Genomic DNA, 42,548 nt, shown 5'->3' on the forward strand with positions numbered 1-42,548 from the left:
GCCTTATTGGAGGGGTTTGCGATACGGGGGAGGCGCCAAAATCACCGATTTGCAACAAATTGAGGTGAGGCCGGCAACGGAATGGATGGTGTGCAAACGTTGGTTATACTGACGTTCAGCGTATTGCGAAAAAAGGAAAAGGCCGCTAGCTATACAGCCGCGGCCCGAGTTTAGGGAGGAAACGCCTGATAAGGCGGTCAAAAAAGCAGATAATGCTGCGTCGCAGAAAATCCAGCCCCGGTGGCTGGATTTTTCGTTTGTGGGTTCGACAATCCGCGAAAACGATAAGCGGGGGTGAACCTTGGCCCGAACGGGGTATGATGGCGGACCAACCAACCGGGAACCGGGAAGAGACTCCATTATGAAACGGCGTGCGTTCCTCACCACCGCGGGCGTCGGCCTTGCCGCCGGCACCGTCGCCGCCCCGGCCATCGCGCAGAGCCAGCCCGAGATCAAGTGGCGCCTCGCGTCGAGCTACCCCAAGAGCCTCGACACCATCTACGGCGCGGCCGAGTTCATCACCAAGCGCGTGGCCGCCGCCACCGACGGCAAGTTCCAGATCCGCCCCTTCGCGGCCGGCGAGATCGTGCCGGCGTTGCAGGTGCTCGACGCCGTGCAGAACGGCACGGTGGAGTGCGGCCAGTCCGCCGCCTATTTCTACGTCGGCAAGGACCCGACCTTCTGCTTCGACACGGCGATGCCGTTCGGCCTGAACACCCGCCAGCACATCGCCTGGATGATGCATGGCGGCGGTCTGGAGCTGATGCGCGAGGTGTTCAAGGACTACAACGTCATCCACATCCCGGCCGGCAACACCGGCGCGCAGATGGGCGGCTGGTTCCGCAAGGAGATCAAGGGCCTGGACGACCTGAAGGGCCTGAAGATGCGGATCGGCGGGCTGGTCGGGCAGATCCTGACGCCCTTCGGGCTGGTCCCGCAGCAGATCGGCGGCGGCGACATCTACCCGGCGCTGGAGAAGGGCACCATCGACGCGGCGGAGTTCGTCGGCCCCTACGACGACGAGAAGCTGGGCTTCTACAAGGTCGCCAAGAACTACTACTACCCCGGCTGGTGGGAGGGCTCGGCCCAGATCCCGCTGCTGTTCAACATGCAGGCGTGGGAGCAGCTTCCGGCCTCCTACCGGGTGATCCTGGAGCAGGCCTGCTGGGAGGCCAACACCTGGATGCTGGCCAAATACGACACGCTCAACGCCGCCGCGCTGAAGCGGCTGGTCGGCGGCGGCGCGTCGCTGCGCCTGTTCCCGCGCGACATGATGCAGGCCTGCGAGAAGGCGGCCTACGAGCTGTACGACCAGCTCGCGGCGACCAACCCGCGCTTCAAGAAGGTCTACGAGGCGTGGAAGCCTTTCCTGGAAGAGGAACGGCTGTGGTTCCGCGTCGCCGAGAACGGCTTCGACGCCTTCGTCTACAGCCAGTCGGCCCAGCGCAGGTAAGGGCGGGGGCAACGGGGGCGGAGTGACGGAAGGCCCAGACGAGGGGACTTTGACACGGATGAACACGGATGCCGGCGATGCCGGCCCACGGATGAACACGGATGAGAGGAAAATTTTTATCCGTGTTCATGCGTGAATGTCCGTGTTCATCCGTGTCTCATGACCATCCTTCCAAGGCTCTGCTCTTGTTGCCCTGAGGGGGCGGTCGATTCGCCCCCACCTTTTCTCCGGTTTTGGTGGCGTTTCCCTCCGCCATGCCCATCATTCGCCTTCTCAATCGCCCGCAGAAAGCGCAAAATGCCGGTCGCCGGCTGTGCAAACCATTCAAGATTGCACAACAAAGCGGCAAGGTGTTGAGTTGATCACAACATAAGCATTCCTCTTGTCTATTTTCTTAAACGCGGCTAGGGTCAGGCCCATCAAGACGGACGGAAACCGGGGCTTTCTCCCCGACATTCCGTCCCCCTCTGACGGGAGAGGACGATGGACGGCGGGATGATCGCGACGACGCAGGCTCTGGTGCGGTTCGTTGGGGTGCAGAAGACCTACGACGGCGAGCATCTCGTCGTGAAAAGCCTGGATCTCGACATCCGCAAGGGCGAATTCCTCACCCTGCTGGGGCCGTCCGGATCGGGCAAGACCACCTGCCTGATGATGCTGGCCGGGTTCGAGGTGCCGACCCAGGGCGAGATCTTCCTCGCCGACCGGCCGATCAAGAACATGCCGCCGCACAAGCGCGACATCGGCATGGTCTTCCAGAACTACGCCCTGTTCCCGCATCTGACCATCGAGGAGAACGTCGCCTTCCCACTGTCGGTGCGCGGCGTTCCCAAGGCGGAATTGAAGGACCGCGTCTCCAAGGCCCTCCAGATGATCAAGCTGGAGCATGTGGCGAACCGCCATCCCGGCCAGTTGTCGGGCGGCCAGCAGCAGCGCGTGGCGCTCGCCCGCGCCCTGGTCTTCAATCCCGCCCTGGTGCTGATGGACGAGCCGTTGGGCGCGCTCGACAAGCGCCTGCGCGAGCACATGCAGTTGGAGATCAAGCGCCTGCACGAGACGATGGGCATCACCGTCGTCTACGTCACCCACGACCAGGGCGAGGCGCTGACCATGTCGGACCGCATCGCCGTGTTCAACGACGGCGTCGTCCAGCAGATCGACCGGCCCGACGCGCTCTACGAACGCCCCGTCAACAGCTTCGTCGCCAACTTCATCGGCGAGAGCAACGTGTTGAGTGGAACCGTTCAAAATATCGAACAGGGTTATTGCCAAGTCGCGCTGGACGGCGGCGGTTCGGTGCTGGCGCTGGCGGTCAACGTGACGGCCGGCGGACGGACCTCGCTGTCGGTGCGGCCGGAACGGGTCGCCATCGCGACCGCCGACGACGTCGACCCCGCCTTCAACCGGCTGCCGGCCACCTTGAAGGACCTGATCTATCTGGGGGACCACACGCTGGCGGTGCTGGCGACCCCCGGCAACGACGAATTCATGGTCAAGCTGCCCGCCGGCGCCTACGCCGGGCTGTCGCAGGGGCAGGACGTGACCATCGCCTTCCGGCCCGACGATTGCCGGGCGCTGGATCCGGTCTGAGGCGAGGGGTCGCCTCGGGACACGGTGTCGAAGAAACCTCACGAACAACAACCACTGACACAAGGACGGGGATCATGTCGAAGTTTAGGGTGGCTCTTGGTTTCGTCGCGACCTTCACCGCCGTCGCCGCTCTGGCCTCGGCCGCCAGCGCCCGTGACCTGACCGTCGTGTCGTGGGGCGGCGCCTATCAGGACGTCCAGAAGAAAGTCTATTTCGAGCCGTTCAAGGCCGCCGGCACGCCGATGAGCGACGAGTCCTGGGACGGCGGCGTCGGCGTCCTGCGCGCCAAGGTCCAGGGCGGCGCCTCCACCTGGGACGTCGTCCAGGTCGAGAGCGAGGAGCTGGCGCTGGGCTGCGACGAGGGTCTGTTCGAGAAGATCAACTACTCCAAGATCGGCGGCGAGGAGGCCTATCTCCCGGCCACCGTCAACGCCTGCGGCGTCGGCGCCATCGTCTATGACTTCGTCCTCGGTTACGACAAGGACAAGATCAAGGACGCGCCGAAGAGCTGGGCCGACTTCTTCGACACCAAGAAGTTCCCGGGCAAGCGCGGCCTGCGCCAGGGCGCCAAGACCACGCTGGAAATCGCCCTGATGGCCGACGGCGTCGCCCCGGCCGACGTCTACAAGACGCTGGGCACCGAGGCCGGCATCGACCGCGCCTTCAAGAAGCTCGACACCATCAAGAACGACATCGTCTGGTGGAAGGCCGGCGCCCAGCCGCCGCAGCTGCTGGCGTCGGGCGAGGTGGCGATGACCTCGGTCTACAACGGCCGCATCGACGCCGCCAACAAGGCCGAGAAGAAGAACTTCGGCATGGTGTGGAACGGCGCGCTGTTCACCATCGACAGCTGGGTGATCCTGAAGGGCAGCCCGAACCAGGACGCCGCCTACAAGTTCCTCGACTTCGTCGGCAAGGCCGAGAACCAGGCCAAGCTGTCGCAGGGCATCGCCTACGGCACCTCGAACAAGGGCGCCCCGGCCAAGCTGCAGCCGGCCGTGCTGGCCGACCTGCCGACCTCGCCGGCCAACATGAAGAACGCGGTCGAGATCGACACGAACTTCTGGCTGGAGAACATCGACCGCCTGACCGAGCGCTTCAACAAGTGGGCGGCCAAGTAACGGCTTGCTGATGCGTTGACTGCTCCCTCTCCCGTCCCGGGAGAGGGAGGGGACCCGCCGCGAAGCGGTGGGGAGGGTGAGGGGCTATCGGGCGTGCGGCCCATCCATGCCCCGATAACCCCTCACCCTTCCCATGCTGTCGCATGGGCCCCTTCCCTCTCCCGGGGCGGGAGAGGGGAAAGTTCGCAGATTTCGACAGGACACCCCGATGACAGCCGCTTTCGTTGCCGGCGCCGAAATGCCGTTGAAGCGCCGATTGAAGCGGGCCGAACGCGCCCGGCAGTTCCGCGCGCTGGGTCTGGTGGCGCCGCTTCTCCTGTTCCTGATGTTCACCTTCGTCGTTCCCATCGCCGGGATGATCTGGCGCTCGGTCGACGACTGGGAGGTGCCGCAGGTCATGCCGCACACCGTCGCGGCGCTGTCGAGCTGGAACGGGCAGGGGCTTCCCGGCGAGACGGCCTACGCGGCCTTGGCCGGCGACCTCCAGGCGGCGCGCGCCGCCGGGACCATCGGCATCGCGGCCAAGCGGCTGAACTACGTCGTCAACGGCTTCCGCACCGTCCTGACCTCCACCGCGCGCAACCTGAAGACGGCGCCGGAACCCGGCACCGCCAAGGACACGCTGATCGGCATCAACCCGGCCTGGGGCGAGCACGCCACCTGGACGGCGATCAAGAGCGCCAGCGGGCCGGTCACCAGCTATTACCTGCTGGCCGCCGTCGATCTGACGCGCGACGCCGACGGCGCCATCGTCGCGTCGCCCGACGACCAGGCGATCTACCTCGACCTCTTCGGGCGCACCTTCGCCATCGGCCTCGGCGTCACCACGCTGTGCTTGGTGCTGGGCTTCCCGGTCGCCTATCTGCTGGCGAATCTGCCGACGGCGCAGTCCAACCTGCTGATGATCTTCGTGCTGCTGCCCTTCTGGACCTCGCTGCTGGTGCGCACCTGCGCCTGGATCGTGATCTTGCAGAGCGAGGGCATCGTCAACGGATCGCTGCAATGGCTGGGGCTGATCGACGAGCCGCTGCGGCTGATCTACAACCGGTTCGGCGTCTACATGGCGATGACCCATGTGCTGCTGCCCTTCATGATCCTGCCGCTCTACAGCGTCATGCGCTCGATCTCGCCGGCCTACATGCGGGCGGCGGCCTCGCTCGGCGCTCCGCCGGCCACCGCCTTCTTCCGCATCTACCTGCCGCAGACCATCCCCGGCATCGGCGCCGGCTGCCTGTTGGTCTTCATCCTGGCCATCGGCTACTACATCACCCCGGCCCTGGTCGGCGGCGCGGCGGACCAGATGATCTCGGCCTTCATCGCCTTCTACACCACGGAAACCGTCAACTGGGGCCTCGCCTCGGCGCTGGGGGCGGTGCTGCTGCTGTCCACGCTGGTGTTGGCGGCGGTCTACGGCAAGCTGGCGCTCGGCCGCCAGAACACGGGAGGTCTCAAGAATTGAGCGCGAACCATTCCCCCCGCACGCTCAGCCAGCGCGCCGCCTGGACCGCGACTTTGGTCGCCGCCACCCTGGTCTTCGTGTTCCTGATGGCGCCGATCCTGGCCATCGTGCCGCTGTCCTTCAGCTCGGGCGCCTATCTGACCTACCCGCTGCCGGGGCTGTCGCTGCGCTGGTACGAGGATTTCCTCAGCTCGCCGCGCTGGATGCTGTCCTTGAAGAACAGCGCCATCATCGGCGTCGCCTCGGCCGTCCTGTCGATGATCCTGGGCACGCTGGCGGCGCTCGGCATGGTCCAGTGGAAGAGCAAGTGGAAGCCGCTGATTCTGGCCGTCGTGCTGTCGCCGATGGTCGTTCCGGTGGTGATCACGGCGGTCGGCGTCTACTTCTTCTTCGCGCCGCTCGGGTTGACCGGCAACTTCCTCGGCCTGATCCTGGTCCACACGGCGCTGGCGACGCCCTTCGTGTTCATCACCGTGTCGGCGACGCTCCAGGGCTTCGACATGACGCTGGCGCGCGCCGCCGCGTCGCTGGGGGCGCCGCCGCTGCTGACCTTCCGCAAGGTGATCCTGCCGCTGATCCTGCCGGGTCTGGCGTCCGGCGCGCTGTTCGCCTTCGCCACCAGCTTCGACGAGGTGGTGACGGTGCTGTTCCTCGCCGGGCCGGACCAGCGCACCCTGCCGCGTGAGATGTTCAGCGGCATCCGCGAGAACATCAGCCCGACCATCACCGCCGTGGCGGTGGTGCTGACGGTGATCTCCATCGGGCTGCTGACGGTGATCGAGCTGCTGCGCCGGCGGAACGAGAAGCTGAAGGGGAACATGGCGTAAGGGGTGGTGACGATTGCCCCCTCCCTAACCCTCCCCCGCCTTCGGCGGGAGAGGGGACTCCGCCGCGCTCGACCAAGCATCCGGCCCCCTCTCCCGCGAAGCGGGGGAGGGATGGGGAGGGGGCAGATGGTGTTACAGATACGGCGGCGTGCAGGCGCTGATCAGCTCGCAGTCCTCGTCGCCGACGTTGCGGAACCGATGCGGAATGCGGCTGTCGAAGAAATAGGCGTCGCCGGGACCGAGAAGCTGCTTGCGGTCGCCGACCGTCAGCTCGATGCGGCCCTTGACGACGATGCCGCCCTCTTCGGACTCGTGCTGGAGCATGGTGCGGCCGGTGTCGGCGCCAGGCGCGTAGCGTTCGTGGAGGATTTGCAGGTTCCGCCCGCGCAGGTCGCCGACCTGACGGAACGACACCTGACCGACGGCGCTCTTGAGCTCGCCGGCCAGCTCGACCAGTTCGTCGCCCTTGAAGAAGATCTGCTCGGGCGGCGGCAGGTCGTCGGAGGAGAAGAACTCGGCCAGCGTCATCGGGATGCCTTGCAGCACCTTGCGCAGCGACGACACGGACGGGCTGCTGCGGTTCTGTTCGATCAACGAGATGGTGCCGTTGGTAACGCCTGCCTTCTGGGCCAGAGCCCGCTGCGACAGCCCGTGCTGCTCGCGGATCTGTTTCAAGCGTGTGCCTACATCGAAATCCATCACCTGGGCTCCTGGTTCCCCAACCCTAGGCAATAGCCCATTTGCGCAACCCCGTCATTAAAATATGAACAGCTAAACAGGGGTTGTTTAATTTATTAAACATGCTAGGCTTCTGTTCGCGGTCCAAGCGATCCCTCGCGGACCCCAGGCAAACCTTCCAAATCCAGGCGGATCGAACATGCTGTCGCTGAACGACCAGAGCCTTCTCCAGACCAAGGGCTATGTGAACGGCGCGTGGCGCGCGGCCGATTCCGGCAAGACCTTCGCGGTGACCAACCCGGCCACCGGCGCGGTCATCACCGAGGTCGCCGACATGGGCGCGGCCGAGACGCGCGCCGCCATCGACGCCGCCAACGCCGCGCTGCCGGCCTGGAAGGCCAAGACCGCCAAGGAGCGCGCCGCCGTGATGCGCCGGTGGTACGAGCTGATCCTCGCCGCCCAGGAGGATCTGGCCCAGCTGATGACCGCCGAGCAGGGCAAGCCGCTGGCGGAAGCGCGCGGCGAGGTCGTCTACGGCGCCTCCTTCATCGAGTGGTTCGGGGAGGAGGCCAAGCGCGCCTACGGCGACGTGATCCCGACCTTCGCCGCCAACAAGCGGATCGTGGTCCTCAAGGAGGCCATCGGCGTCGTCGCGGCGATCACGCCGTGGAACTTCCCGATCGCCATGATCACCCGCAAATGCGCCCCCGCTCTGGCCGCCGGCTGCACCGTGGTGATCAAGCCGGCCGAGGACACCCCCCTATCGGCCCTGGCGCTGGCCGAGCTGGCCGAGCGCGCCGGCTTCCCGGCGGGCGTCATCAACATCGTCATGGGCTCCGAGCCGGCCGCCATCGGCAACGAGCTGACCCACAGCCCGATCGTCCGCAAGGTCAGCTTCACCGGCTCGACCGAGGTCGGCAAGCTGCTGATGCGGCAGGCCGCCAGCACGGTCAAGAAGGTGTCGCTGGAGCTGGGCGGCAACGCCCCCTTCATCGTCTTCGACGACGCCGACCTCGACGAGGCGGTCAAGGGCGCCATGGCGTCGAAGTACCGCAACGCCGGCCAGACCTGCGTCTGCGCCAACCGCCTGCTGGTGCAGGCCGGCGTCTACGAGGCCTTCACCGCCAAGCTGGCCGAGGCCGTGAAGGCGCTGAAGGTCGGCAACGGCGTCGAGCCGGGCGTGACCCAGGGCCCGCTGATCAACGCCGACGCCATCGCCAAGGTCGAGGAGCTGATGGGCGACGCGCTGGAAAAGGGCGCCAAGGTCGCGCTGGGCGGCAAGCGCCACGCGCTGGGCGGCACCTTCTTCGAGCCGACGATCCTGACCGGCGTCACCACCGAGATGCGTGTGGCCCGCGAGGAGATCTTCGGCCCGGTCGCCCCGCTGTTCCAGTTCGAGACGGAGGCCGACGCCATCCGCATGGCCAACGACACCGAGTTCGGCTTGGCCGCCTATTTCTACAGCCGCGACATCGGCCGCGTGTGGCGCGTCGCCGAGGGGCTGGAATACGGCATGGTCGGCATCAACGAGGGCATCATCTCGACCGAGGTGGCCCCCTTCGGCGGCGTCAAGGAGTCCGGCATCGGCCGCGAGGGCTCCAAGTACGGCCTCGATGACTTCATGGAAACCAAATACCTCTGCATCGGCCTCGGCGCCTGACGCCCGACCGTTCCATCCCCAAGGACAAGACGATCATGAGCAACCAGTCCTACGTCGCGCGCCGCGAGGCCGCCGTTTCCCGTGGCGTGTCCGCCGGCCTGCCGATCTACGTCGAGCGCGCCGAGAATTCGGAGATCTGGGACGTCGAGGGCAACCGCTTCATCGACTTCGGCAGCGGCATCGCCGTGCTGAACACCGGCCACCGTCATCCGAAGGTGATGGAGGCCGTGAAGGCCCAGCTTGATCGCTTCACCCACACCTGCGCGATGGTCACGCCCTACGAGAGCTACGTCGAGCTGGCGGAGAAGCTGAACGCGCTGGTTCCCGGCCCGACGCCGAAGAAGACCGCCTTCTTCACCAGCGGCGCCGAAGCCGTCGAGAACGCGGTGAAGATCGCCCGCGCCTCGACCGGCCGTCCGGGCGTCGTCGCCTTCTCCGGCGGCTTCCACGGCCGCACGCTGCTGACCATGGGCCTGACCGGCAAGGTCGTGCCCTACAAGGTCGGCTTCGGTCCCTTCCCGGCCGAGATCTTCCACGTGCCCTTCCCCAACGCCTACCGCGGCATCAGCGAGGCCGAGAGCCTGAAGGCGTTGGAGAGCCTGTTCAAGTCCGACGTCGATCCGGCCCGCGTCGCCGCGATCATCATCGAGCCGGTGCAGGGCGAGGGCGGCTTCAACATCGCCTCCCCGGCCTTCCTCCAGTCGCTGCGCGCGGTCTGCGACACGCACGGCATCGTGATGATCGTCGACGAGATCCAGACCGGCTTCGCCCGCACCGGCAAGATCTTCGCGGTCGAGCACGCCGGGATCGAGCCGGATCTGGTGACCATGGCCAAGAGCCTGGCCGGCGGCTTCCCGCTGTCGGCGGTGACCGGCAAGGCGCATCTGATGGACGCCCCGGTTCCGGGCGGTCTCGGCGGCACCTACGGCGGCAACCCGCTGGCCACCACCGCCGCGCTGGCGGTGATCGAGGCCATCGAGGAGGAGAAGCTCTGCGAGCGCGCCGTGGCGATCGGCGAGCGCATCGCCGACCGCTTCCGCGCGATGGGTCAGCGCAACTCGCTGCCGGTGGTCGGCGACGTGCGCAACCTCGGCGCCATGGTCGCCATGGAGCTGGTGACCGACCGCGAGACCAAGGAGCCGGCGGCCGACCTGACCAAGGCGCTGGTCGCCAAGGCGGCGGAGAAGGGCCTGATCCTGCTGTCCTGCGGCACCTACGCCAACGTGATCCGCGTGCTGGTCCCGCTGACCGCGTCGGACGCCCTGATCGACGAAGGTCTGGACATCATCGAGCGTTCCCTGGAAGAACTGGTCGCGGCGTAAGCGGCCTCCCCAATCTCCCTCTCCCGCCCCGGGAGAGGGAAGGGGCCCATGCGAAGCATGGGAAGGGTGAGGGGCTATCGGAGCATGGATTCGTACCACGCCCGATAGCCCCTCACCCGGCCGCTTTGCGGCCACCCTCTCCCGGGGCGGGAGAGGGACAATAAAATCGGGAGGAGCAGGACCTTGGCCGGACCCTTGTCGCACATCAAGGTGCTTGAGCTGTCGCGCGTTCTCGCCGGCCCCTGGGCGGCGCAGACGCTGGCCGATCTCGGCGCCGACGTGATCAAGGTGGAACGGCCGGGCGCCGGCGACGACACCCGCGCCTGGGGTCCGCCCTGGGCCGGCGACCAGTCCGCCTATTTCCTCTCCGCCAACCGGGGCAAGCGGTCGATCACCATCGACTTCGAGCGCCCGGAAGGCCAGGAGCTTGTCCGCAAGCTGGCGGCGCAAGCCGACGTGGTCATCGAGAACTTCAAGGTCGGCGGGCTGGTCAAGTACGGGCTCGACTACGACAGCCTGAAGGCGATCAACCCGAAGCTGGTCTACTGCTCGATCACCGGCTTCGGCCAGACCGGGCCCTACCGCAACCGCGCCGGCTACGACTTCATGATCCAGGGCATGGGCGGGCTGATGAGCGTCACCGGCCAGCCCGACGGCGAGCCGGGCGCCGGCCCGGTCAAGGTCGGGGTCGCGGTCACCGACATCTTCACCGGCCTCTACGCCGCCATCGGCGTGATGGGCGCGCTGGCCCACCGCGAGCGGACCGGCCAGGGGCAATGGGTCGATCTGGCGCTGCTCGACGTGCAGGTCGCGGTCCTCGCCAACCAGGCGATGAACTGCCTCGTCGGCGGCACCGCGCCGCAGCGGCTGGGCAACGCCCACCCCAACATCGTTCCTTATCAGGCTTTCCCTACCCGCGACGGCTACATCATCCTGGCGGTCGGCAACGACGGCCAGTTCGCGAAGTTCGCCCAGGTCGCCGGCCGCCCCGAACTGGCGAAGGACGAGCGCTACGCCACCAACCCGGCCCGCGTCGCCCACCGCAAGGAGTTGGTCGCCCTGCTGGAGGAACTGCTGCTCGCCCGCGACAGCGCCGACTGGCTCGGCGCCCTGGAGGCGGTCGGCGTGCCCTGCGGCCCGATCAACGATTTGAGCGCGGTCTTCGCCGACCCGCACGTCCAGGCCCGCAACATCCGCCAGGACCTGCCGCACCCGGTGTTGGGCACCGTTCCCACGGTGGCGAGCCCGATCCATTACTCGGAGACCCCGCTGGTCCACGACACTGCGCCGCCGACGCTGGGCCAGCACACCGACGCGGTCCTGGCCGAGGCGTTGGGTTTGAGCGCGGCGGACATCGCGGAATTGCGGGGCAAGGGCGTCGTCTGACCGGCTAGGGTGCCGCCCCCGCTCACTCCAAAGTACCAAGCCCCCCATGACCGCGATCACCACCGCCACCGACAGCCGCCTCGGCATCCTCCTGATGCTGGGCGGCATGACGTTCTTCACGCTGAACGACGCGCTCGGCAAGTGGCTGGTGGCCGAATACCCGGTCGCCATGCTGCTGGCGGTCCGCAGCCTGTTCGGCATGGCGGTGCTGCTGCCGATGATCCTGCGCGAGGGCGTGCGCACCGTCTTCGCGGTGAAGCGGCTGCCGGTGCATCTGGTCCGCGTGGTGCTGGTCACCGTGGACATCGCCTGCTTCTATTGGGCGGTCGGCTATCTGCCGCTGGCCGACGTGATGACCATCTACATGTCGGCGCCGCTGATCGTCACCGCGCTGTCGGTGCTGTTCCTGGGCGAGACGGTCGGCTGGCGGCGCTGGGTGGCGGTGCTGGTCGGCTTCGCCGGGGTGGTGGTCGTGCTGAACCCGACCGGCGGCTTCGACCTCGTCCCCTCGCTGGTGGCGTTGCTGGGCGCCACCATCTTCGCGTCGGGCCTGATCTTCACCCGCCTGTTGCGCGAGGCCGGGACGCTGCCGTTGGTCACCTACCAGACGCTGGGCGGGCTGGCGCTGGGCGGCGCGGCGCTGCCCTTCTCCTGGACGGCGCCGGGGGTGCTGGACTTCCTGCTGCTGGGGCTGCTGGGCGTCACGGCGCTGGCCGGCCACGCGATGATCAACCGCTCGCTGCAACTGAGCCCGGCGGCGGTCGTCGTGCCGTTCCAGTACGTGTCGATCCTGTGGGCGGTGCTGCTCGATCTGGCCGTCTGGGGCACGGAGCCCAGCCTGCGCATGGGCATCGGCGGCGTGCTGATCATCGGCAGCGGCCTGTTCATCTTCCACCGCGAGCAGCGCCTCAAGCGCGGTTCCGCCGCCGGAGCGGCGTCGGACCACGTGTAGGAAGGTGATGGGGGGTATTTGGAAAGCCCTTCTCCCCTTGAGGGAGAAGGGTTGGGATGAGGGGTATTCGCCGTAGGCGAAGAGATTTGCGACCCCTCACCCCAACCCCTCTCCCTCAAGGGGAGAGGGGCTAGAAAGAACGCTACGCGAAGAAGCGCGGGACCAGCCGGATCGCCACCGGCTCCGCCGGGCGCCAGCCGAACTCCTGGATCGCGAGGTTGGACTCCACCGGCTGTCGGCCGTCCGCCAGCGACCAGGTGATGTGGGTGGTCGAGCCGTCGGGGCGTTCGGTGTTGCCGTCGATGGCGACGATCAGCGCCTGCACGCCGGACTCGTCGTCCACCGTGCCGATCACCTCGCCCTCCGTCGCATCCGGCAGCGGATGGCCGGGCGGGACGCCGAAGTCCAGCGTCACGTGATGCGCGACCAGCCGCTCGTAGCGTTGCGGGAACAGCTCCAGCAGCTTGGCGCGCTCGTCGCCGGGCAGCTCCCAACCGGTGTATCCCATGCTCACGCCCTCTCCCCTTTCCCGGTGCCCGCCGGTTCCCGTCAGCGGCGCCCGCCGTTCAGGATCTCGTCCATGACCTTGTTCGCCTCGGCCGAGCCGGCCAGCAGCTCGATCATGCGGATGGCGGTGTAGCCCGAACGCGCGCCGCCGCCAACCCCGGCGTTGCCGCCGCCCAGCGCCTGCCGGGCCTTCGCGGTCAGCGTCGCGGTGGTCTTCTGCGTCATCTCCCTCAGCTCGCCGCGCAGGCCGAGCTGGTCGGCGACGGTCGAGCATTTGCGCAGCGCGCGGGCCTGGCTTTCCGCCTGGGCCAGCTGCGTCCGCTCGTCGGCCCCGCCGTCCAGCCCGCCCAGCGCGGCGACGATGCCGGTGTCGGCGTCCTGCAGCACCTGGCTGCGCACCATCTCGTGGACCGAGCCGCGCACCTGCTTCAAACGCTGGTCGAAGGATTTGTTGCGGCTCTGCTCCATCGCGTCGCGGGTGGCGTCGAGGCTGGCCATCAGCCCGACCGCCAGATCGGCCACCGCCATGCGGTCGGGCACCCGCTCCGGGCTGGCCTTCAACGAGCGGGAGCGGTCCTCGATCTGCGCCATCACCGTGCCGCTGAGATCCATGAACAGGGTGGCGCGGTCGACGGGTTTCAGCCCCAGATCCATCTCCCACAGCCCGCCCAGCAGCGCCGACGGGTCGGCCATCCGCGAGGCGGCGAGCAGGACGAAGATCTTCAACGCCTCCGGGCGGGATCGGGCGACGCGGCGCCCGGCCTCCTGGATGCCCTCGAGGTGATCCTGGTGCAGCCGGCTGACCGGCTTGGGCGACAGGGCGGCCTTGAGGTCGCGCACTTCCGGCGCGATGGTGAGGATGGTGGCGATGTCGCCCATCGCGCGCATGCGGTCGGGGGTCAGCCGCAGGTCCATCGCCCCGTCGCGCCGGCCGGCGTCCCCGGCGGCGGTGTTGGCGATGTCGGCGACGATGGCGGCGCACTCCGCCCAGAAGGCTTCGGCCAGTCCCCTGCGCTGCGGCCCGTCGTGCAGCGCGCCGCGGTAGCTTTTCAGCCGCTCCTTGCCGATCGTCGTCTCGACCAGCGGCCACAGGCTGTTCATCAGCGCGCGTTCGATGACGCTGAGCGGCATCGGTTCGGTCTTGCCGAAGGTCTCGAACAGATCCTCGAAGGGGTCGCAGAACAGGCGCTTCAGGGTCGGACGGCGGTGGATGCGCAGCTCCACCATGCGCGGGCGGATGATGGCGATGGTGCGCCGGATGTCCGGATGGTCGCCCATCTGCTCCAGCAGCTCCACGATCTGCCGGAACTTCGGCTCGTCGATGTAGAGGAGCTTGTCGCCCAGCGCGATCAGGTCCTGGATGTCCATGGCCCTAGGCCGCCTTTCCCTTGAGCGTCTCGATCCGCATGACGAGATCGACGTCGAGCTGCCCGCTGCGCCAGTCGACGTAGGCGCGCACCGACCGCCGGTTGGCCTGCAACAGCTTCTCCGCCGCCATCGCCTGGTCGAGCCGCGTCTCGTCCTTGGGCAGCAGGGGGATGACCCGGAAGATGTCGTGAACGGCCAGATCCTGCTCGTGCCGGCTCTTGGTCACCGAATCGGCCCACAGCGCGATCAGGTACTCCCAGCCGTCGAGCAACCAGGACAGCCGGGTCGCCGCCTTGCGGACCAGCAGACGCTTGGTGTCCCATTGCCGGATCAGCGTCTCGAAGGAGGCGACCGACTGGTCGAGCTGCTTCATCACGGTGCGGGCGTGGTTGATCGTGTGCTCCGCCACCTCGGCGCAGAAGCCGCCGATGGGGGCCGCTTCCGACACGTTGTCGGTGGCCCAGTCGGTCATGCTCTCGCGGAAGCCCTGGAGGTCGCGCATCAGGCGGCGCAGCCGCGCCGGCTTGGGCGAGGTGAGAACGCCGATCGATTCGACGTAGACCGCCAGCTCGGCGATGCGGGAGTACAGCTCGGTCGGCTCCAGCGCGAGGCTGTGCGCCGCCTTCGACATCAGGTCGCGGGTCAGCCGCTGCCCCTCGACCGAGGCGAGGCCGGCGCGCAGGATCTCGGTGGATTCCAGCCCGACCGCCTTCAGCGCCTCGACGATGAGCTGGTAGTTGATGAGGAGCCGCTGCTCGTCGTCGTCGCGCAGCGCCGCCTCCGCCGCCTCCACGGCGTGGTTGCCGGCCAGCCCGCAGCGGGCGGATTGCAGCACCGCCTTGCGGATGTCGTCGGGCGAGCAGCCGTCCGCCTTGGCGATCAGGTCGTGCAGCATGCGGTCGTGCACCGTCATCGGGAAGGCCAGCGGCAGTGCCTTCCACGGCACCACATAGACGCCGCGCCCTTCCGACAGGTTGGGGACGAGCACCTCGAGCTGCTCGCGGCTGTCCTTGCGGACGCGCGTCTGGGCCAGGACGGGGGTGGTGAAGGCCACCGCGGCGCCGCGGTCCTCGAAGGTGGACGGGGCGAAATTGGTAAGCGAACGCATGTCGTGCCGGTCTTGCCTGCGGAAGAGTTTGGCCTGCGGAAGAGTCTAGAAGGAGTACAAGGCCGATTCCCTGAATTTTGCGTTAAATCCAAGAGATCGCGGACCCGAATCCCATGGCTTTCGGAGAGGCTCCGGCGCCTTGGGAGTACCCCGGCGCCGCACGATCGGCCGGATCCTCCGCTGCGCCGTTTACGTCCAGGAACAGGGGCGCTACGGACGGGGGTTGCGGCGATGGCGGTGCTGAAATGGGTCGGGTACGGGGTGCTGGGGCTGCTCGGCCTCGTCGTGGTCGGGGTGGGGGCCTTCGTGCTGCTCTTCGACTGGAACGACGCGCGCGGCTTCGTCGCCCGCCGCGCCACCGCCGCGCTCGGCCGCGAGGTCGCCATCGACGGCGACCTGCGGGTCAAGCTCGGCAACCCGATCCACATCCACGTCGAGGGGCTGCGCATCGCCAACCAGCCCTGGAGCGACGAGAAGGACATGGTCGCCATCCGCGCGCTCGACGCCACGCTGCTGCCCTGGCCGATCCTGAAGGGCAACTGGGAGCTGCCGGAACTGCGCTTCGACGGCCCGAAGATCGTGCTGGAGACGAACGACAAGGGCGAGAACAACTGGACCTTCGCGCCGACCGCGACGAAGGAGGTCGCCAAGGAGGCCGTCACCCCCGACAAGCGCGGCGACATCCCGGTGATCGGCCGGCTCGCCATCGCCGACGGCGCCATCCGCTACCGCGACCCGACCAGCGACATCGACATCGCCAACACCATCAACACCGCGACCGGCGACAACGACACCGACACGGTGAAGCTGGACGGCAAGGGCAGCTTCGCCGGCAAGCCCTTCACCCTGGCGGCGGAGGGCGGCTCGCTCCTCACCCTGCGCGACGACCCCAAGCCCTACCCGATCAGGATCGAGGCGGCGGTCGGCAAGACCAAGGGCAAGATCGAGGGCTCGGTCGCCGAACCGGTGGCGATGCGCGGCATCGACCTGTCGGTCGACCTGCGCGGCGACGATCTGGCCGAGATCTTCCCGATCCTCGGCATTCCCACACCCAAGACGCGGCCCTACGCCATCTCCGGGCATCTCGGCTACGAGGGCACCCGCTGGTCGTTCCAGGGCATGCACGGCAAGGTCGGCGAGAGCGACCTGTCCGGCGACGTGGAGGTGGAGACCGGCGGCGAGCGCCCCCGCGTGACCGCCACGCTGATGTCCAAGCGGCTGGCCGCGCAGGATCTGGCCGGCCTGATCGGCGCCTCGCCGCGCGGCAACGGCGACTATCCGACGAAGGCCAGGGACCGGGTGATCCCCACGACGCCGGTCAACGTCGAGAAGCTGCGCAACACCGACATGGACGTCCGGCTGAAGGGCCAGCGGGTCGAGGCGCCCTTCGCGCCGCTCGACGACCTCGACCTGCGGATCCGGCTCGACAACGGCGACCTGCGCTTCGACCCGCTGTCGCTGGGCATCGGCGGCGGGCGCATCGCCGGGACGGTGCAGGTGGACGGCAGCCGCAACGTGCCCGTCCTGCGCACCAACCTGGACATCCGCAAGATGCAGCTCTCGGCCTTCTTCCGCGAGACCTCGTTTGCCGGGCAGATGGGCGGCACGGTGTCGGGGCGCATCCAGCTCACCGGCACCGGCAAGACGGTGGCCGACCTGCTGGCCTCGTCGGACGGCAAGATCGGCGCGGCGGTGGACGGCGGCAAGATCTCCAGCCTCGCGGTCAAGGGGCTGAAGACCAACATCCTGGAGACGCTGGGCGTCGTGCTGTCGGGGTCGGAGCCGCTGCCCTTCACCTGCCTCGTCGCCAACCTGGCGGTGGAGAAGGGGATCGCCCGCGCCGAGGCCCTGGTGCTCGACACGCCGGAGACGGTGGTGGCGGGGCAGGGCACCATCAGCCTGCGCGACGAGAAGCTGGATCTGCGCGTCGTCGGCAACGCCAAGTCCCCGCAGTTCTTCGCCACCCACGTTCCGGTGCTGATCGGCGGCAAGCTGGGCGACCCCTCCATCGGCGTCGATCCGACCGAATCGGCGGTGCGCGGCGGCGCGGCGGTGGCGCTGGGCGTGTTCCTGACGCCGCTGGCCAGCGTGCTGCCCTTCCTTGACCCGGGCAGCGACGAGCAGCCACACTGCGGCCAACTGGTGCGCGACGCCCGCAAGCCGGGCAACGCCGGCAAGGCGTCCGGCGGGTCGGCGCCCGCCGCCAAGCCGAGCGGCAGCGCGAAGTAACGAACGGGAAACCCCGCCACCCGGCGGGACAAGAAGGACGGCCGAACGCCCCATGACCCTCGACCAGATGTTTTCGTTCGGCATCATCGGCGCGGTGATCGCGCTGCTGATCTGGGACCGGCTGCGCTACGACCTCGTCGCCCTGCTGGCCCTGCTGGCGGCGGTGGCGGTCGGCATCGTCAAGCCCAAGGAGGCGTTCCTGGGCTTTTCCGACGACATCGTCGTCATCGTCGGCTCGGCGCTGGTGGTCAGCGCGGCGGTCGGCCGGTCGGGCGTGGTGGAGGCGGCGATGCGGCCGCTGGCCCCGCGCATGGGGACCGTCTGGGCGCAGGTCGTCATCCTGACCGGGGCGGTGACGCTGCTGTCGGCGGTGGTCAAGAACATCGGGGCGCTGGCGATCTTCATGCCGATCGCGCTGCAGATCGCGCGGCGCACCGGCACGCCGGTGTCGCTGCTGCTGATGCCGATGGCCTTCGGGTCCCTGCTGGGCGGGCTGATGACGCTGGTCGGCACCTCGCCCAACATCATCGTCTCGCGCGTCCGCACCGAGATCATGGGCGAGCCCTTCGGCATGTTCGACTTCACGCCGGTCGGGGCGGTGATCGCGGCGGCCGGCGTCGCCTTCCTGACGGTCGGCTACCGGCTTCTGCCCAAGGGGCGGGCGACCGCCGCCGGCCCGGCCTTCTCCATCGACGACTACACGGCGGAGGTCCGGCTTCCGGCCGGGACGCCCTTCGTCGGCAAGACCGTCGCCGAGTTGGAGGCGTTCGGCGAGGGCGAGGTCACCGTCGCCGCCGTGATCCGCGAGAACCACCGCCGCTACGTGCCGTCCGGCCATTGGACGCTGTACGAGAACGACATCCTGGTGCTGGAGGCCGACACCCAGGCGCTGGCCGGTCTGGTCAAGCGCGCCGCGCTGCGCATGATGCACGACAAGGAGCTGCAGGGCGTCGAGAACGAGGAGGACATCGCCGTCATCGAGGCGGTGGTCGAGCAGCGCTCCCCCCTGATCGGCCGCAACATCGAGGAGATCGCGCTGCGCGAGCGCCACGGCGTCAACCTGCTGGCGCTCAGCCGCCGGGGCCGCCCGATCCGGCAGCGGCTGCGTCGGGTGCGGCTCCAGCCCGGCGACCTCGTGGTGTTGCAGGGCCGCGCCTCGGGCCTGCCGGACACGCTGGCGGAGCTGGGCTGCCTGCCGCTGGCCGAGCGGGATCTGGCCATCGGCCGCACGCCCAAGCGCACCATCGCGCTGGCCGTGCTGGCCGTCACCGTGGCGCTGGTCGCCACCGGGACGGTGCCGGTCGCCCTGGCCTTCTTCGGCGCCGCCGTCGCCATGACCGCGCTGAAGGTCGTCACCCTGAAGGAGGCCTACGACGCGGTGGAATGGCCGATCCTGGTGCTGCTCGGCGCGCTCATCCCGGTCAGCGAGACCCTGCGAAGCACCGGCGGCACCGAGCTGATCGCGAGCGCCCTGTCCGACGCGGCGCAGGGGCTGCCGCCGGTCGGTGCGCTGGCGCTCATCCTGGTGACGGCGATGGCGGTCACGCCCTTCCTGAACAACGCGGCGACCGTGCTGGTGATGGCGCCCATCGGCGCCAGCCTCGCCGAGCATCTGGGCTTGCGCCCCGACGCCTTCCTGATGGCGGTCGCGGTCGGGGCCGGCTGCGATTTCCTGACCCCCATCGGGCACCAGTGCAACACGCTGGTGATGGGGCCGGGCGGCTACCGCTTCGGCGATTACTGGCGGCTCGGCCTGCCGCTGTCGATCATGGTCGTGGTGCTGGGGACCGCCGCCATCGCGCTGTTCTGGCCGCTGGTGCCGCGCTGACGGTTTCGGGCGGGTTAATGCCGGATTCGCGCCGCACGATTGCGCGGTTCCGTCGCTTCGCCGTCTGGTGTACCCTTTCCGGATTGGACCTGTGCCTCGGGGGACGGTTCAACCGGACGGAGGGCTGGCATGTCGGTGTGGCGCCGCTATCTGGTGAAGGATTTTTCGGGGCGGCTCGTCGATCTGCCGAGCCGGCTGCTCGATCGCGCGGACGACGGCACCGCGCCGCTGCCCGCCTACGCCGGCCGCTGCGTCGAGATGGTGGCCGCCGTGCTGGTCGGCGACCGGGGCGCCCCGCCGCGCGTGGCGGAGATGGAGTTCACCAAGCTCTATTTCGACCAGTCCGGCTACGTCGACGCCGCCAAGCGGGAGCGCATGATCCGGCTGATGCTGGAAAGCTGCGCCGACCGGCGTGGTCGGCCATCCGGTCGCCCATCGGATGGTGATCGGGCCGAGGGTGATCGGAGCCGCGCCGGGGCCGCGCGCGACCAGTTGATGCGGGAGTTCGGCTGGGATCCGAAGCCGTCCGAACGCGACGCCGTGCTGAGCCGGCTCGATCCGGCGCGGCTGGACGGGGCCTCCCCGGCGGGGGGCCGCACCTTCCACTGACCCCTCCACTGACGGGGGAGGGCTCTTTTTCCGCGGGCGACTCTCCCCATATGGCGACTACCGGTCATTTGGAGCGCCTGAACCCGCGATGAGTCCCAGCGATCCCGATCCGTCCTCCCCGCCCTTCGCCCGTGGCTCCTTCGCCCGCGCCCGGCAGCTGGCGCTGATCGGCACCGGCTGCGTGATCATCGCGCTGGGCCTGCTGATCGCCCCGCTTCCGGGGCCGGGCGGGCTGCCGGTGATGATCCTCGGCGGGATCCTGGTGCTGCGCAACTCCGCCGACGCGCGCCGCCTGTTCGTGCGCACCAAGCGCCGCTACCCCCGCATCCTCGGGCCCATCGAGCGCTTCCGCGTCAAGCTGCGCCTGCGCCGCCAGCGCCGCATGGGCGCGTGACGCCCGTTTTCCACGCCCTCGGTCTCAGACCGCCGCCCAACGCCGCAGCTCCCCGCCGACGCGCTCCAGCGCCGGTGCCCAGTCCTCGAGACGCAGCTGGCGGAACACCCGCAGGCCGGGGTACCACGGCGAATCCTCCCGCCCGGCCAGCCAGCGCCAGCAGCCGTCGAAACGCGACAGCAGCCACACCGGTTTCCCCAGCGCGCCGGCCAGATGCGCCACCGAGGTGTCGACGCTGATGACCAGATCCAGGCGGTCGACGATGGACGCCGTGTCCGCGAAGTCCCGGACCTCGCCCATCGGATCGACGACGAGCCGGTCGAAGGGGGCTTCCCGCGCCTGTTCGGCCGCGACGCCCTTCTGGAGGCTGTAGAAGCGCAACCCCGCCGTGCCGAGCAGCGGCGCGAAGCCCCGCAACGGAACGCTGCGCCGGCGGTCGGCGAAGCTCCAGCGCCGGTCCTCGGGCCTCGGCTCTCGGCTCCCCCGACCAGACGAGGCCCAGGTCGGGCGCCAGCGCGCGGGCGTGGCGGAAGGCGGAGAGCGCTTTGCCCGGCGTGGCCGTGGTCGCGCAGGGCGATCCCGAGGTTGAACCACCGCGCCAGCGGGTCCGGGCGCCGGGCGAGCGCCGTCCGGGCGAGCGGCACCGCCTCCGCCCGGCCCTTGTCGAGAAGCGCGTCGGCGGCCTCGGCGAAGGCGTCCGCCTGTTCGCCGTCGCCGGCCCGGCGCAACGCCGCCTGGAGGTTTCCGCGATAGGCGGCCGAGGCGGGGTTGAGGGCGCCGCCTCGGCCATGAACCGGATCGCTGTCCCGTTGCGGCCGGTCTGGGCGTGGACCACGCCGATCAGATGCAGCAGGTCCGGGTGCTGCGCCGCCAGGGCGGTGTAGGCCTGCTCCGCCTCGGCGAGCCGGCCGGACCGGTGCAGGGCGACGGCGGCCTGCAAGGCTGTGTCCATGGTGATCACCGCAGAGCCGCAAGGTGTTTGGGGAAATCGTAGTGGCGTTGCGCCCAGAAGGGAGCCCCGTTGACGAAAGTGGAGGAAAGGAATTCAACGAATTTTGTATGTCCCATTCTTGCTTATAACGCGAAACGCATTGCTGCCTTTCCTACGCCGCCCAAGGACTGCCGCTTGCCCCGCGTGGCTGAAATGGGGTAACGGAGATCCGGGGCTTGCGCGGACGCCGGCCCGATGTCGACCAACCCAACCGAGCGTCCCGGTGGTCCGGGCCCTGTGGAGCGATGCGCAATGGACACCACCAGCAACGGGGCGCGGGCCGTCCGTGGGAACCGGGTCTTCGATCTGCCGACCACGATCTTCGAGGTCATGTCCCGTCTGTCGGAGGAGCATGGCGCGATCAATCTCGGCCAGGGCTTCCCGGACGACCGCGGACCGGCCGACGTGCTGGCGGTGGCCTCGGACGCCCTGCTGAACGGCTGGAACCAGTACCCGTCGATGATGGGCACGCCGGAGCTGCGCCAAGCGCTGGCCGGCCACGCCAAGCGCTTCTACGACCTCGACGTCGACTGGAAGACCGAGACGATGGTGACCTCCGGCGCCACCGAGGCGCTGACCGCCTGCCTGCTGGGCCTCATCAACCCCGGCGACGAGGTGGTGCTGTTCCAGCCGATGTACGACAGCTACCTGCCCATCGTGCGTCTGGCCGGCGGCGTGCCGCGCTTCGTCTCGCTGAAGGCTCCGGACTGGAGCTTCACCCGCGCCGATCTGGAAGCCGCCTTCTCGGCGAAGACCAAGCTGGTGCTGATCAACGACCCGCTCAATCCGGCGGCGAAGGTCTTCACCCGTCCCGAGCTGGAGCTGATCGCCGAGTTCGTGCAGCGCTTCGACACGCTGGCGGTGTGCGACGAGGTCTACGAGCACCTCGTCTTCGACGGCCGCGTCCACATCCCGCTGATGACGCTGCCGGGGATGCGCGACCGCTGCCTGAAGATCGGCTCGGCGGGGAAGACCTTCTCGCTGACCGGCTGGAAGGTCGGCTACGTCACGGCGGCCCCGCATCTGCTGCAGCCGGTCGCCAAGGCCCACCAGTTCCTGACCTTCACCACCGCGCCGAACCTCCAGACCGCCGTGGCCTACGGGCTGGGCAAGGACGAGGCCTATTTCACCGGGCTGGCCGGCGGGCTCCAGGCGAAGCGCGATCGGCTGGCCGAGGGCTTGCGCTCGGTCGGCTTCGACGTTCTGCCCTCGGCCGGGACTTATTTCGTGGTGGCCGACGTGGCCCGTTTCGGCTTTGCGGGCGACGACCAGGAGTTCTGCCGCCGCCTGACGGCGGAGGCCAGGGTCACCGCCATCCCGGTCAGCGCCTTCTTCGTCCAGGACGCGCCGACGACCTGCGTCCGGTTCTGCTTCTCCAAGCGCGAAGAGGTCCTCGACGCCGCCATCGAGAGGTTGAGGGCGCGCTTCGCCTGACGCCATAGCCGGGAAGCCGGCTTTACATCGGTTTCGAATTGTTGGATCCTCAAGCGGTTCGTAATGAAACGGACGCGCCGCTGTTGTCCACGCGTCGAGGCCGCCGAGGCCCGATTCCAGCAACCCGACGAGGAGGCCGATGAGCAGGCGTGGGGCGTTGGAGCGCACGGCATGAGGAGGCCCCTGTCCTTCCGCTCCAGCGTGGTGGCGCTGGCGCTCGTCGCGCTGGCGGCGGTGTGGGCCGGCTACACGCAGATGGTCGACGCGCTGCTCGCCGGCCAGCAGCGCGACGCCATCGCCGGCGCCGAGACCACCGCGCGGGCCTACGAGAGCAGCACCAACCGCATGCTGCACGAGATCGACATCACGCTGCGGAACTTCGCCGTCAAATACGGCGAGGGCGGCCTCGGCCGCGCCCGTCAGGTCCTCGACGACGGGTTGTTCGACGTCAACCTGATCCATCATTTCAGCGTCTTCGACGCCAACGGCGTCCAGACCTTCCGCAGCGAGGGGCAGGGCTTGGCCGAACCCCTGGGCGACGCCGCGGAACTCGCCTTCCACCAGGGGGAGGGGCGGACGCTGATGCACATCGGCGTGCCCTACGCCGGCACCAATTCGGGGCGGCCGCTGCTGCGCTTCTCCCGGCGGCTCGACGACGCGGAGGGGCGTTTCGCCGGCATCGTCGCCGCCAACATCGATCCCGACCATCTCTCCGACTTCTACCGTCAGGCCGACACCGGCCCGCACGGGGTGGTGACCCTGGTCGGGCTGGACGCCGTCGTCCGGGCGCGGGGGGCCAAGACGGGGAACGACGGCATCGGCATGTCCAACGCCGACTCGGCGCTGTGGCCGGCGATGCGAAAGGCGCTGATCGGCGTCTATTGGCAGGACAGCAAGGCCGACGGGCTGCGCCGCGCCTACGCCTACCGGCAGGTCCAGGGCTACCCGCTGGTCATCGCCGTCGGTGCCGCGCTGGTCGACATGGAGGCGGCGGTCGGCGGCCTGCGCCGCCATCTGCTGGCCATCGCCGCGCTGGTCAGCCTGTCCATCGCCATCGTCGCCGCCTTCCTTCTGGTCCAGCACCGCAACGCCGAGCGGCTGGAGGCGGCGCTGGCGGTCAACCGCGATTTCCTCGCCCGCGTCAGCCACGAGCTGCGCACCCCGCTCAACGCCATCCTGGGCTTTTCCGAGATCATCAAGGACCAGTTGCTGGGGCCGCAGGCCGGCGCGCGCTACGCCGACTACGCCAAGGACATCCACGTCTCCGGCCAGCATCTGCTGACGCTGATCGACGACATCCTCGACCTCTCCCGGCTCCAGGCCGGCAAGATGGCGCTGCATCTGGAGCCGGTCGATCCGGTCGCCGCCGCCGAATGGGCCATGCGCATCGTCGCCCCCCAGGCCGAGCAGAAGGCCATCCGCATGGACATCCACCGCCCGCCCGTTCCGGCGCCCATCGTCGCCGACGAGCGGGCGCTCAAGCAGATGCTGCTGAATCTGTTGAGCAACGCGGTGAAGTTCACGCCGGCCGGCGGGCGCATCCACATCACCGTCGCGCGGGGGATGGGCGGGCGCTGCGTCCTGCGCATCACCGACACCGGGGTGGGCATGACGGCCGAGCAACTGCGCCAGGCGGTGGTGCCCTTCGGCCAGACTTCCGCCCAGACGACCCGGCCGGGGCAGGGCACGGGGCTGGGCCTGTCCATCGTGAAATCGCTGATCGAGGCCCATGGCGGCCACATGAGGATCGACAGCCGTCCCGGCCAGGGCAGCCAAGTGACCCTGGAATTCGCCGCCTGAGTTCGGCGCCTCCTTGAGTTTTTCCGCCATCCGCCGGGCGACGGTCCAGATCGACAGCGCCGGCTTGACTTCGTTTCCCGTCGGCCCCCCGCAAAGCCATGGCGAAACGCCGGACGGTTGGGCATACTCGCGCCGGTTTTCGTAAGAGGTCCGAGCCGACGCCAGGGCTTTCCGCCATCGCGCCGCGCCGGCCCGTTCCGGGGAATTGGGGCTTGTCTCGTATGCTGCGTGCGCTGGCGCGTGTCTGTGCCGTTCTGGTCGCGTCCACAAGTCCCCTCCTCGCGGCCGATCCGCCGGCCGAACCGGTGCCCTTCGGCGTCGCCGGGGTCGAGGTGGTGGCCGAACGCGACGTGCCCCAGGCCTGCTTCACCTTCACCGACCGGTTGGAGCGCTCCCGCGCCGCCAACTTCCGCGACTACGTGGAGGTCCAGCCGCCGGTCGACGGCGCCGCCGTGGCGCGCGACCGCACGCTGTGCGTCGAGGGGCTCCAGCACGGCCAGACCTACCGCATCACGCTGCGCGACGGGCTGCCCGGCGCCGACGGCAAGCGCCTGCCCGCCCCCGACGCCCGCGACGTGGCGGTTCCCAACCGCAAGCCGTCGCTGGCCTTCCGGGGGGCCGGCTACATCCTGCCGCGCGTCGGCGGCGACGGGCTGCCGCTGCGCTCGATCAACCTCGACCGCGCGAAGCTCCAGGTCCTGCGCATCGCCGACCGGGCGCTGGTCGAGAAGATCTATTTCGGCCGCATCACCCAGCAGATGACCGATTACGACATCGGCGAGATCCTCGACCGCTCCGGCCAGGAGGTCTGGCGCGGCGAGATGGGCATCGGCAACCAGCCCAACAAGGCCGTCACCACCGCCTTCCCCATCGACGGCGTGCTGGGCAAGCTGGAGCCGGGCGTCTACGTCGCCGTGGCCGGCGCCGAGGAGATCAAGCCCGGCGGCTGGGAGCAGAAGGCGACCCAGTGGTTCGTCGTCTCCGACCTCGGCCTGAACACCATCCTGGGCGAGGATTCGTTGGTGGTCTTCGCGCGTTCCGTCCAGTCGGCGGCGCCCGCCGCCGGGGTCGAACTGCGTCTGGTCGCCCGCAACGGGTCGGAGCTGGGCAAGGTGCAGACCGGCGAGGATGGCCTCGGCCGCTTCGACCTCGCCGCCCTCCGCGCCGCCGGGACCGAGCCGGCGCAGGCGCTGTTCGCCGCGCGCGGCGCCGGGGATTTCGGCGTGCTGGACCTGACCGCCGGGGCGCCCGCCGCCGCCCCCACCGCCGATGCGCCGGACAAGCCGGCCCTGGTCCAGCCCACGCCGGGACAGGCCGACGCCTTCCTCTACACCGAGCGGGGGATCTACCGTCCCGGCGAATCGGTGCAGCTGACCGCGTTGCTGCGCGACGCCGACCTCAACCCGCCGCCCGCCGGCTCCAAGCCCCTGACCCTGCGCATCCTGCGTCCCGACGGCTTCGAGGCCGAGCGCCGCAGCCTGACCGACGCCGGGGCCGGCGGCTACGCCACCCGCATTGACCTGCCGATGAACGCCTATCCCGGCACCTGGAGCGTCACCGCCCACGCCGAGGGCGAGAACGGCGCCCCCAACGGGGGCTCCAACGGCGGCTTGGGTCCCGTGCTGGGCCGCGCCGAGTTCCTGCTGGAGGATTTCGTTCCGCCGCGCATCGACGTGACGCTCGCCTCGCGGACGCCCGAGCTGACCACGGACGGCCCCGCCGCCGTGTCGCTGGACGGCCATTACCTGTACGGCGCCCCCGCCGCCGGCCTGCCGGGCGAGCTGGCCGTCACGCTGCGCGCCGCCTCCAACCCCTACCCGGAGCTGCCGGGCTACCGCTTCGGCCTGACCCAGGAGGAGGTCGCCCCGGTCCGCACCGAGCTGCCGGGCTTCATCACCGACGCCGCCGGGGCCGCCGCGCTGACCGTGCAGCTTCCCAAGCCGCCGGACAGCACCCGCCCGCTGGAGGCGGTGGTGCGCGCCACCCTGTTCGACATCGGCGGGCGCCCGGTCGGCCGCGACCTCGTCCTGCCGGTGCGCCACCAGCCCTTCGCCATCGGCATCAAGCCGCGCTTCGAGGGCGACGGCGTGCCGGAAGGCGCCACCGCCGGCTTCGACGTGATCGCGGTCGGGGCGGACGGCAAGCCGTCCGACCGCGCCGACCTCTCCTACGAGCTGTTCGAGGAGGAGTACGACTACGCCTGGTTCGAGGCGAACGGCCGCTGGGACTACAAGGTCACCGTGCGCGACCGCCGCTTGACCGGCGGCACGCTGGCCGTGCAGGCTTCGGCGCCGGGCGCGGTCGAGGCCCCGGTGACGGTCGGACGCTACCGGCTGGAGGTGTTCGATCCCAAGACCGGCGTGGCGAGCAGCCTGCGCTTCGCGGCCGGCTGGTGGATGACGCCCACGGCGGGCGACCGCCCCGACGAGGTCGACGTCACCGTCATGATGCCGGCCTACAAGGGCGGGGAGACCGCCTGGGTCCACGTCAAGCCGCCCTACCGCAGCCAGGTGCTGGTCGCGGTGACCGACCGCGCCGTCCGCCACGCGGTGACCCGCGAGATCGGTCCGGAGGGCGCCTTCCTCGAAATCCCGGTCGATCCGAGCTGGACCGGCGGCGTCTACGTGCTGGCGACCGCCTTCTCGACCCCCGACCCGCAGGCCAAGGGGCCGCCGCGCCGCGCGGTCGGCCGCTCCTGGCTGGCGATGGACCCGGCGCCGCGCACGCTCGACGTCCGCCTGACCGCCCCGCCCGAGAGCGAGCCGCGCCGCGGCCTGACCGCCGAGGTGGTGGTGACCGGCGTGGCGGAAGGCCAGCCGGCCTTCGTCACGCTGGCGGCGGTGGACGAATCGGTGCTGCAACTGACCGACCAGCCGACCCCCGACCCGGCCGACCACTACCTCGGCCGCCGCCGGCTGGGGGTGGAACTGCGCGATTCCTACGGACGCCTGATCGACCCGGCCGGACCCGACGCCGCCCGCCCGCGCGGCCCGGCGGCGCCGCGCCTGCGCCAGATCGCCGGCCTCGTCCCGCCCAAGTCGGAGCGGGTGGTCTCGCTGTTCTCCGGCATCCTCCCGGTCGGCGCCGACGGCAAGCTGTCGGTGCCCTTCGACCTGCCCGATTTCCAGGGACGCCTGCGCCTGATGGCGGTGGCGTGGAGCGGCGGCAAGCTCGGCCGCGCCGACGCCAACGTGCTGGTCCACGACCCGCTGCTGGCCGACGCCGTGCTGCCGCGCTTCCTGGCGCCGGGCGACACGGCGCAGGTCCTGCTGACTCTCGACAACCTGAACGGCCCGGCCGGCGACTACCAGGCGGTGCTGACCGCCGGGGGCGCGGTGGCGCTCGCCAACGGCACGCTGACGGTTCCGAACCTGGCGCGCGGCAAGCGGGCCTCGGCCGGGCGGGTGCTGACCGCGACCGCCGTCGGGACCGGGCACGTCACGCTCGACGTCACCGGGCCGAACGGCCTGCGCGTCACCCGGAGCTGGGACGTCGCCGTGCGCCCGGCGGTGGCCTCGGTCTCGCGCCGCGGCTTCGCCGCGCTTCCCACCGACAAGAGCCTGTCGGTCCCCGCCGACGCCACCGCCGGCCTGCGGCCGGAAACCGTGGCGGTGGGGGCGGCGGTGGCGCCCCTGCCCGACCTCGACATTCCGGGGCAGCTCTTCGCGCTCGACCGCGCCGGGGTCGGCGGGGCGGAGCAGACCGCCAGCCGCATCCTGCCGCTGCTGTCGCTGAGCGACGTCGCCGCCGGGCTCGGCATCGCGTCGGAGGACCGCATCAAGGCGCGCGTCCAGCGCGGCATCGACCGGCTGCTGACCTTCCAGCGGCTCGACGGCGCCTTCGCGCCCTGGTCGCCCAAGGGGGATCTCGACCCCTGGCTGACCGCCTACGCGGTGGACGTGCTGGGCCGCGCCAAGGCGGCGGGCTACCGCGTTCCCGACCAGCCCTACCGCAAGGGCTTGGACTGGCTGAAGCAGGCCATCGACAACGCCTGGGTCGAGACCCCCGACCTGCCGGGCCGGGCCTACGCGCTCTACGTGCTGGCGCGGGCGAAGATGACCGACGCGGGCGCGGTGCGCTATTTTCAGGAGACCTACTGGGACCGCCTGCAGACCGATTTCGGCCGCGCCCAGATCGCCGCCGCCGCCGCCTTGCTGGGCGACGCGCCGCGCGCGACCGAGGCGTTCTCCAAGCTCAGCGGCGCCCGCATGGTGTCGGCCAGCCTGCGCGACCACGGCTCGTCGTTGCGCGACGAGGCCGGCGTCGTCGCCCTGATGGCGGAGAGCGGCGCGGTGGAGCGCGACCGGCTGTTCCAGGCCGCCGACCGCGTCGCCAAGACGCTGGCCACCGTGCGGACCACCAACCCGCAGGAGCAGGCGTGGCTGTTGCAGGCCTCCAAGGCGCTGATCGACCGCGCCCAGCCGATGAAGCTGGTGGTCGGCGAGCAGGTGGTCGAGAACGCCAAGCCGCTGTTCCAGCGCGTCGACCCGGCGGCGGTGCCGGCGGTGAGGAACGCCGGCGGCGAGGTGCGGCAGACCGTGTCGGTGGTCGGCGTGCCCGACCAGCTTCCGGCGGCGGACGAGCAGGGGATGACCATCGCGCGGCGCGTCTTCGACATGGCCGGGCGGCCGGTCGATCTGGCCGGGGTGCGCCACAACGATCTGCTGGTGGTGATCCTGGAGGGCGAGGCGACCGACCCGCTCGACCATTCCGTGCTGGTCAGCGACCCGCTGCCGGCCGGCTTCGAGATCGAGAACGTCCGGCTCGCCAACAGCGGGCAGCTCGGCAATTTGTCCTGGCTGGGCGAGCTGTCGGCGGCGCGCCACGTCGAGTTCCGCGACGACCGCTTTCTGGCGGCGGTGGATCTGCCCAAGGCGGCGCCGCGCTTCCGGCTGGTCTATCTGGTCCGCGCGGTGACGCCGGGCGACTTCGCCCTGCCGGGGGCGACGGTGGAGGATCTCCAGCGCCCCAACCTGTCGGCCCGCACGGCGGCGTCGCGGCTGCGGGTGCTGGCGGAGTAGGGGGCCTTCCGGCCCCCGTTCCGCGGATGGGCTCTCAGCGGATCAGATCGGTGACGATGTTGGCGCCGTCGGCGGTCAGGCGGTCGGCCTTTTCGCGGTAGTCGACCGCGCCGGAAAAGCCGCCCGCCGCCTTGACCCGGTCGATCCACACCGGCGAGGCGCCGAGCGACACCAGCCGCTGCACCATCGCCTGGGTCGAGCGCATCGTCATCCGGCCGTTCTCGGCCATGCGCGGGGCGTGGACCATGAATTCGGCGCTGGGCGCGGCGTAGCGCGGGTAGCCGGCCAGATACAGCCCGACGCACATGCTCTCGCAGGACTCGCCGCCGCGCACCCGCGTGGCGATCGGGCGGCCCGACTGGCGTTCGGCCAGCACCGCGTCGATCATCTTGTAGCCGGCCGAGGTGAAGCCGCCCGGGCTGGACAGCTCGACCACCAGCGGGCGCCCGGCGGGCAGGCCGCGCAGGGTCTCGGCGAAGCGCTGCTCGACCCCGGCGGTGATGATGCCGTCGACCCGCAGCACGGTGGCGTTGCCCTGCTCGGAGCGGGCCAGGGCCGCGTCGGGGAATTCGGGGGCGGACGGGGGGGCGACCGGGATCGCCGTGGCGGCCATGCCGTCGGCGGGGGCACCGTGGATGGTCCCGTGCGTCCCGGCGGCACCGGCGGCGCCCGCCATCAGCAGAGCACCCAGACCGACCCACCGCACCAGCGTCCGAACCGTCATGCCGACCTCCTCGCTTCCGGAACCTAGCGTGGCGGTCAAAGCTTGCGCTATGGTTAACATCACACTTGCGAAATCGAGTAAAACCCGGCGCGGCGCGATAAAGCGTGCGCCGTGGCCCAAACGGCGTTAGAAGAAAGCGGGATTCCAAGGGCCTGCCGGGCTTTCCGGGCGGGCTCTCGCCAGAACGTCGAAGAGCGGAACGATGTCGTACATCCAGGGTGAAACGGGCGATTGGGAAATCGTGATCGGGCTTGAGGTTCATGCCCAGGTGATTTCGAACGCGAAGCTGTTCTCCGGCTCGGCCACCGATTTCGGATCGGCGCCGAACAGCCAGGTCAGCTTCGTGGACGCCGCGTTCCCCGGCATGCTGCCCGTCATCAACGAGGTCTGCGTCGAGCAGGCGGTGCGCACCGGGCTGGGGCTGAAGGCGCAGATCAACCTGCACTCGGTCTTCGACCGCAAGAACTACTTCTACGCCGACCTGCCGCAGGGCTACCAGATCAGCCAGTTCCTCCAGCCGATCGTCGGCGCCGGCGAGATCGTGCTCGACCTGCCGGACGGCACCAGCCGCACCGTCGGCATCACCCGCCTGCATCTGGAGCAGGACGCCGGCAAGTCGCTGCACGACCAGCACCCGGCCAAGACCTACATCGACCTGAACCGGTCGGGCGTGGCGCTGATGGAGATCGTGTCGGAACCCGACATGCGCACGTCGGAGGAGGCCGGGGCCTACGTGCGCAAGCTGCGCTCGATCCTGCGCTACCTGGGCACCTGCGACGGCAACATGGAGGAAGGCTCCATGCGCTGCGACGTGAACGTGTCGGTGCGCAAGCCGGGCCAGCCCTTCGGCACGCGCTGCGAGATCAAGAACGTCAACTCCATCCGCTTCGTCCAGGCCGCCATCGAGTACGAGGCGCGCCGCCAGATCGAGGTGATCGAGGAGGGCGGCGTCATCCGCCAGGAGACCCGGCTGTGGGACACGACCAAGTTCGTGACCCGCTCCATGCGGTCGAAGGAGGAGGCGCACGACTACCGCTACTTCCCCGACCCCGACCTGCTGCCTCTGGAACTCGACGCCGACTGGGTCGAGGCGATCCGCAAGAGCCTGCCGGAGCTGCCCGACGAGAAGAAGGCCCGCTTCATCGACGATTACAAGCTGTCGGTCTACGACGCCGGCGTGCTGGTGTCGGAGCAGGCCAAGGCCGAGTATTTCGAGGCCGTCGCCAAGGGGCGCGATCCCAAGCTGGCGTCGAACTGGGTCACCGGCGAGCTGTTCGGCTACCTGAACAAGGCCGGCAAGGAGATCGAGCAGAGCCCGGTCAGCGCCGAGAATCTCGGCGGGCTGATCGACCTGATCGCCGACAACACCATCTCCGGCCGCATCGCCAAGGAGGTCTTCGAGGCGATGTTCGAGACCGGCGGCAAGGCCGCCGACATCGTCGAGCAGAAGGGCCTGCGCCAGGTCACCGACACCGGCGCCATCGAGGGCGCGATCGACGCGGTGATGGCGGCCAATGGCGACAAAGTGGCGGAGTTCCGGGGCGGCAAGGACAAGCTGTTCGGCTTCTTCGTCGGTCAGGTGATGAAGGCCACCCAGGGCAAGGCCAACCCGGCCCTGGTGAACGAGATCCTGACGGCCAAGCTGAAGGGCTGAGACTCCGGCCCTTGCCGACGAAAGGAAAAAGCCTCCCCGGAACGGGGAGGCTTTTTTGTTGCCGGCTCCGCATCTTCGGGTCACACCGGACTTGGCTTTTTCGCGCCGACGCCGCCAGTATCGCGCGGTGGGGGAGAAGATATGACGGCCGAGCTGGTGATCGTCGCGTTGGTGGCGCTGGGTGTCGGGGCCGGGCTGGGCGGCGCGTTCGTGCACCGGCTGGGCCGCCGCGCCGCGCCGCGCAGCAACGGGGTGCCATCGAGCGGCGCGACTCCGCTGGAGCTGCCCCTGCCGGGCATCGTCGCCGACATCGGCGAACGGCTGGAGATGGCGCTGGACGCCACCGGCGCCGCGGTGTGGGACGCCGATCTGGTCGCCGGCACCTGCTGGTGGTCGGACACCTTCCCGCGCATGCTGGGCTACGCCGAAACCCCGCCGATGCCTTTCGATTTCTGGGAGAAGCGCCTGCACCCCGACGACCGCGAGCGGGTGCTGGCCCACATCGCCGCCCATCTCGCCGGGGAGACGACCAGCTACGACTACGATTACCGGATGCGCCGGGAGGACGGCGCGTGGATGTGGTTGGCCGCCAAGGGCCGGGCTTTCCGCGACGGCACCGGCCGTGTCGTCCGCTACGCCGGCATCATGACCGACATCACCGAGGCCCGCCGCCAGGCCGAGCGCCTGCGCGCCAGCGAGGAGCGGCTGCTGAAGATCATGGAGGCGACGCCCATCGCGGTGAACGTGACGACGCGGGACGGGCGCTGGCTGTTCTGCAACGCGCAGTCCGTCCGCCTGCTCGGTCGCGAGCACGCCGAGCTGGTGCGCACGCCGACCCCGCAGCTCTACGCCGATCCGGCCGAGCGCACCGCGCTGATCGCCCGCTTCGACCGCGAGGGCCCGTTCCGCGACGCCGAGATCCGCTTCCGCCGGCCCGACGGCAGCATCGTCTGGACCTTGTCCTCCTGGGACCAGATCGAGCTGGACGGCGAATCGGCGCTGCTGACCTGGCTCTACGACATCACCGATCGCAAATGCGCCGAGGCCACCTCGATTCGCGCGCGCGAGGAGGCGGAGCGGGCGCTGAGCGAGTTGCGCGCCGCGCAGGAAAGCCTGATCCAGGCCGAGACCATGGCCTCGCTGGGCCAGCTGGTCGCCGGGGTCGCGCACGAGATCAACACCCCCATCGGCATTGCGCTCACCGCCGCGAGCCACATCGGCGAGCAGTCGCAGATGCTGTGCGACCGATTCGCCGGCGGCACGCTGCGCAAATCCGACTTCACCGATTTCCTGGCCGGGCTGGGGGAGGGGGTGCGGCTGCTGATGGCCAACATCGACCGCGCGGCGGCCCTGGTGCAGAGCTTCAAGCAGGTGGCGGTCGACCAGTCGTCGGGCGACCGTCGGGTCTTCGACCTGGGCGGCTACGTCGCGGAGATCCTGTTCTCGCTGCGCCCCCGGCTGAAGCGCACGCGGCTGACCGTGGCGCTGGACTGCGCCGAGGATCTGACGATGGACAGCTACCCCGGCGCGCTGGGCCAGGTTCTGACCAATCTGGTGATCAACGCCGTCCTCCACGCCTACCCCGATGGCGGGACCGGCACGATCCGCATCGCGGCGCAGCCGGACGGCGCCGACCGCGTCCGCATCGACTTCATGGACGACGGCGCCGGCATCCCGCCGGAGAACCTGTCGAAGGTGTTCGAGCCGTTCTTCACCACCAAGCGCGGGCAGGGCGGCTCCGGGCTCGGCCTGCACATCGTCTTCAACACCGTCACCGGGCCGCTGGGCGGCACCGTGGCGGTGCAGTCCTGGCCGGGGCAGGGCACGCGCTTCACCCTGCAGCTGCCGCGCGAGGCCCCTCTCGTCCTGCCAACCCCGGCGGAGGCGGCGGCGGCGCCCTGAGGGGCGGCGTCAGGCGCTGTGGAGTTCGTGCAGTTGCAGGTGCTTGGGACGCCGGCCGCGCTTCTTCGGGGCGGCGAAGGCGGCGGCGCTGCCGTTCTCGCCGCGCAGTTCGGCGTTCAGCTCCTGCACGCAGCGCATCAGGAGTTCCTTTTCCCGCATGTCCTCGCGGTCGGTGATCTCCAGGCAGCTCAGCTTGATCTCGACCAGATCGATCAGCGTTTCGGCGCAGCGCCGTGACAGGCTCATGGCATCCTCCGCGACAGGCGGGTGACGGTTGAGTCACCCCAAGGGTTCGTTGCTCATCCTGACAGTCTGAGATCGGCCAGTTAAAAAATGGATAAAATTTTACACAGATTTATCTCACTTTAGCCATAGATACTATATTCACGCTTTGTGATCCGTAGGCGTTGACAGGGTGCGGCCGTGCCGCTAGAACCCTTCCCACGCCGCCCGCACCGCAAGGATGCGGGCAAGGCTGGAGGGGTGGCCGAGTGGCTGAAGGCAACGGTTTGCTAAACCGTCATACGGGTTAAACCGTATCGTGGGTTCGAATCCCATCCCCTCCGCCATGACCATGGTCCCGCCATGGTGTTCCGTCCGGAACCAAGCCACAGTCCGCTGTGGTTTGTTGACGGAGCGTAGCGCAGCTTGGTAGCGCATCAGACTGGGGGTCTGGGGGTCGCAGGTTCAAATCCTGTCGCTCCGACCAGTTCCGGATGGATCGGAAAAGCCTTGGAACCCAACGGTTCCAAGGCTTTTTCGTTTTCCAGGCCAGCGAGCGAGTCGAGGTCTGATGCGGCGCCCGTTTGGGACTCGCGTTTGGGACTTTTCCGACGCGCCGGCTGCTGGCCCCCAAACGAGATGGCTTCCACGGCTTGGCGGCGGACGGGGTCCGCCACTTCGATGTACCGTTCAGTGGTCCGGTGGTCCTTGTGCCGCGCCAGAGCCTTCGTCGTCGCGGCCGAGGCGACCTGGGCCACGGCGGTGACGAAGCTGGCCTTGGTGTCGTGCCAGCGGTGCTTGATGCCCAGTTTCTTCAGGACCGTCCTCCAGGCCCGCCGTGGGTCCTTCACCGGCCGCCGCTCGCCCTTCTGGCCGTGTTGGTAGGTAAACAGGTGGTCGGTCTTCCATTCGCGCGCTTGGTCCACGAGTCGCCGCAGCAGCTCAATGGCTTCGTCGCTCGCTGGCACGCACTCGGCCCGCCCCCCCTTGGTCTGTTCCGCCTCCAGCCAGACGCCGCGCACGCTGAAATCGACCTGCTGCACGCGCAGGCCGAAGACCTCGGCCTTCCGGAAGCCCATGAGGCGCACCAGTAGGGCAGCATCGGCCAGATGAGCCGGGACCTCCGGGTGGTTGATGATGGCCATCAGGTTGTCGTCGGAAATCGGGCGGGGCAGGTGCTGCGGCTCGTTCAGGCGGGGGACCTTGGGCAGCTCGGGCAGCAACAGGTTGCCGGCGCTGTCGCGAAGCGTATGGGTGATGCGCAGAGCCGATCCTAGACAGATGAGGTAGCGGTTCGTGGTCGCGTCGGAGCGGGTGCGGCACGACTCCTTGAAGAGCGGGGCCTTGGCGCGCGGCCCTTCGGCAACCTGGGCCTTGGTCTTCCCGGCGCCCATGTAGACCCGCAGCGGTTGCTTGCGCGACCATGCGACGTATTCCCAAATCCGCGCCTCCGTCACCTCGGCGACCGGGGTATCGGCGCCGAAGAACTCCAGCAACTCCCGCACATAGACCTGTTCGTTGATCCAGTTCTTACCCGCGTGCTTGCGGCTGGCGAACTCCGCAACCATCTGGGCGACCGTGTAGGCGCTGGGCTTGGTGGTGGGCTTGCCGTCAGCCTTCAGCTCCGCCAAGGCCGTGGCTCGCATGGCCTCCTCGAAGCGTTTGGCCTGGGTCTTGTTCTTGGCCAGCTCCCCTGTTTTCGGATCACGGCAATAGCCGGCATGACGCTTGCCGCCGCATTCGAAATCGTAGAGCCACCGCTCGCGGGTGTTGTTGTAATAGACGCTCATGTCGTCACCTCCGGCCCGAAGGCTGGCTCACAACGCCGAGCTGCTGCAAGTAGGCGAGTGCTTCACGGTGGCCGGACCCCGTCTTCGCGGGCTTTGCCTTGTTCTCCTTGGTAGCCGGAGCCGAGTCGCGCGTCCTCTTCACCGGCACGATGGCGCGGCTTCGGCGGTATTCGTCAATCGAGCGCAGGTAGATGCGGATACCACGCTTGCCGACTCGATGGCTGCGGAGGTCGCCACCATGGACCGCATCATACACCTCGCTGCGCGGCATGCTGAGCAGCGCTGCGGCCTCGGCGACGGTGCAGGATGGACCATCCGGAAGGAGGTCGGCGAGGGCGGGGTCTACGGCGCGCCGCATGTCGCCTCCTTGGGGGTGGTGTCGCCGGGCACGCTCGGCAGCTCGCACACGGGCTTGCCCTGCGTCCCCAGCAGCACGGCGAATGCCATCGGCATGGCAACCACCAGGATCGGGAAAGGGGCGCTGTGGAGCGTTCTCGGAAGGTCCACGGTGTAGGTGCCCGGCCCGCCCACGGGCGAAGCCTGGGGTTTCTCGCCGACGGCGAGGATCACCACCCACTCGCCACGGCGCAGCTCGATGGTGCGGACATCGGTCGGCTCATCGAAGCGGACCGCGCGGCAGCTCTGCCAGTTGGTGGCGTTCATGCTGTGGCTTCCATGGCGTGTTCATCCAGGCTGGCAAGAAACTCGGCCAGCAGCCGGGCGTCCTCGAAGCATCCTACAAAGGCCATCTCACAATCCGGCAGGATCGGCGGCGGGTGGAGGATGCGGATCCGGTTGGCGTGCGGTTCCAAGGTGATCCAGCCTTTCTCACAGAGCTGGTGCAGCACCCGGCACACGCTGCTTTTCGCGGTCAGCTCCAGCTCGTTGGCGAGCTGACTGTAGGTCGGCTGCATGCCCTGCTGGTCCACCAGCTCGTGCAGCACCTGGAGGGCTTCCAGCTGCTTCGTGGTGAGAGGGATAGGGCCGGTCCAAACTTGGGCCACGTCACACCTCCTTCAGCGCCAGCCCGGCGCAATCGCGGTGCATCTGGGCGGACAGCAGCAGGCGGGTACGCCGGCCGGGGGACTCGGTCCGCTTGGCCTCGCGCTCGGCTTTCTCGGCCTCCTCGGCGTGCCAGCGTGCGAGGGAGTGGGCAAGGGTGGCGCCGCTGTGATTGTCGTTGACCGGGCGGTGCAGGGTCAGAGCGTCCATGGTCCTCCCCCATTTCTGGCGGCTTCACGGCCGGCGGCGGTGATCCAGGTGCCGCGCGCCCAACCACGTTGGAGCCATTTCCGCTGGATCACCGGCACCAGCTCGGCCGGGCAATCGAATCCCGTCAGGGTGAGGGCGCCGCCCGCCTCGATGGCGTGGCGGAGCGCGGCGACCAGCGTCTCCTCGGACGGCTCGGGGCTGGGCACGTAGACGCGGCCGATCTGCTGGCAGCGCTGGGCGATGCGGGCGTGGTCCATGGGTCACCCCTGGCCGATGGCGACGTCGATCGCCGGCAGCACGTCGGCGCCGGCCTCGACCATCAGCTCGATGAGACGGAAAGAGGCAGCGAGCTGGGCGGCCTTGGCGGAGGAGGCGGTGCCCCAATCCGCCGCCTGTCCGGACGCATGGCGCAGGGGGCGCCAGACGCGCCACTCCCATTCGCCCTTACCGACCCGCTTCACCTCGGCACGCCAACCGCTCCACCAATCGCCGGTGTAGGGATCGGCGGGCTTTGGATCGTCGGGGGTGACGGAGCAGGTCAGATGCCAGCTGTTCGGGGCGGGCGCCCAGCTCCGGACCTGTCCGACCGCTTGGGATGACGGCTCTTTCATGGGCGGGCACTCCCCATGCCTGGATGTGTGGGAGTGCCTTGAAGGAACGCCCCACAACGGGCCATATTCTGCGGCAGGAGGGCACCCCGATGACGCTCTACGACTCCGACTTCTACGGCTGGACCCAGGACCAAGCGGCGGCTTTGCGGCGGCTTGCGGACGAGCGCCCCAACGTCGGCGCCGGCATCGACTGGGCGCATGTCGCGGAGGAAATCGAGGACATGGGCAACGACACTCTGGAGAAGATCGAGGGTCTTGTCGCCCAGATCGTTGCGCACCTTCTGCGGCTGGAGCACTGCCCCGACGCCAACCCACGGCAGCACTGGCGCGGTGAAATCACAGCGTGGCGCAAAACACGGTGCGCCGTCGGGCGAAGCGCTCGCCCACGGCTCTGGGCCGGCTCGATCTGGCCGAGTTGACGGACGATGCAGTCGCGGAACTGCGCGCCCGCTATGCCGGGCAGCCATGGGCCGAGGGCTTGCCATCCGATAGTACCTACACGGTTGACCAAGTGCTTGATCGTGACTGGTGGCCGGCGAACCGAGCGGGCCTCGTGGACTGAGGTTTCTCGGCCAGGTTGAAGTATGGTGTCGACGAGCCGTCGCTTCACTGTCCGCTGTTGATGCCCTTTGGCCATGAGGCTCGGTCCTTCGCGGTCATGCCGAAGAAGGACAATCATGGCCATATTGGCCGTTAGTTCGTCAAGCCGTTTTAGGGCCTATTTGGCCATGCCCGATCTCGATATGCGTATGCACAGCGATTGCGCTTCGGCCGCTGGCGAAAGCGTTCGGGTACAGGCGCTTCGATCATTGGGCAGCTGGTTCTACAGAAAAGGAAAAATTGCTGGGCCGGCCTATCCAGCTAATCGCGAAATATTTCCTTCGCTATCATCGCCGCCATCTCGGCCGGCGTCTTTCGTCCTATTAAATTCTTTAGCAAGATTAATGATCTGAAGCGCCTTCTGGGCTTCTTCCTCAGTCATTGTATCAATCAAATCAATAAGCAAGTCCTTGGAGCGCGAGCGCGTTAGATTTGGCGATTGGTTATTGCTATGCCCTTTAGAGCCTTCCCCTTGAGGAAGAAGGTCTTTTGGCTCAACGCCCAAAGCACTGGCGACTCGCGCCATCCAATCAACAGTCAGGCGCCGATAACCCTTTTCAAGACGCTCAATCGTTTTGGGGTCGCATCCAACCAAGTCGGACAGACCTTTATACGATAGACGCTTTGCTTTGCGCCATTCTGCGATTCGATTAGGCATCCCATAAATATGGCCGATATGGCCATCAGCAGGAAGGGCCAGGGTGGCCATGAAATGGCTTGACAGGATCAGGGCCAAAATGGCCATACTATCGTCCGTTTCTGGAGTTGGGGCATGAAGCTCAAAGAGTATCTGGACAGGAATGGCCTGACCTTCCGCGAGTTCGCGGCACTCATTGAGGTTGCCGACGGCCGAACGGTTCATCGGTATGCTGCTGGCGAGCGGCTTCCGCGGCGCGCGGTCATGACCAGGATCGCGGCGCAGACACGCGGAGCCGTTACGGCAGCCGATTTCTTCGACTCTGCCTGACGACGGGCTTCGAGATGCGGCATCAACATTCATCCTGAGTTGTCGCAGCAGGAAGCATCGCTCGTTCTGCGCGTCCCGCGCAACAACCAAGCCAGGGGAGTTGGATCGGTGAAAGGTGATAGCGATTCGGGGGCAGCGGCCCCCAGCCAGACCGCCGAGGCCGCCCCGGCGCCCGGCAGCCTGGGCGAGACGAACGCCCTGCTGCGCGAACTGGTCAACGGCGTGCAAGGCATGACAGCGGAACTGCGCCGGCTTCAGCCGGCGCAGGCCGCCCTAACCCTTTCGCCAAATCAGGCAGTCAGGTTGCTTGCAACGCACGCTGTCCTAACGGCAGTCCCTTTCGCCACTTTCTCTGGAACAGTGGATGAAAGGGTCAAAACGTACGCAGATATTATTCAGGAATTTTTGCACGAAAATTCCTCAGACGTTCCACCTTCTCTCGCATAGCTTCGAGGTTATCAAGTTGATCTTCATTCGCTTCTTTGAAGTAGCGCGCAACCTCGGCGGTTTCCGCAACGTCTTTGCGGATAGCGCTGAGATCTGCTGCAATGCCTTCCAGAAGCTCGACAAGGCGCTGACTGTTTTCCATTTTCTTGGTTCCTATGCTGTTCTTGTCCGCAACACCAGCATAGCGAAGGCGGGAACGCGCCGTCACGACGGCGCGTTCCCGTTCCATTCTTTCCCATCCCAACACGGCCAAAACACAACAACTCTGACGAGTCAGAACTCGGAAATTATCGCCTCGGCTGTGCCGCAGCCCGCGCGAGCGCGACCGTGGGCAGCGACTCGGCAGCCCTGTTTCCCTTCCCTTCGCTCCGCCGGTGTCCTTGTCCGTGCCGGTGGATCGAGCGCGGCCGGAGCTGCCCCACAGCTCCGGCCGCACCTCGCCCAGCTGGGCCAGCAACTCGCCGCCCCGGTGCTGTGATGGGCCAACCGCTCGATCCCGCCGCCCTGTCCCCCGCCCAACGCGCCGTCCTGGCCGCGTGGCCGGAGTTCGAGGAGGCGGTGGCGGTCAAGTGGTGCAGCCTGGACGCGCTCGTGCGGCTGTTCCGCCGCGTCGATTCCCTGGCCGATCTGCCCGACGATGAGGCGGTCGAGCTGGCGGCGATGATGCGGACCGCGACCACGCGGTTGCGCCTGCTGGCGCCGACCTCGGCACGGCCACGGCCGGCGCCGTTCGCAGGGCAAGCATGACCGGGCGCAGCCCGAAGCCCCGCTCGCGACCAGATCCCAGATCTATCCTGTTGAAAACCAGAGGCTTCCAGAAGCCAACGCGCCGTCCTGCCTGTTGGATGATGGCGCGCGGCCCGCCCCCGCGCCTTTCGGGCCTCTCATCGGCCGCCCCACGACATCGAGGCCCACATCGCTTTCGACCGCACCCCGGTCGGAAGCGATGGGCGTCTTCATCCCCCGACGCCGCGCGTCCTTCGCGCCGGTGAACCCTGGAGCCTTGCCATGACGGCCTCGGCACGCGCGCCGCCCTGAATCCGTCCGGTCCGCCCTGGACCGTCCGCCAGCTCGCGCGTCCACGCCGGCCGTCTCCGATGGTCGGGCCGCGCCTTCCCTGTTCCCACCGTCGCGGTCTTCGTGGCGGTGAACCCTGGAGCTTTGTCGTGATGCCGCGCGCCCCGCCATAGAAAAGGACGGCCCCGCAGAGGCCGCCCCTTCCCGGTTCGAATCATCGCAGGCTCGGCGCCGCCCGCTGTTGACGCAGCGGGCAAGCGATGGTGTGCGGGCCGAAGGGTATCACCGAAAAGGAATTAATTCCGCTGTTTTTTGCAGCCACGGACTCGTGCGCCCGCAGGAAACGGCGTTGCCACCGGTCGGCTCGGACGCCGCCGGGGACAGGACAGGTGTGTGCCATGACCGCAAAATCGCACAGTGACTTTCGAGAGACCGTGGGACGGTTCCAGGATGCCGTGCTGGCCAGCCCGGCGCTGAAGCCGCGCGACAAGGTGGTCGCGCTGGTGATGCTCGGCCGGGTCAACCGGGAGATGTTCCGGGGCCTGGGCGAACTGCTGACCTGGGCCAGCGTCGAATCCGTTGCCGGCCGGTGCCGCCTGTCCACCCGCGACGTGGAGCGGGCGCGCAGCGCGCTGTTGGCGGTCGGCGTCATCGAGCGCGACCGGCCGGGCGGACGGGGGCAGGCGACACGGATGCGCTTCCGCCTCGACTGGCTGGAGCGGGAGGACGCTTTCGCCGACACGGGAGTCGCCGACGCGGGTGTCGGGCAAAATCCGGATTTGGCGACGGAACCTTCGTCTTTGGCCGACACGACTCGGGCTTTTTGCCCGACACGGGAGTCGCCCAAACCTTGTGATATAACCCGTGAACCTACGCGCGAGGGCGCGCGTGCGAGCGGCGCGGCGGCCGGCGGGCTGGACCTGCACGCCCAGATCGCCCAGCGCATCGGCAAGGTTCAGCACGCCAACTGGTTCCGCAACTGCCAGCTGACGCTGACCAGCGACCGGGCACTGATCGTCACCGCGCCCACCCGATTCCAGGCCGACACGATCCGCCAGAACTACGCCGACGAACTGCGGGGGCTGTTCCCGGTCCGCGCCGTCGAGGTGCGGGTGGCCAAGGCGTTACCACCGGGCGTTCGCGACCTGTGGTCCCCGGCCGAGGGGAGGGCCTGAGCCATGCCCCTGCCCCCCGAGGACATTTGGGAACTCGGCGTCTACCGCTTCCCCGACAGCATCCGGCGCGTGCTGCGGTGCGACCGGGTGTTCGTGGAGTGGGAGTTCCTGCGCCCGTCCTGCGCGCCGCCGGGGCATCCCGGCCGGCAGCCCGGCTACGTGTTCAGCAGCGAGCTGAAGCGCTTCGCGGCCGGCGCGGTGGGCGAGCTGCGGGTGACGGGCCGGGGCGGTGTCGCGCGGCCTTCGGGCACGGCGGGTGCCGCGTGAGGGCCGGGCGAATCCCGGATCCGGCGCGGGCTGGCGACGCCATGGTGCAGCAGCTCGCGCTTGACCTGGGCGCGATCGACAGCACGGCGCCGTCGATGGCGGAGCGATGCCGTCGGGCGCGGCGGGTGTGCGGGGGCGTCGCGGTGCCTCATACCGTTTCGAAGGAATGACGTCGTTGAGCGTATGAGCATAGCTACGTCTTTCTTTCCGGATGCGGGGGCAC

39 protein-coding genes and 2 tRNA genes are annotated in these 42,548 nt (G+C 68.7%); 25 read left to right on the top strand and 16 right to left on the bottom strand.

From position 1 onward, the window contains the following. Positions 1–361 precede the first annotated feature (361 nt). The 5 genes from EJ913_RS24400 to EJ913_RS24420 all read left to right on the top strand — a co-directional run bounded on the left by EJ913_RS24400 (position 362) and on the right by EJ913_RS24420 (position 6,450). Positions 362–1,453, top strand: coding sequence for a TRAP transporter substrate-binding protein (locus EJ913_RS24400; protein WP_127002816.1), 1,092 nt, complete (start codon positions 362–364; stop codon positions 1,451–1,453). Between the two features lie 495 nt (positions 1,454–1,948). Next, positions 1,949–3,043 (top strand): ABC transporter ATP-binding protein, encoded by a 1,095-nt coding sequence (locus EJ913_RS24405; RefSeq protein WP_404323582.1) that lies wholly within the window; start codon positions 1,949–1,951, stop codon positions 3,041–3,043. Positions 3,044–3,117: 74 nt separating this feature from the next. After that, entirely contained in the window at positions 3,118–4,164 is a 1,047-nt protein-coding gene (locus tag EJ913_RS24410; RefSeq protein ID WP_127002820.1) for an ABC transporter substrate-binding protein, read from the top strand. Between the two features lie 208 nt (positions 4,165–4,372). Then, a complete protein-coding gene (locus tag EJ913_RS24415) occupies positions 4,373–5,623 on the top strand; it encodes an ABC transporter permease (protein WP_127002822.1) in 1,251 nt (416 codons plus the stop codon). After that, complete coding sequence (locus EJ913_RS24420; RefSeq protein ID WP_185909917.1) at positions 5,620–6,450, top strand: ABC transporter permease; 831 nt, start codon at positions 5,620–5,622, stop codon at positions 6,448–6,450. Before EJ913_RS24415 ends, EJ913_RS24420 begins: the two co-directional genes overlap by 4 nt. A gap of 132 nt (positions 6,451–6,582) precedes the next feature. Here EJ913_RS24420 and EJ913_RS24425 read toward each other — a convergent pair whose 3' ends face one another. Beyond that, the gene (locus EJ913_RS24425; protein WP_127002824.1) at positions 6,583–7,149 is read right to left on the bottom strand and encodes a cupin domain-containing protein; all 567 of its coding nucleotides are present in this window, start codon (positions 7,147–7,149) and stop codon (positions 6,583–6,585) included. A 178-nt stretch (positions 7,150–7,327) separates the two neighbouring features. On the opposite strand from EJ913_RS24425, the gene EJ913_RS24430 reads away from it, so the two are divergent. The 4 genes from EJ913_RS24430 to EJ913_RS24445 all read left to right on the top strand — a co-directional run bounded on the left by EJ913_RS24430 (position 7,328) and on the right by EJ913_RS24445 (position 12,448). Further along, positions 7,328–8,788: an NAD-dependent succinate-semialdehyde dehydrogenase gene (locus EJ913_RS24430; RefSeq protein WP_185909918.1), complete on the top strand. Its 1,461-nt coding sequence runs from the start codon at positions 7,328–7,330 to the stop codon at positions 8,786–8,788. A 35-nt stretch (positions 8,789–8,823) separates the two neighbouring features. Further along, entirely contained in the window at positions 8,824–10,110 is a 1,287-nt protein-coding gene (gabT, locus tag EJ913_RS24435; protein ID WP_127002826.1) for a 4-aminobutyrate--2-oxoglutarate transaminase, read from the top strand. A gap of 183 nt (positions 10,111–10,293) precedes the next feature. Further along, entirely contained in the window at positions 10,294–11,496 is a 1,203-nt protein-coding gene (locus tag EJ913_RS24440; protein ID WP_127002828.1) for a CaiB/BaiF CoA transferase family protein, read from the top strand. 46 nt (positions 11,497–11,542) lie between these two features. After that, entirely contained in the window at positions 11,543–12,448 is a 906-nt protein-coding gene (locus EJ913_RS24445; RefSeq protein ID WP_127002830.1) for a DMT family transporter, read from the top strand. 142 nt (positions 12,449–12,590) lie between these two features. On the opposite strand, the gene EJ913_RS24450 is transcribed toward EJ913_RS24445, so the two are convergent. The 3 genes from EJ913_RS24450 to EJ913_RS24460 are packed head-to-tail and all read right to left on the bottom strand — an operon-like array spanning position 12,591 to position 15,431. Further along, positions 12,591–12,956, bottom strand: a complete 366-nt coding sequence (locus tag EJ913_RS24450) for a hypothetical protein (RefSeq protein ID WP_127002832.1) — start codon at positions 12,954–12,956, stop codon at positions 12,591–12,593. Positions 12,957–12,997: 41 nt separating this feature from the next. Next, entirely contained in the window at positions 12,998–14,323 is a 1,326-nt protein-coding gene (locus EJ913_RS24455; RefSeq protein ID WP_127002834.1) for a hypothetical protein, read from the bottom strand. 4 nt (positions 14,324–14,327) lie between these two features. Then, the gene (locus tag EJ913_RS24460; protein ID WP_127002836.1) at positions 14,328–15,431 is read right to left on the bottom strand and encodes a hypothetical protein; all 1,104 of its coding nucleotides are present in this window, start codon (positions 15,429–15,431) and stop codon (positions 14,328–14,330) included. 231 nt (positions 15,432–15,662) lie between these two features. Between EJ913_RS24460 and EJ913_RS24465 the strand changes: the two genes are divergently transcribed. From EJ913_RS24465 to EJ913_RS24480, 4 genes are all read left to right on the top strand, one after another. Continuing rightward, positions 15,663–17,660 carry an AsmA family protein gene (locus tag EJ913_RS24465; protein WP_127002838.1) on the top strand — a complete coding sequence of 666 codons (1,998 nt, stop codon included), beginning with the start codon at positions 15,663–15,665 and terminating at the stop codon, positions 17,658–17,660. 52 nt (positions 17,661–17,712) lie between these two features. Next, a complete protein-coding gene (locus tag EJ913_RS24470; protein WP_127002840.1) occupies positions 17,713–19,488 on the top strand; it encodes an SLC13 family permease in 1,776 nt (591 codons plus the stop codon). Between the two features lie 129 nt (positions 19,489–19,617). After that, a complete protein-coding gene (locus EJ913_RS24475; RefSeq protein WP_127002842.1) occupies positions 19,618–20,097 on the top strand; it encodes a hypothetical protein in 480 nt (159 codons plus the stop codon). 88 nt (positions 20,098–20,185) lie between these two features. Next, complete coding sequence (locus EJ913_RS24480; protein WP_127002844.1) at positions 20,186–20,491, top strand: hypothetical protein; 306 nt, start codon at positions 20,186–20,188, stop codon at positions 20,489–20,491. A 24-nt stretch (positions 20,492–20,515) separates the two neighbouring features. Here the strand turns inward: EJ913_RS24480 and EJ913_RS32190 are convergent, their stop codons facing one another. Further along, positions 20,516–20,908 (bottom strand): glycosyltransferase family 9 protein, encoded by a 393-nt coding sequence (locus tag EJ913_RS32190; protein WP_185909919.1) that lies wholly within the window; start codon positions 20,906–20,908, stop codon positions 20,516–20,518. Positions 20,909–21,734: 826 nt separating this feature from the next. Here EJ913_RS32190 and EJ913_RS24490 point away from each other — a divergent pair. The 3 genes from EJ913_RS24490 (at position 21,735) to EJ913_RS24500 (ending at position 29,737) form a co-directional block, all read left to right on the top strand. Continuing rightward, complete coding sequence (locus EJ913_RS24490) at positions 21,735–22,916, top strand: aminotransferase (protein WP_127002846.1); 1,182 nt, start codon at positions 21,735–21,737, stop codon at positions 22,914–22,916. 171 nt (positions 22,917–23,087) lie between these two features. After that, entirely contained in the window at positions 23,088–24,716 is a 1,629-nt protein-coding gene (locus tag EJ913_RS24495; protein ID WP_127002848.1) for a sensor histidine kinase, read from the top strand. A 221-nt stretch (positions 24,717–24,937) separates the two neighbouring features. Beyond that, positions 24,938–29,737 carry an alpha-2-macroglobulin family protein gene (locus tag EJ913_RS24500; RefSeq protein WP_127002897.1) on the top strand — a complete coding sequence of 1,600 codons (4,800 nt, stop codon included), beginning with the start codon at positions 24,938–24,940 and terminating at the stop codon, positions 29,735–29,737. Positions 29,738–29,771: 34 nt separating this feature from the next. Here EJ913_RS24500 and EJ913_RS24505 read toward each other — a convergent pair whose 3' ends face one another. Further along, a complete protein-coding gene (locus EJ913_RS24505; protein WP_127002850.1) occupies positions 29,772–30,461 on the bottom strand; it encodes a Clp protease/crotonase-like domain-containing protein in 690 nt (229 codons plus the stop codon). 202 nt (positions 30,462–30,663) lie between these two features. Here EJ913_RS24505 and gatB point away from each other — a divergent pair, with 202 nt between their 5' ends. Then, positions 30,664–32,115, top strand: coding sequence for an Asp-tRNA(Asn)/Glu-tRNA(Gln) amidotransferase subunit GatB (gatB, locus tag EJ913_RS24510; RefSeq protein ID WP_127002852.1), 1,452 nt, complete (start codon positions 30,664–30,666; stop codon positions 32,113–32,115). A gap of 141 nt (positions 32,116–32,256) precedes the next feature. Further along, complete coding sequence (locus EJ913_RS24515) at positions 32,257–34,017, top strand: PAS domain-containing sensor histidine kinase (RefSeq protein WP_127002854.1); 1,761 nt, start codon at positions 32,257–32,259, stop codon at positions 34,015–34,017. 9 nt (positions 34,018–34,026) lie between these two features. Here EJ913_RS24515 and EJ913_RS24520 read toward each other — a convergent pair whose 3' ends face one another. Next, complete coding sequence (locus EJ913_RS24520; RefSeq protein WP_127002856.1) at positions 34,027–34,263, bottom strand: hypothetical protein; 237 nt, start codon at positions 34,261–34,263, stop codon at positions 34,027–34,029. A gap of 231 nt (positions 34,264–34,494) precedes the next feature. On the opposite strand from EJ913_RS24520, the gene EJ913_RS24525 reads away from it, so the two are divergent. Together EJ913_RS24525 and EJ913_RS24530 are read left to right on the top strand one after the other, a co-directional pair. Then, a tRNA-Ser gene (locus EJ913_RS24525) sits at positions 34,495–34,586 on the top strand. Positions 34,587–34,649: 63 nt separating this feature from the next. Next, positions 34,650–34,726 (top strand) — tRNA-Pro (locus tag EJ913_RS24530). On the opposite strand, the gene EJ913_RS33285 is transcribed toward EJ913_RS24530, so the two are convergent. The 7 genes from EJ913_RS33285 to EJ913_RS24565 are packed head-to-tail and all read right to left on the bottom strand — an operon-like array spanning position 34,677 to position 37,852. Beyond that, positions 34,677–36,029 carry a tyrosine-type recombinase/integrase gene (locus EJ913_RS33285; RefSeq protein WP_127002899.1) on the bottom strand — a complete coding sequence of 451 codons (1,353 nt, stop codon included), beginning with the start codon at positions 36,027–36,029 and terminating at the stop codon, positions 34,677–34,679. The genes EJ913_RS24530 and EJ913_RS33285 overlap by 50 nt on opposite strands. A gap of 4 nt (positions 36,030–36,033) precedes the next feature. Continuing rightward, positions 36,034–36,387 (bottom strand): helix-turn-helix domain-containing protein, encoded by a 354-nt coding sequence (locus EJ913_RS24540; RefSeq protein WP_127002858.1) that lies wholly within the window; start codon positions 36,385–36,387, stop codon positions 36,034–36,036. Further along, entirely contained in the window at positions 36,372–36,692 is a 321-nt protein-coding gene (locus tag EJ913_RS24545; RefSeq protein ID WP_127002860.1) for a hypothetical protein, read from the bottom strand. The genes EJ913_RS24540 and EJ913_RS24545 overlap by 16 nt, the downstream gene beginning before the upstream one ends. Continuing rightward, complete coding sequence (locus EJ913_RS24550; RefSeq protein WP_127002862.1) at positions 36,689–37,033, bottom strand: LexA family protein; 345 nt, start codon at positions 37,031–37,033, stop codon at positions 36,689–36,691. The genes EJ913_RS24545 and EJ913_RS24550 overlap by 4 nt, the downstream gene beginning before the upstream one ends. A gap of 1 nt (position 37,034) precedes the next feature. Continuing rightward, complete coding sequence (locus tag EJ913_RS24555; protein WP_127002864.1) at positions 37,035–37,241, bottom strand: hypothetical protein; 207 nt, start codon at positions 37,239–37,241, stop codon at positions 37,035–37,037. After that, entirely contained in the window at positions 37,229–37,498 is a 270-nt protein-coding gene (locus EJ913_RS24560; protein ID WP_127002866.1) for a hypothetical protein, read from the bottom strand. Before EJ913_RS24560 ends, EJ913_RS24555 begins: the two co-directional genes overlap by 13 nt. Positions 37,499–37,501: 3 nt before the next feature. Continuing rightward, entirely contained in the window at positions 37,502–37,852 is a 351-nt protein-coding gene (locus EJ913_RS24565; protein WP_127002868.1) for a hypothetical protein, read from the bottom strand. 89 nt (positions 37,853–37,941) lie between these two features. Here EJ913_RS24565 and EJ913_RS24570 point away from each other — a divergent pair, with 89 nt between their 5' ends. Then, positions 37,942–38,271 (top strand): DUF29 domain-containing protein, encoded by a 330-nt coding sequence (locus tag EJ913_RS24570; RefSeq protein ID WP_185909920.1) that lies wholly within the window; start codon positions 37,942–37,944, stop codon positions 38,269–38,271. Positions 38,272–38,705: 434 nt separating this feature from the next. On the opposite strand, the gene EJ913_RS24575 is transcribed toward EJ913_RS24570, so the two are convergent. Then, positions 38,706–39,197 carry a helix-turn-helix domain-containing protein gene (locus EJ913_RS24575; protein WP_185909921.1) on the bottom strand — a complete coding sequence of 164 codons (492 nt, stop codon included), beginning with the start codon at positions 39,195–39,197 and terminating at the stop codon, positions 38,706–38,708. A gap of 27 nt (positions 39,198–39,224) precedes the next feature. Between EJ913_RS24575 and EJ913_RS24580 the strand changes: the two genes are divergently transcribed. Next, positions 39,225–39,419, top strand: coding sequence for a helix-turn-helix domain-containing protein (locus EJ913_RS24580; protein WP_127002873.1), 195 nt, complete (start codon positions 39,225–39,227; stop codon positions 39,417–39,419). Positions 39,420–39,810: 391 nt separating this feature from the next. Here EJ913_RS24580 and EJ913_RS24585 read toward each other — a convergent pair whose 3' ends face one another. Beyond that, entirely contained in the window at positions 39,811–40,095 is a 285-nt protein-coding gene (locus EJ913_RS24585; RefSeq protein WP_127002875.1) for a hypothetical protein, read from the bottom strand. Positions 40,096–40,343: 248 nt separating this feature from the next. Between EJ913_RS24585 and EJ913_RS24590 the strand changes: the two genes are divergently transcribed. From EJ913_RS24590 to EJ913_RS24600, 3 genes are all read left to right on the top strand, one after another. Next, complete coding sequence (locus EJ913_RS24590) at positions 40,344–40,613, top strand: hypothetical protein (protein ID WP_127002877.1); 270 nt, start codon at positions 40,344–40,346, stop codon at positions 40,611–40,613. A 668-nt stretch (positions 40,614–41,281) separates the two neighbouring features. Further along, positions 41,282–42,058 carry a DnaA N-terminal domain-containing protein gene (locus EJ913_RS24595; RefSeq protein ID WP_127002879.1) on the top strand — a complete coding sequence of 259 codons (777 nt, stop codon included), beginning with the start codon at positions 41,282–41,284 and terminating at the stop codon, positions 42,056–42,058. Between the two features lie 3 nt (positions 42,059–42,061). Next, complete coding sequence (locus EJ913_RS24600) at positions 42,062–42,325, top strand: hypothetical protein (protein ID WP_127002881.1); 264 nt, start codon at positions 42,062–42,064, stop codon at positions 42,323–42,325. The last annotated feature ends 223 nt before the right edge of the window (positions 42,326–42,548 follow it).

This window comes from Azospirillum doebereinerae, from assembly GCF_003989665.1.
Taxonomy (GTDB): Bacteria; Pseudomonadota; Alphaproteobacteria; order Azospirillales; family Azospirillaceae; genus Azospirillum; species Azospirillum doebereinerae.

Excerpts from the sequence above, each read along its gene's own strand:
- gabT (WP_127002826.1), top strand. The coding sequence starts at position 8,824 with ATGAGCAACCAGTCCTACGTCGCGCGCCGCGAGGCCGCCGTTTCCCGT.
- EJ913_RS24410 (WP_127002820.1), top strand. The coding sequence starts at position 3,118 with ATGTCGAAGTTTAGGGTGGCTCTTGGTTTCGTCGCGACCTTCACCGCC.
- EJ913_RS24475 (WP_127002842.1), top strand. The coding sequence starts at position 19,618 with ATGTCGGTGTGGCGCCGCTATCTGGTGAAGGATTTTTCGGGGCGGCTC.
- gatB (WP_127002852.1), top strand. The coding sequence starts at position 30,664 with ATGTCGTACATCCAGGGTGAAACGGGCGATTGGGAAATCGTGATCGGG.
- EJ913_RS24600 (WP_127002881.1), top strand. The coding sequence starts at position 42,062 with ATGCCCCTGCCCCCCGAGGACATTTGGGAACTCGGCGTCTACCGCTTC.
- EJ913_RS24565 (WP_127002868.1), bottom strand. The coding sequence starts at position 37,852 with ATGAAAGAGCCGTCATCCCAAGCGGTCGGACAGGTCCGGAGCTGGGCG.
- EJ913_RS24560 (WP_127002866.1), bottom strand. The coding sequence starts at position 37,498 with ATGGACCACGCCCGCATCGCCCAGCGCTGCCAGCAGATCGGCCGCGTC.
- EJ913_RS24595 (WP_127002879.1), top strand. The coding sequence starts at position 41,282 with ATGACCGCAAAATCGCACAGTGACTTTCGAGAGACCGTGGGACGGTTC.
- EJ913_RS24515 (WP_127002854.1), top strand. The coding sequence starts at position 32,257 with ATGACGGCCGAGCTGGTGATCGTCGCGTTGGTGGCGCTGGGTGTCGGG.
- EJ913_RS24445 (WP_127002830.1), top strand. The coding sequence starts at position 11,543 with ATGACCGCGATCACCACCGCCACCGACAGCCGCCTCGGCATCCTCCTG.
- EJ913_RS24425 (WP_127002824.1), bottom strand. The coding sequence starts at position 7,149 with ATGGATTTCGATGTAGGCACACGCTTGAAACAGATCCGCGAGCAGCAC.
- EJ913_RS24520 (WP_127002856.1), bottom strand. The coding sequence starts at position 34,263 with ATGAGCCTGTCACGGCGCTGCGCCGAAACGCTGATCGATCTGGTCGAG.
- EJ913_RS24465 (WP_127002838.1), top strand. The coding sequence starts at position 15,663 with ATGGCGGTGCTGAAATGGGTCGGGTACGGGGTGCTGGGGCTGCTCGGC.
- EJ913_RS24545 (WP_127002860.1), bottom strand. The coding sequence starts at position 36,692 with ATGAACGCCACCAACTGGCAGAGCTGCCGCGCGGTCCGCTTCGATGAG.
- EJ913_RS24400 (WP_127002816.1), top strand. The coding sequence starts at position 362 with ATGAAACGGCGTGCGTTCCTCACCACCGCGGGCGTCGGCCTTGCCGCC.
- EJ913_RS24495 (WP_127002848.1), top strand. The coding sequence starts at position 23,088 with ATGAGGAGGCCCCTGTCCTTCCGCTCCAGCGTGGTGGCGCTGGCGCTC.
- EJ913_RS24500 (WP_127002897.1), top strand. The coding sequence starts at position 24,938 with ATGCTGCGTGCGCTGGCGCGTGTCTGTGCCGTTCTGGTCGCGTCCACA.
- EJ913_RS24590 (WP_127002877.1), top strand. The coding sequence starts at position 40,344 with ATGGGCCAACCGCTCGATCCCGCCGCCCTGTCCCCCGCCCAACGCGCC.
- EJ913_RS24405 (WP_404323582.1), top strand. The coding sequence starts at position 1,949 with ATGATCGCGACGACGCAGGCTCTGGTGCGGTTCGTTGGGGTGCAGAAG.
- EJ913_RS24490 (WP_127002846.1), top strand. The coding sequence starts at position 21,735 with ATGGACACCACCAGCAACGGGGCGCGGGCCGTCCGTGGGAACCGGGTC.
- EJ913_RS24430 (WP_185909918.1), top strand. The coding sequence starts at position 7,328 with ATGCTGTCGCTGAACGACCAGAGCCTTCTCCAGACCAAGGGCTATGTG.
- EJ913_RS24450 (WP_127002832.1), bottom strand. The coding sequence starts at position 12,956 with ATGGGATACACCGGTTGGGAGCTGCCCGGCGACGAGCGCGCCAAGCTG.
- EJ913_RS24470 (WP_127002840.1), top strand. The coding sequence starts at position 17,713 with ATGACCCTCGACCAGATGTTTTCGTTCGGCATCATCGGCGCGGTGATC.
- EJ913_RS24570 (WP_185909920.1), top strand. The coding sequence starts at position 37,942 with ATGACGCTCTACGACTCCGACTTCTACGGCTGGACCCAGGACCAAGCG.
- EJ913_RS24460 (WP_127002836.1), bottom strand. The coding sequence starts at position 15,431 with ATGCGTTCGCTTACCAATTTCGCCCCGTCCACCTTCGAGGACCGCGGC.
- EJ913_RS24540 (WP_127002858.1), bottom strand. The coding sequence starts at position 36,387 with ATGCGGCGCGCCGTAGACCCCGCCCTCGCCGACCTCCTTCCGGATGGT.
- EJ913_RS24580 (WP_127002873.1), top strand. The coding sequence starts at position 39,225 with ATGAAGCTCAAAGAGTATCTGGACAGGAATGGCCTGACCTTCCGCGAG.
- EJ913_RS24575 (WP_185909921.1), bottom strand. The coding sequence starts at position 39,197 with ATGGCCATTTTGGCCCTGATCCTGTCAAGCCATTTCATGGCCACCCTG.
- EJ913_RS33285 (WP_127002899.1), bottom strand. The coding sequence starts at position 36,029 with ATGAGCGTCTATTACAACAACACCCGCGAGCGGTGGCTCTACGATTTC.
- EJ913_RS24415 (WP_127002822.1), top strand. The coding sequence starts at position 4,373 with ATGACAGCCGCTTTCGTTGCCGGCGCCGAAATGCCGTTGAAGCGCCGA.
- EJ913_RS24505 (WP_127002850.1), bottom strand. The coding sequence starts at position 30,461 with ATGACGGTTCGGACGCTGGTGCGGTGGGTCGGTCTGGGTGCTCTGCTG.
- EJ913_RS24480 (WP_127002844.1), top strand. The coding sequence starts at position 20,186 with ATGAGTCCCAGCGATCCCGATCCGTCCTCCCCGCCCTTCGCCCGTGGC.
- EJ913_RS24585 (WP_127002875.1), bottom strand. The coding sequence starts at position 40,095 with ATGGAACGGGAACGCGCCGTCGTGACGGCGCGTTCCCGCCTTCGCTAT.
- EJ913_RS24555 (WP_127002864.1), bottom strand. The coding sequence starts at position 37,241 with ATGGACGCTCTGACCCTGCACCGCCCGGTCAACGACAATCACAGCGGC.
- EJ913_RS24455 (WP_127002834.1), bottom strand. The coding sequence starts at position 14,323 with ATGGACATCCAGGACCTGATCGCGCTGGGCGACAAGCTCCTCTACATC.